The sequence below is a fragment of the Enterobacter sp. KBR-315C3_2022 genome (assembly GCF_041399425.1).
GTDB lineage: Bacteria > Pseudomonadota > Gammaproteobacteria > Enterobacterales > Enterobacteriaceae > Enterobacter.
Window position 1 is genome coordinate 339,465 of record NZ_JBGKEB010000001.1, and the last position, 57,358, is coordinate 396,822.

Annotated in this window: 51 protein-coding genes, 2 tRNA genes, 1 other RNA gene and 1 pseudogene (2 of these 55 only partly in view); 31 read left to right on the forward strand and 24 right to left on the reverse strand. The window is 56.7% G+C overall.

The window, feature by feature from the left end; translation table 11 throughout:
• The 6 genes in view from AB8804_RS01750 to AB8804_RS01775 are tightly spaced (at most 31 nt apart) and all read left to right on the forward strand, a layout consistent with a single transcriptional unit that may run on beyond the window.
• Positions 1-1,914, forward strand: partial view of an iron-containing redox enzyme family protein gene (locus tag AB8804_RS01750; protein WP_371182381.1) — the 3' portion only. 207 nt of this gene lie to the left of the window's left edge; only the last 1,914 of its 2,121 coding nucleotides appear in the window; its start codon lies off the left edge, out of view; it ends in the stop codon at positions 1,912-1,914.
• Positions 1,911-3,740, forward strand: a complete 1,830-nt coding sequence (locus tag AB8804_RS01755; RefSeq protein WP_371182383.1) for a carbamoyltransferase — start codon at positions 1,911-1,913, stop codon at positions 3,738-3,740. The genes AB8804_RS01750 and AB8804_RS01755 overlap by 4 nt, the downstream gene beginning before the upstream one ends.
• 18 nt (positions 3,741-3,758) lie before the next feature.
• Entirely contained in the window at positions 3,759-5,102 is a 1,344-nt protein-coding gene (locus AB8804_RS01760) for a hypothetical protein (RefSeq protein ID WP_371182385.1), read from the forward strand.
• A 3-nt stretch (positions 5,103-5,105) separates the two neighbouring features.
• Positions 5,106-6,404, forward strand: a complete 1,299-nt coding sequence (locus AB8804_RS01765) for an ATP-grasp domain-containing protein (RefSeq protein WP_371182388.1) — start codon at positions 5,106-5,108, stop codon at positions 6,402-6,404.
• Positions 6,326-7,645: a sulfotransferase gene (locus AB8804_RS01770; RefSeq protein ID WP_371182390.1), complete on the forward strand. Its 1,320-nt coding sequence runs from the start codon at positions 6,326-6,328 to the stop codon at positions 7,643-7,645. Before AB8804_RS01765 ends, AB8804_RS01770 begins: the two co-directional genes overlap by 79 nt.
• A 31-nt stretch (positions 7,646-7,676) precedes the next feature.
• Positions 7,677-8,909 carry a cystathionine gamma-synthase family protein gene (locus tag AB8804_RS01775; RefSeq protein ID WP_371182393.1) on the forward strand — a complete coding sequence of 411 codons (1,233 nt, stop codon included), beginning with the start codon at positions 7,677-7,679 and terminating at the stop codon, positions 8,907-8,909.
• Between the two features lie 45 nt (positions 8,910-8,954).
• On the opposite strand, the gene chaA is transcribed toward AB8804_RS01775, so the two are convergent.
• Positions 8,955-10,055: a sodium-potassium/proton antiporter ChaA gene (gene chaA, locus AB8804_RS01780; RefSeq protein WP_371182395.1), complete on the reverse strand. Its 1,101-nt coding sequence runs from the start codon at positions 10,053-10,055 to the stop codon at positions 8,955-8,957.
• A gap of 269 nt (positions 10,056-10,324) precedes the next feature.
• Here chaA and chaB point away from each other — a divergent pair, with 269 nt between their 5' ends.
• Positions 10,325-10,555 (forward strand): putative cation transport regulator ChaB, encoded by a 231-nt coding sequence (chaB, locus tag AB8804_RS01785; RefSeq protein WP_371182399.1) that lies wholly within the window; start codon positions 10,325-10,327, stop codon positions 10,553-10,555.
• 169 nt (positions 10,556-10,724) lie between these two features.
• Positions 10,725-11,423: a gamma-glutamylcyclotransferase gene (locus AB8804_RS01790; protein WP_371182401.1), complete on the forward strand. Its 699-nt coding sequence runs from the start codon at positions 10,725-10,727 to the stop codon at positions 11,421-11,423.
• Positions 11,424-11,502: 79 nt separating this feature from the next.
• Here AB8804_RS01790 and AB8804_RS01795 read toward each other — a convergent pair whose 3' ends face one another.
• Entirely contained in the window at positions 11,503-11,856 is a 354-nt protein-coding gene (locus AB8804_RS01795) for a DsrE/DsrF/TusD sulfur relay family protein (RefSeq protein ID WP_112011623.1), read from the reverse strand.
• A 208-nt stretch (positions 11,857-12,064) separates the two neighbouring features.
• On the opposite strand from AB8804_RS01795, the gene AB8804_RS01800 reads away from it, so the two are divergent.
• A complete protein-coding gene (locus tag AB8804_RS01800) occupies positions 12,065-13,471 on the forward strand; it encodes a YchO/YchP family invasin (protein WP_371182403.1) in 1,407 nt (468 codons plus the stop codon).
• A gap of 2 nt (positions 13,472-13,473) precedes the next feature.
• Here AB8804_RS01800 and narL read toward each other — a convergent pair whose 3' ends face one another.
• Positions 13,474-14,124, reverse strand: coding sequence for a two-component system response regulator NarL (gene narL, locus AB8804_RS01805; protein ID WP_003856701.1), 651 nt, complete (start codon positions 14,122-14,124; stop codon positions 13,474-13,476).
• Positions 14,117-15,913: a nitrate/nitrite two-component system sensor histidine kinase NarX gene (narX, locus tag AB8804_RS01810; RefSeq protein ID WP_371182409.1), complete on the reverse strand. Its 1,797-nt coding sequence runs from the start codon at positions 15,911-15,913 to the stop codon at positions 14,117-14,119. The genes narL and narX overlap by 8 nt, the downstream gene beginning before the upstream one ends.
• Before the next feature lie 309 nt (positions 15,914-16,222).
• Here narX and AB8804_RS01815 point away from each other — a divergent pair, with 309 nt between their 5' ends.
• From AB8804_RS01815 to narI, 5 genes are all read left to right on the forward strand, one after another.
• Entirely contained in the window at positions 16,223-17,620 is a 1,398-nt protein-coding gene (locus AB8804_RS01815; RefSeq protein ID WP_371182411.1) for a NarK family nitrate/nitrite MFS transporter, read from the forward strand.
• Positions 17,621-18,001: 381 nt separating this feature from the next.
• Complete coding sequence (locus AB8804_RS01820) at positions 18,002-21,745, forward strand: nitrate reductase subunit alpha (RefSeq protein ID WP_371182413.1); 3,744 nt, start codon at positions 18,002-18,004, stop codon at positions 21,743-21,745.
• Entirely contained in the window at positions 21,742-23,277 is a 1,536-nt protein-coding gene (gene narH / locus AB8804_RS01825) for a nitrate reductase subunit beta (protein WP_371182415.1), read from the forward strand. The genes AB8804_RS01820 and narH overlap by 4 nt, the downstream gene beginning before the upstream one ends.
• Positions 23,274-23,984 carry a nitrate reductase molybdenum cofactor assembly chaperone gene (gene narJ, locus AB8804_RS01830; RefSeq protein ID WP_371182417.1) on the forward strand — a complete coding sequence of 237 codons (711 nt, stop codon included), beginning with the start codon at positions 23,274-23,276 and terminating at the stop codon, positions 23,982-23,984. The genes narH and narJ overlap by 4 nt, the downstream gene beginning before the upstream one ends.
• The gene (gene narI / locus AB8804_RS01835) at positions 23,984-24,661 is read left to right on the forward strand and encodes a respiratory nitrate reductase subunit gamma (protein ID WP_371182419.1); all 678 of its coding nucleotides are present in this window, start codon (positions 23,984-23,986) and stop codon (positions 24,659-24,661) included. Before narJ ends, narI begins: the two co-directional genes overlap by 1 nt.
• Positions 24,662-24,806: 145 nt before the next feature.
• Here narI and AB8804_RS01840 read toward each other — a convergent pair.
• The 5 genes from AB8804_RS01840 to AB8804_RS01860 form a co-directional block, all read right to left on the reverse strand.
• Positions 24,807-24,937, reverse strand: a non-coding RNA gene (locus tag AB8804_RS01840) — RtT sRNA.
• A 45-nt stretch (positions 24,938-24,982) separates the two neighbouring features.
• Positions 24,983-25,067: transfer RNA gene (locus AB8804_RS01845), tRNA-Tyr, on the reverse strand.
• A 35-nt stretch (positions 25,068-25,102) separates the two neighbouring features.
• Positions 25,103-25,187: transfer RNA gene (locus AB8804_RS01850), tRNA-Tyr, on the reverse strand.
• A gap of 157 nt (positions 25,188-25,344) precedes the next feature.
• Positions 25,345-26,187 carry a formyltetrahydrofolate deformylase gene (gene purU, locus AB8804_RS01855; protein ID WP_371182421.1) on the reverse strand — a complete coding sequence of 281 codons (843 nt, stop codon included), beginning with the start codon at positions 26,185-26,187 and terminating at the stop codon, positions 25,345-25,347.
• Positions 26,188-26,235: 48 nt separating this feature from the next.
• Positions 26,236-26,694 (reverse strand): YchJ family protein, encoded by a 459-nt coding sequence (locus AB8804_RS01860; RefSeq protein WP_371182422.1) that lies wholly within the window; start codon positions 26,692-26,694, stop codon positions 26,236-26,238.
• Positions 26,695-26,808: 114 nt separating this feature from the next.
• Here AB8804_RS01860 and rssA point away from each other — a divergent pair, with 114 nt between their 5' ends.
• The 3 genes from rssA (at position 26,809) to galU (ending at position 29,911) form a co-directional block, all read left to right on the forward strand.
• On the forward strand, positions 26,809-27,711 hold the full coding sequence (rssA, locus tag AB8804_RS01865) for a patatin-like phospholipase RssA (protein WP_371182424.1): 903 nt from the start codon (positions 26,809-26,811) through the stop codon (positions 27,709-27,711).
• 90 nt (positions 27,712-27,801) lie between these two features.
• Positions 27,802-28,815 carry a two-component system response regulator RssB gene (rssB, locus tag AB8804_RS01870; RefSeq protein ID WP_371182426.1) on the forward strand — a complete coding sequence of 338 codons (1,014 nt, stop codon included), beginning with the start codon at positions 27,802-27,804 and terminating at the stop codon, positions 28,813-28,815.
• A 199-nt stretch (positions 28,816-29,014) separates the two neighbouring features.
• On the forward strand, positions 29,015-29,911 hold the full coding sequence (gene galU, locus AB8804_RS01875) for a UTP--glucose-1-phosphate uridylyltransferase GalU (protein WP_371182428.1): 897 nt from the start codon (positions 29,015-29,017) through the stop codon (positions 29,909-29,911).
• 210 nt (positions 29,912-30,121) lie between these two features.
• Here galU and hns read toward each other — a convergent pair whose 3' ends face one another.
• On the reverse strand, positions 30,122-30,535 hold the full coding sequence (hns, locus tag AB8804_RS01880) for a histone-like nucleoid-structuring protein H-NS (protein ID WP_112011642.1): 414 nt from the start codon (positions 30,533-30,535) through the stop codon (positions 30,122-30,124).
• Positions 30,536-31,081: 546 nt separating this feature from the next.
• Here hns and tdk point away from each other — a divergent pair.
• The gene (gene tdk, locus AB8804_RS01885; RefSeq protein ID WP_371182431.1) at positions 31,082-31,696 is read left to right on the forward strand and encodes a thymidine kinase; all 615 of its coding nucleotides are present in this window, start codon (positions 31,082-31,084) and stop codon (positions 31,694-31,696) included.
• A gap of 66 nt (positions 31,697-31,762) precedes the next feature.
• Here tdk and adhE read toward each other — a convergent pair whose 3' ends face one another.
• Positions 31,763-34,441, reverse strand: coding sequence for a bifunctional acetaldehyde-CoA/alcohol dehydrogenase (adhE, locus tag AB8804_RS01890; RefSeq protein WP_371182433.1), 2,679 nt, complete (start codon positions 34,439-34,441; stop codon positions 31,763-31,765).
• Positions 34,442-34,920: 479 nt separating this feature from the next.
• On the opposite strand from adhE, the gene AB8804_RS01895 reads away from it, so the two are divergent.
• The 7 genes from AB8804_RS01895 (at position 34,921) to AB8804_RS01925 (ending at position 42,801) form a co-directional block, all read left to right on the forward strand.
• Positions 34,921-35,568, forward strand: coding sequence for a YchE family NAAT transporter (locus AB8804_RS01895; RefSeq protein WP_371182436.1), 648 nt, complete (start codon positions 34,921-34,923; stop codon positions 35,566-35,568).
• 765 nt (positions 35,569-36,333) lie between these two features.
• Entirely contained in the window at positions 36,334-37,965 is a 1,632-nt protein-coding gene (oppA, locus tag AB8804_RS01900; RefSeq protein ID WP_371182439.1) for an oligopeptide ABC transporter substrate-binding protein OppA, read from the forward strand.
• A gap of 84 nt (positions 37,966-38,049) precedes the next feature.
• Complete coding sequence (gene oppB, locus AB8804_RS01905; RefSeq protein WP_112011648.1) at positions 38,050-38,970, forward strand: oligopeptide ABC transporter permease OppB; 921 nt, start codon at positions 38,050-38,052, stop codon at positions 38,968-38,970.
• A 12-nt stretch (positions 38,971-38,982) separates the two neighbouring features.
• Entirely contained in the window at positions 38,983-39,891 is a 909-nt protein-coding gene (gene oppC, locus AB8804_RS01910; RefSeq protein WP_112011649.1) for an oligopeptide ABC transporter permease OppC, read from the forward strand.
• Between the two features lie 11 nt (positions 39,892-39,902).
• Entirely contained in the window at positions 39,903-40,916 is a 1,014-nt protein-coding gene (locus AB8804_RS01915; RefSeq protein WP_371182443.1) for an ABC transporter ATP-binding protein, read from the forward strand.
• Complete coding sequence (gene oppF, locus AB8804_RS01920) at positions 40,913-41,917, forward strand: murein tripeptide/oligopeptide ABC transporter ATP-binding protein OppF (RefSeq protein WP_112011651.1); 1,005 nt, start codon at positions 40,913-40,915, stop codon at positions 41,915-41,917. Before AB8804_RS01915 ends, oppF begins: the two co-directional genes overlap by 4 nt.
• Before the next feature lie 14 nt (positions 41,918-41,931).
• Positions 41,932-42,801: an ion transporter gene (locus tag AB8804_RS01925; RefSeq protein ID WP_371182446.1), complete on the forward strand. Its 870-nt coding sequence runs from the start codon at positions 41,932-41,934 to the stop codon at positions 42,799-42,801.
• 31 nt (positions 42,802-42,832) lie between these two features.
• Here AB8804_RS01925 and AB8804_RS01930 read toward each other — a convergent pair whose 3' ends face one another.
• Entirely contained in the window at positions 42,833-43,162 is a 330-nt protein-coding gene (locus AB8804_RS01930) for an HI1450 family dsDNA-mimic protein (RefSeq protein ID WP_003856748.1), read from the reverse strand.
• A gap of 33 nt (positions 43,163-43,195) precedes the next feature.
• Positions 43,196-44,656 (reverse strand): cardiolipin synthase, encoded by a 1,461-nt coding sequence (gene cls, locus AB8804_RS01935; protein ID WP_371182450.1) that lies wholly within the window; start codon positions 44,654-44,656, stop codon positions 43,196-43,198.
• 143 nt (positions 44,657-44,799) lie between these two features.
• On the opposite strand from cls, the gene AB8804_RS01940 reads away from it, so the two are divergent.
• The 3 genes from AB8804_RS01940 to leuE all read left to right on the forward strand — a co-directional run bounded on the left by AB8804_RS01940 (position 44,800) and on the right by leuE (position 46,218).
• On the forward strand, positions 44,800-44,973 hold the full coding sequence (locus AB8804_RS01940) for a YciY family protein (protein WP_371182452.1): 174 nt from the start codon (positions 44,800-44,802) through the stop codon (positions 44,971-44,973).
• 134 nt (positions 44,974-45,107) lie between these two features.
• Positions 45,108-45,518 carry an Exc2 family lipoprotein gene (locus tag AB8804_RS01945; protein WP_371182454.1) on the forward strand — a complete coding sequence of 137 codons (411 nt, stop codon included), beginning with the start codon at positions 45,108-45,110 and terminating at the stop codon, positions 45,516-45,518.
• Positions 45,519-45,582: 64 nt separating this feature from the next.
• On the forward strand, positions 45,583-46,218 hold the full coding sequence (gene leuE, locus AB8804_RS01950; RefSeq protein ID WP_112011654.1) for a leucine efflux protein LeuE: 636 nt from the start codon (positions 45,583-45,585) through the stop codon (positions 46,216-46,218).
• A gap of 28 nt (positions 46,219-46,246) precedes the next feature.
• On the opposite strand, the gene AB8804_RS01955 is transcribed toward leuE, so the two are convergent.
• Positions 46,247-46,543, reverse strand: coding sequence for a YciI family protein (locus AB8804_RS01955; protein ID WP_371182456.1), 297 nt, complete (start codon positions 46,541-46,543; stop codon positions 46,247-46,249).
• A 222-nt stretch (positions 46,544-46,765) separates the two neighbouring features.
• Between AB8804_RS01955 and tonB the strand changes: the two genes are divergently transcribed.
• Complete coding sequence (gene tonB, locus AB8804_RS01960) at positions 46,766-47,488, forward strand: TonB system transport protein TonB (protein ID WP_371182458.1); 723 nt, start codon at positions 46,766-46,768, stop codon at positions 47,486-47,488.
• Positions 47,489-47,519: 31 nt separating this feature from the next.
• On the opposite strand, the gene yciA is transcribed toward tonB, so the two are convergent.
• The 4 genes and pseudogenes from yciA to AB8804_RS01980 form a co-directional block, all read right to left on the reverse strand.
• The gene (gene yciA, locus AB8804_RS01965; RefSeq protein ID WP_371182460.1) at positions 47,520-47,915 is read right to left on the reverse strand and encodes an acyl-CoA thioester hydrolase YciA; all 396 of its coding nucleotides are present in this window, start codon (positions 47,913-47,915) and stop codon (positions 47,520-47,522) included.
• A gap of 102 nt (positions 47,916-48,017) precedes the next feature.
• Positions 48,018-48,557 carry a septation protein A gene (locus AB8804_RS01970; protein ID WP_371182462.1) on the reverse strand — a complete coding sequence of 180 codons (540 nt, stop codon included), beginning with the start codon at positions 48,555-48,557 and terminating at the stop codon, positions 48,018-48,020.
• Positions 48,558-48,614: 57 nt separating this feature from the next.
• Complete coding sequence (locus AB8804_RS01975) at positions 48,615-49,358, reverse strand: YciC family protein (RefSeq protein WP_371182464.1); 744 nt, start codon at positions 49,356-49,358, stop codon at positions 48,615-48,617.
• A 28-nt stretch (positions 49,359-49,386) separates the two neighbouring features.
• A pseudogene (locus AB8804_RS01980) lies at positions 49,387-49,473 on the reverse strand (YkgJ family cysteine cluster protein); the annotation flags it as partial.
• Between the two features lie 240 nt (positions 49,474-49,713).
• Here AB8804_RS01980 and ompW point away from each other — a divergent pair.
• Both ompW and AB8804_RS01990 read left to right on the forward strand, forming a co-directional pair.
• Entirely contained in the window at positions 49,714-50,346 is a 633-nt protein-coding gene (ompW, locus tag AB8804_RS01985; RefSeq protein ID WP_371182466.1) for an outer membrane protein OmpW, read from the forward strand.
• 206 nt (positions 50,347-50,552) lie between these two features.
• Positions 50,553-51,515, forward strand: a complete 963-nt coding sequence (locus tag AB8804_RS01990; RefSeq protein ID WP_371182468.1) for a Kdo(2)-lipid IV(A) acyltransferase — start codon at positions 50,553-50,555, stop codon at positions 51,513-51,515.
• Positions 51,516-51,559: 44 nt separating this feature from the next.
• Here the strand turns inward: AB8804_RS01990 and yedF are convergent, their stop codons facing one another.
• The 6 genes from yedF to trpD all read right to left on the reverse strand — a co-directional run.
• Positions 51,560-51,793 carry a sulfurtransferase-like selenium metabolism protein YedF gene (gene yedF, locus AB8804_RS01995; protein ID WP_003856774.1) on the reverse strand — a complete coding sequence of 78 codons (234 nt, stop codon included), beginning with the start codon at positions 51,791-51,793 and terminating at the stop codon, positions 51,560-51,562.
• Entirely contained in the window at positions 51,790-53,001 is a 1,212-nt protein-coding gene (yedE, locus tag AB8804_RS02000) for a selenium metabolism membrane protein YedE/FdhT (RefSeq protein ID WP_371182476.1), read from the reverse strand. The genes yedF and yedE overlap by 4 nt, the downstream gene beginning before the upstream one ends.
• A gap of 178 nt (positions 53,002-53,179) precedes the next feature.
• Entirely contained in the window at positions 53,180-53,989 is an 810-nt protein-coding gene (gene trpA, locus AB8804_RS02005; RefSeq protein WP_371182478.1) for a tryptophan synthase subunit alpha, read from the reverse strand.
• Positions 53,989-55,182: a tryptophan synthase subunit beta gene (gene trpB / locus AB8804_RS02010; protein WP_371182480.1), complete on the reverse strand. Its 1,194-nt coding sequence runs from the start codon at positions 55,180-55,182 to the stop codon at positions 53,989-53,991. Before trpB ends, trpA begins: the two co-directional genes overlap by 1 nt.
• Before the next feature lie 10 nt (positions 55,183-55,192).
• The gene (gene trpCF / locus AB8804_RS02015; RefSeq protein WP_371182482.1) at positions 55,193-56,551 is read right to left on the reverse strand and encodes a bifunctional indole-3-glycerol-phosphate synthase TrpC/phosphoribosylanthranilate isomerase TrpF; all 1,359 of its coding nucleotides are present in this window, start codon (positions 56,549-56,551) and stop codon (positions 55,193-55,195) included.
• A 3-nt stretch (positions 56,552-56,554) separates the two neighbouring features.
• On the reverse strand, positions 56,555-57,358 hold the 3' portion of the coding sequence (gene trpD / locus AB8804_RS02020) for a bifunctional anthranilate synthase glutamate amidotransferase component TrpG/anthranilate phosphoribosyltransferase TrpD (protein WP_371182484.1). Its footprint extends 792 nt past the window's final position; 804 of the gene's 1,596 nt are visible here — the last part of the coding sequence; its start codon lies beyond the right edge, outside the window — the gene reads right to left on this strand; the stop codon is at positions 56,555-56,557.

The window sequence follows — 57,358 nt, forward strand, 5'->3', positions numbered from 1 at the left end:
ATTCTGCAACAAACGGCCCCTTTGGCTGCCTGTATGGGCGCCGCGCTTCACGGCATGAGCGCGCCGGGCGTTTTTGAGGACGCGGCGCATCTTCGCCTTTTGACATTGCTTGCTGATGACGTGGGCGTAGGTAATGCCGAAAACGCCCGGTTTGACCGGTTCTGCGCCCTGGCGCGCGTTCACGGCGCTTATGACGTTGCCACCGCCGGTCGGGAATTAAGCGATAACCGCGATATCCGCGATATTTGCTTTCGGTTTCCCGCCACGCTCTTCGCAATGAGCAGGCGCAGCGATGCCTTCGACTATGAGCTGATTGGCTTTGACTATGCCTGGCGAACCGCCGGTCTTCTGCCCGTCTGGCAGTCGCTCGACGCGGCCGATCCTGCGCTGGCGAGCCTCGACATGGGGCGAGGGCAGGGAGCCGCCTTCCCCTACGGGGAAAACCTTCGGCCGTACAGCGAGGCGCTGCTCGACAGCCTCGGCGCTCAGCCTGCGGCGCAGAAGCGGATCGCCTTTGGCATTGCGCTTTTCGAGGCGCTGCTGCAGGAGCTGGACGAGGCCGTGCTGATGATTGTGCGCTCGCTGTGCGATCCGCGCCTGGCGATGGCGATCCTCATACAGGAGCGCGCCCGCGAAGCTCAGGTTTATCATGAAGGGTTCAGCCTTGAGGGGCGACCGCTTTGCCGATGGTTTACCGAGGCCCGCGACAATCCGCTGCCACTGGTGGATGCGATTGGGCGTAGCCGCCTGGTTCGCCCCGGCGTGCCGGAGCGCAGCGCCCTGATCAACGGACTGGTGTCGGACAACGGGCCGATGTTCCGCATCTTCAGCAGGAAAGATATTTTGACGATCCGCCGCTGGATCCTCAGCCTGGCCGATGGTCCCGCCGCCGACGAGACGCCGCTACCGGCTGAAGTGCGCGTTGCGTCTGCCTATCGGGAGGTCCGGGCGGGCGACTGCTCGCTCGGCGTCCGGCCCGGCGACATCCGCAGCGCGTATTATCTGCTGCAGGGCAGAGCGCTCACCCCCGGCCTGCGCGAGTTCGCCAGGCGGTACTGCACCTTTTGGCTGGAAAAATCACAAGACTCCGTCGACAAAAGCGCCCGCGCTTTCCCGCAGGCGTGGTCTCCGGGCGTGCTTCGGGAATGGCTGCTGGCTTCGCACGACGCGCATGCCCAACGTTTTAACGCCTCGCAGGATGCCGAAATGCCCACCCGGGAGGCGGTGATTGCGCAGACGCTTCAGCTGGCGCCGCTCACCCTGATTGACGGCGCGTGGCTTCAGGGCTTTACCGATATCACACTTGCCTCCACCCGCACCGGAAGCCCGCTGTTTGAGACCTACTGGGACGAACTGGGGAACGGCCAGTGGCGGCTGAATCACCCGAAGATCTACCGTGATGTCCTGGCCGCGATGTCGATAACCCTGCCGGCAACCGGCTCGCTGGCGTTTGCCCAGGAACCGCGCTTCGACGACGCGGCGTTTCAGCTGCCAGTTTACTGGCTGTGCCTCGGTAAATTCCCGCTGACCTACCGCCCGGAAATTTTAGGCATGAATCTGGCGATGGAGCTGTCGGGCGTCGGCGGCACTTACCGAAATGCCCACCGTTTTCTCAAGCACCATGGCCTGCCGACCACCTTTGTCGATTTACACAACACGATCGATAACGTCTCGACCGGGCACGCCGCGTGGGCCGCAGAGGCCATCGATGCCTGGATGCAGCACACGCAGGATCTGCTGCCGGTAGCTGAATCCTGGGCGCGCATACGGCGAGGGTATGAATCCCTCGCGCCGGAAGTTGATGCCCCTGAGCGGCTGAATTTCTTCGCGTCCCGAGCGCAAGAGCCGGGCGCTGCGGGCAATCTTTCCCCCTTATTACATCGCCAGTTGCATTCTTTCGAGGTGGCAGAGTGAGACAGTACCATTTAGGCATTTCGGCCTACTATCATGACAGCGCGGCAGCCCTGATATCAGAAGGGAACATTATCGCCGCCGCGCAGCAGGAGAGATTCAGCAGGATACGGCACGACAGCGGGTTCCCTGCGGATGCCATCCGCTACTGTCTGGATGAGGCGGGCATCGCGCTCGATGACCTCGCGTCAGTCAGCTTTTACGATGCGCCCAACCTCAAGTTCAGGCGTTTGATCTCCTCCTTTGCCAGCGCGGGGCCGGGCGGTCTTGCCGTGTTTCAGCAGGTATTCCCGCAGTGGATCCGCTGGAAGGCCAGGCCAGAGAAGCGGCTCCTGTCTGCGCTGCGGGAAATCAACCGCGGGCAGCCAAAAGGGGGAATTATTTTCGGGACGCACCACCGCTCCCATGCGGCCTCCGCATTTTATCCCTCCCCCTATGACAGCGCTGCCGTTCTCTGCATTGACGGGGTGGGCGAGTGGCAAACCACCAGCATCTGGCATGGAAAGAACACCGACCTCACGTTGAAAAACGCCATTTCCTACCCGCATTCGCTCGGCCTGCTGTATTCCGCCTTTACCGACTTTTGCGGCTTCAAGGTGGATTCCGGCGAGTACAAGCTGATGGGGCTTGCGCCGTATGGTGAACCCCGCTACGCGCAAAAAATACTCGATGAGCTGATTACGCTGCGCGACGACGGCTCTTTCTCGCTCAATATGAAATATTTTGCCTTTTTGCAGGGGCGGAACATGGTGGGCGAAAAATTTGAGGCGCTGTTTGGGCGTCCGAAACGCCAGCCGGAGAGCGAGATTACTCAGGACGACTGCGATTTTGCCGCCTCCATTCAGAAGGTTGCCGAAGAGGTGGTTCTGGGGCTGGCGCGCGCCGCGAAGAAAATGACGGGGGAATCGCGGCTGTGCATCGCTGGCGGCGTCGCCCTGAACTGCGTGGCGAACGGCTGCCTCTCTCGGGCGGAGATCTTCGATGAGATTTGGATCCAGCCTGCGGCAGGAGACGCCGGATGCGCGTTGGGCGTTGCGCTTGAACAGGATGCGAAGCACCGGCAAAAACGGATGATCCCCGCGTCCGGGCATCGGGATGCGATGCAGGGGGCCTATCTTGGCCCGGCATTCAGTGACGACGAGGTGATGCGCTATCTGGACGAGCAGGGGGCTCCCTATCAGCGGCTAACCGAACAGCAGATGCTGAACACAACGGCCGACGCCCTGGCGTCCGGGAAGGTGGTCGGCTGGTTCCAGGGAAGAATGGAGTTCGGGCCAAGGGCGCTGGGGGCGCGCTCCATTTTGGGCGACCCTCGCAATGTCGAAATGCAAAAGACCATGAACCTGAAGATCAAGTTTCGCGAGTCCTTCCGGCCCTTCGCCCCCATGGTGCTGGCCGAGCGCGCGGCGGAGTTCTTCGATGTTCGCCAGGAAAGCCCCTATATGCTGGTGGTATCAGACGTGCGCGAAAGGTGGCTTAAGCCCGTTTCGAGCCGTCATCTGGGCTCGATCAATGACGTCCGCTCGACGATGCCTGCCATTACGCACGTCGATAACTCCGCGCGCGTGCAAACCGTACACCCGGAGATCAATCCGCTTCTGGCGCAGCTTTTACAGCGATTTGATGACATGACGGGATACCCCGTGCTGGTCAATACCTCTTTTAACGTCAGAGGGGAGCCGATTGTCTGCACGCCGGCCGAAGCCTACCTCTGCTTTATGCGGACAAATATCGACCTTCTGGTGTTGGGCAACTGTATCTTGCGTAAGGAAGAGCAGCCCGCCCTGGAGAATGACACCGACTGGCGTACCGAAATCGCGCTTGATTAAGTTAAGAGGCAAGCAACCATGCTGAAAGCACTCACTACCGCTCTTTATGTTCTTCTTTTCATCCCGATATGGGCATGGCGCAAGCTCCTGGGACACGGTCGGTTTGAACGCCGGTTCCATCTGCGCGTCAGCGCGTGGGATCGCCCGGTGGCGCACGCGGAAAAGGGGCTTGACCGTTCAACCCGGTCAATCTTCCTGAAAATCTGGGCGGCCATTTTCCTGGCCTCCCTGGCGACGTTTTTCCTGCTGATGGTGCTGGCCGCGCGCGTGTTTAACGATAGCGCCTCTCCGCTGGCGGCCAACATGATTGTGCTGACCCAGTGGCTGCCTGCCGTACTGGCTTTGCCGCTCATCCGCCGCGCGGGGGCCAGCTACTCGGCCCGTAACCTGCTGCTCACCTCCGAGTTCGTCAGCGCGATGATTGTTCCCGCCATTGCGTTCGTTTCCGGCTCGTATTACGCGATGATCGTTCTACTTCTTCTGAAGGGCGGGCTGGACTCTTTGTCCAAGATGTCGCGGGCCGTGGCGTTGAAGAGCTATTTTTCAGGCCAGGCGCTGAATCAGGCGGCGTCGTACTACAACACGGCGATGCTGGCCGGTGCCGGAGTGGGCGCGCTAATGGGGGCGCTGCTGCTGTCGGTGCTCCCGCTGGAGGCCATTCTGGGACTCTGTACGCTGTGTCATCTCGTGGCGGGCTATCTTTATACGCGCCTGCCGGCGACGGCCAGCATGGCAAAAGCGGTGCCTGCCGCCGGGGCATCGCAGAGCACAACCGTGCGCGACACCCGTCTGCGCATGTCGATTATCTACTACGTCTCGACCGTTGCGCTTTACCAGGGCTATCAGAACGTTGCGCGCTCGGTGTTCCCGACCGACCAGCTCGGCATGGACCCGTCCGGCATTGCGCTGATACAAACCATCGCCAGCTTTGCCTATATCGTGGGCGCGATTTTCGCCGCGCGGCTGGATCTCTCCGGCAATCGCTATGCCGTTGCCGCCCCGGTTTCCCACCTGTTTACCCTGCTGCTGATGCTGCCGCTTTCCTTTATTACCGCCGCACTCCCGGGCCTGGCGGTGTATGGCCTGTTTGCGCTGCTGTTTGAGGTCGCCTGGGCCGTTCACCAGCGCTACATGATTGTCGCTGCGCCTCCCGAGCAGCTGTCAAAAATAGTGGCAAATGCCAACGCGCTGGCGCTGGGCTTAATGATAGTGGTCGCGCTGCTGGGGAGCATCCTGGTTGAGCACCTTAATTTTGGTGCCGTTACGCTGAGCTTTATCGTGCTCGCGCTGATGGTGCCCGTTTTCATCAACGCGTTTCTGGGCAAGAAACGCGGATCCAGCGCCCTGAGTGAAGGAGAGTAAGTTATGCATGTCGTTATCGTTGATTCCAACCGTATCGGTCTGCGCGCGCTGCGCGCCGCTAAGCGGGCCGGGCACTACGTCACGTTTATCGGTTCACGGCGGTTAGAGGAGCTGGTGGTCAGCTTTGACCATCTTCGCGCCCCCGAGCTAACCGACCGGGTTATCACCATCGACACCGCGCAGGACGAGGCAACGCTGCTGGCGACGCTCAAATCGCTCGACGCCGAGCGGAAAATTGACGCGCTGTTTACCGTCATCGAAGTCAATGTGGCCTCGGTGGCCCGATGCGCGAAGGCGTTAGGGCTCCCGGGCACCGACCCGGAAGCCGTGCATCTTTCGCAGGATAAGGCGCTATGCCGCAGGCAAATTGCGGCCTGTGGCCTGACGTCGGTGGCATATGCGGTGGTGGATAGCCTTGACGCGGCCCGGGAGGCTGCGCTGCGCATAGGCTACCCGATGATTGCCAAACCGAAGGTCGGGGCGGCGAGCCTTCGCGCGCTGAAGGTTGAGAATGACGATGAGCTGGTAAGCTATTTTGCCAGCCTGAGCGGCGCGGTCGAAGGGCCGGAGGGCTACATTGACGCGATGTCCGCCGAGACGCTCCTGGAACACTACGTGGAGGGGCCGCTGTTCTCGGTCGAAATTGCGGTTGCCGGGGGGGAAATTCAGCCCATGGTGCTCTCGTGGCGCAAGCGCTGCACGGAAAATCCGGCCATCGAGCTGGGCACCGTTATCCCGGCCCCCGTATCAACGACGATCCGCGATGCCATGTTTGAGTACACGGCCAGCGTGGTGCGGGCCTGTAAGCTGAATCTGGGCGTTTTCCACATTGAACTGATTTATGGCCCAGAGGGCCCGGTGCTGGTGGAAATTAACCCGCGCATTATGGGGGGGAACATTCCGGCGGTATTTAACCTTGCCACGGATATCGACCCCTATGAGGTGCTGCTGGAAATTTTCCTGACGGGGCGCATGCCGGCGATCTGTCGGAATATCAACCCCGTACGCGCGGCGGCCACCCGCAGCCTGGGGCCAAAACATCCCGCGCGCTTAGCCGACGACTTCAGCGAAAAGGACTGGGACGCCGATTTTCGCCCGCTCCTGTCTCAGCTTTCCTATCAGTACGCGCCGGGCATGCACGTGCCCGACATGAACAGCACCTGGTACCCCTGGCATTTTCAGCTGGTCCGCCCGTCTGCCGTCGAGGCCAGCCTGCTGGCGGAATGGATCATCATGACCGCTGCCGAGAAAACGGAACTGGCGCTTCGTCGCTCCGGCGAAGACTACCTGTTACTCAAATAACGAGCCATTTTACGATCTACGTCTTAAAGGAGAGAGGAATGTTTCCCGCGCTTTCGATTGTTGGCGTCATTGCGCTGATCTATATCAGCAGTCCGTTTCCGCTTTGGCATTCGTACTTTATTGTTTTTTTCTCAAGCATTAAGAGCACTGAAATATCGTCAAAGGAAAAGAGAGCGCTGCTGGGGTATTTAATCAAAAGCTTCTTTTACCTGCCGCTTTCAGGCCTGCTGTATCGTCTGGACGATATCTTCGTTCGGGGATATCGCAAGCAGGAGGTCGCTGGCCCTTTATTTATTATCAGCCAGCCGCGCAGCGGCACCACGTTTTTGCTGCGCACGCTCGCAGAGGATGAAACGAATTTTTTCACCTTAAAGCACCTCGACTGGCGCGTGCCGAGCATCCTGGCGTGGCGCTTATTTGATTTTTTGGGCATCCGCGAGCGGCTGGAAAAAATTGATTACTGGCCCAATACGGAACAGGGCCGTCTGGCCTCAAAAATGCACGCGCACACGTTAGGATCGATTGAAGGGCACGGCGTATTTCTTGAAGAAAATATGTACCACCACTATTTCACCTGGCGTCGCTTTCCGTTTGCAAACGTGCTGCGCCGGATCGAGGCGGTGGACTCACTCTCTTCGTATGCCAAACGGAAAATGGTCCGGGGGCTGGCCGGCGTCGTGCGTCGGGGCGCATATCACCGGGGCAATGGCCGCATGTGGTTAACGAAGGAGAACGAGAACGCGGATTTCTATCGTGAGCTCTACGCTGCCTTTCCTCACGCCCGTTTCCTGTGCATTGGGCGTGAGCCCGGCGGCTTTGTGAACTCCTATATTTCGGCATCGGAAGCCTCGATTCGCGCAAAGCACGGCATCAACCCGCATTCGCTGACGGGCTATCACGACGATAACCTCAATTTCCGCATACGCCAGTGCCAGCAGCAGATGACGTTCTGCCAGGAGCTGGAAGCGAAAGGGGCAATTACCTATGTGGACTACGCGCAGCTGCTGGAAAATATCCCTGGCACCCTCGAGCGAGTTTACGCCGAATTAGGCATTCCGATGACCGACACATTCCGCCATCGGTTAAACGAGCTGCAGGAAATTCAGCGCAATCGCAAGCGCGGATATAACAACGTTAAAGAAACGGTAACGGGCTTTGAAAACTACAGCGCTTTTCTGGAGCGTTATCGGGTATTTCCCGCGCCGGATATGACGCCTTCTTTGACGTCAGTGGAAGAGTGATCCTCTAACGATTTTATAAACAGGATTTTGTATGTCTAAGCAATCATTAACCTCCCGTATCGTCCACGCTGACCGTCACTTTGGCGTCGAGCACGGGGCGATCCGCAAACCTATTCATACTGCCGTTCAATATGATTTCGAACGGATTGAGGATTTACTGGATGTCTTTCAGGGCAGGCTGAAAGGCGCATTTAACTATTCGCGCACCGGAACCCCGACGACCGCCGCCCTTGAGACCAAAATGACCATGCTGGAAGAGGGGATTGGGAGCGTCTGCTTCGCCACCGGCATGGGGGCCATTGCGGCGGTATTTCTGACGATGCTGCGCGCCGGTGACCACCTGGTGACGAGTCGCTATGTTTTTGCCGGCACCAACAGCCTGCTGGATACGCTGTCCGGGCTGGGCGTTGGCGTGAGCAAGGTCGATTCTACCCGTTTGCAGGAGGTGGCCGACGCCATCACGCCGCAGACCAAAATGGTCTTTCTTGAAACCATTGCGAACCCGGGCACGGAGGTTCCCGACCTGCAGGGGATCGGCGAGCTGTGCGCAAAATACGGGATCCTGTTTGTCATCGACAACACCATCACCTCTCCGGTGCTTTTTAGCCCTAAAAAGGTCGGCGCCGGGCTGGCCATCAACTCGCTCAGCAAAACGCTGGGTGGCCACGGTGCGGCGCTCGGGGGCGCCGTAACGGATACCGGGCTATTTGACTGGCGCAACTACGCCGCGATTTCAGAAAGCTACCGCAAAGGCGACAGCAAGCAGTGGGGGCTTAACCAGCTGCGCAAGAAAGCGCTTCGGGATATGGGGGCGTCGCTTTCGTCGGAACATGCGCATCAGATCGCCATTGGGATGGAAACGCTGGAGCTAAGGGTGGCCAGGAGCAGCGCCACCGCGCTCGCGCTGGCTCAGTTTCTGGAAACGCATCCGAAGGTGAAAAACGTGCTTTATCCGTTTTTACCCAGCCATCCTCAGCATGAGTATGCCCTGCGCCATTTTCGCGCTGGCTCCTGGCTGCTCTCGTTTGAGGTCGCGGATATCGAGGCGCTGCTGCCGATGATGAACCGGCTACGCATCGTATCTCGCGCCACGGGAATGGGGGATACGCGCACGCTCGCCATCCCCGTTGCGCCAACCGTGTTTTGGGAGTCCGGCGCAGAGATGCGCAAGCTAATGAATATCCCGGATGGCCTGGTGCGCGTCTCGGTAGGGCTGGAAGATGTCGAAGACCTGATCGCGGATTTTGATCAGGCGTTACGTTAGACGGGGTTAGCGGTGGGGAGGGAGCAATCCGCTCCCCACGGTGCGTTACGCAAAGATCGTCATCAGGTAGGCAATAAACAGCGCCATATGCGCCGCGCCGTTCAGCACGTTGGTGCGGCCCGTGGAGAATGAAATCTGGCACAGCAGCAGCGACGCCACCATTACAATCATCTCCGGCGCGCCCAGCGCAAACCGCAGCTCGTTGCCGGTCATAAACGCAATCAGCGTCACCACCGGAACGGTGAGTGAAATGGTCGCCAGCACGGAACCAAAGAACAGGTTCATCGCGCGCTGCACCTGGTTGTTCAGCACCGCCTTCAGCGCCCCCAGCCCTTCCGGGGAGAGGATCAGCAGCGCAACGAGGAAGCCGGTAAATGCCACGGGCGCGTTCAGCTCGGTCAGCAGCGTCTCCAGCGGATTGGCGTTCATCTTGGTCACGGCAATCACCGCAATAAGATGGACGATCAGCCAAACGGTGTGCCAGGCGCTGCTGTGGGCGGACGGTTTGCCGTGGTGCGGGTCGTCATCGTCGCCGTCGTCTTCATGCTCGTAAACAAACAGGCTCTGGTGCGTTTTGGTCTGAATCAGCAGGAACACGCCGTACATCGCGGCTGAAATCACCGCCACCAGCAGCGCCTGCCCGGTGGTGAAATTCGCGCCCGGCAGCGCCATCGGGAAGACCAGAACGATAATCGCCAGCGGGAAGAGGGCAATCAGATACTGTTTGATGCCAAACAGATTCATATATTGGGTGGCGAATTTGCGCCCGCCCAGCAGCAGTGAAAACCCGACCAGACCGCCCGTCACAATCATAATGATGGAATAGAGCGTGTCGCGCATCAGGGTTGGCGCAGCGTCGCCCGTGGCCATCAGCGCAGAAATCAGGCTGACTTCAAGGATAACAACGGAAAGGCTTAAAATTAAAGAACCGTACGGCTCGCCCAGGCGGTGGGCTAAGACGTCCGCATGGCGAACCACGCTGAAGGCGCTGGTGAGGATCCCCATCAGGGCAAGAATGTTAATCCCCACAACCACTGGCAGTGACTGGCTGCTTCCCCAGAAGAGCAGCACCGCCAGTGCCAGAACAGGGAAAATGAGAGATGTCTCCTTGTGGCGGGTCTTAACCGCCTCATGTGCTGCTGTCATGTGCTTCTCCATCAATGCAGGTGGTTGTAATTATAGATAGAATTTTGAGGTCAATAAACTAACAGATTTATGACGATTATCCTTGAAAGTTTACTTAATTTTACGGCTTTGCCAGTTATTCATTCGTGACGCGTATAATGACGCTGTTTGTCTAAATATCCATTGAATAACAGGCAATTAATTTCGCGTTAAATACATAATTATAATCTATGTGGCGCGACGGCGCGGGCTGGACCACACTTACTACTTTAGTAAAAGAGAGGTGAGAGATGCCCTATAAAACGAAACGCGATTTACCCGACAGCGTGCAGCACGTTCTCCCGGCGCACGCGCAGGATATCTATAAGGAAGCCTTCAACAGCGCCTGGGATCAGTATAAAGATAAAGACGACCGCCGGGACGACGCCAGCCGGGAAGAGACGGCGCATAAGGTCGCCTGGGCGGCGGTAAAAAATGACTACGAGAAAGGAGACGATGATAAATGGCATAAAAAGAAATAGCCGCGCCTTGCCTTCATTTTGACTTTTGAGGCGGTTGAACATCCGTTGTATTGCAACTGGCCTGCGATTTGCTTATCGTTAACCCACTGCTGGTAAAATGACCAGTAAACAATGCCGGGAAGGCGGATTAGAGCGGTCGCAGGGAAGCATGCAGTGGCGGAGGTATAAGGTGTTAACGCGTGATTTCTTAATGAAGGCGGATTGTAAGACGGCATTTGGTGCTATTGAGGAATCGCTTTTCTGGTCGGCTGAACAACGTGCGGCGTCGCTCGCTGCCACGCTTTCCTGCCGACCGGACGACGGCCCGGTCTGGATCTTTGGCTATGGTTCGCTGATGTGGAACCCGGCGCTCAATTTTGTCGAATCGGCAACCGGCACCCTGCCGGGATGGCATCGCGCCTTCTGCCTGCGGCTGACGGCCGGGCGCGGCAGCGCCTGCCAGCCGGGGCGAATGCTTGCACTGAAAGAGGGCGGGCGCACCACGGGCGTCGCGTACCAGCTCCCGTCCGAGACGCTTGAAGAAGAGCTCACCCTGCTGTGGAAGCGCGAAATGATCACCGGCTGCTATATGCCCTGCTGGTGCAGGCTCGACCTCGACGACGGCCGCACCGTGAATGCGCTGGTGTTTATCATGGACCCGCGCCATCCGCTGTATGAAGCCGACACCCGCACGCAGGTGATTGCTCCGCTCATCGCCGCCGCCAGCGGCCCGCTCGGCACCAACGCCCAGTATCTCTTCTCGCTGGATCAGGAACTCACGCGCCTCGGCATGAAGGACGACTGCCTGAACGAGCTGGTGAAGGAGGTAAAAGCGCTGGTGGAGGGGAACGTGCTGAACACGCCGCTGCGGCGGGCTCACGGCCTGTAAGCGCCGCAAAATCAGCGCAGGGGGCGGTCTCCGCTGGAGCAGGGGGACCGCGTCAATCAGAATTCATTGCGCTCGCTGATTAAAACGTTAACACCTTATCGGCGGCCAGCGTCCACTCCGCCAGCTCGACGAGCGTCCCGATTTCCACGCCGTCAATCAGCGGCAGCCCGCTAATCCCGCGCCCGTCGGTGCAGGTTTTGCACAGCTTAACCGGCACATTCTGCGCGGTGAGGATCTCCAGCATCTGCTGGATGTTGTAGCCCTCCGCGGGCTTTTGCCCCTTCAGGCCCGCCGTCACCGCGTCCGACATCAGAAACAGGCGCAGGTCGAGATCGCTCTCCTTCTCGCGCAGCGCAATGGCGAGGCGCAGGCTGTTAAAAAGGGATTCGCTGCCGTAGGCCGCCCCGTTGGCGACGATGGTAATCTTTTGCATAGTGACTCCTGTTCTTATCAAGCATGGACGTGGATTAGCACACGCGAGAGCCTATGCTACAGAGCAAACGGCGCGCGTCAAAGCTCTGGCGTAGTTTACGTGCGTTTCAGGTTATTCCTGAAAATGCCATTAGGGCTGTCATTCATGCCTGCAGGCGTTAACATAGTAAGACTATGCTTAAACACACAGGCTACTGTTTACGACGTTGATGGCCGTATCGTCCCGCATTCGTTTTTTGATATTACTCCCCCTTCTTGCGGCCGGAGCCGTTCACGGTGCGCCGCATTCCTTTATCCAGCAGGCGCAAAACCCGTTTGATAACGACGGCGACAGCCTGCCGGATCTCGGCCTTGCTGCGCCTACGGGGGAAGGGGAGAAGCACCTCGCGGAGATGGCGAAAGCGTTTGGTGAAGCCAGCATGACCGACAACGGCCTCACCACCGGCGAGCAGGCGCGCCAGTTTGCGTTTGGCCAGGTGCGCGACGCCGTGAGCGGTGAAGTCAATCAGCACATCGAGTCGTGGCTCTCGCCGTGGGGAAATGCCAGCGTCAACGTGCTGGTGGACAACGACGGCAAATTCAACGGCAGCAGCGGAAGCTGGTTTGTGCCCTGGAACGACACTAACCGCTACTTAACCTGGAGCCAGTTTGGCCTGACGCAGCAGACCGACGGCCTGGTGAGCAATGCCGGGGTCGGGCAGCGCTGGGTGGCCGGCTCCTGGCTGCTGGGCTACAACACGTTTTACGATAATCTGCTCGAAGAAAACCTTCAGCGCACCGGGCTGGGCGCGGAGGCGTGGGGCGAGAACCTGCGCCTTTCCGCGAACTACTATCAGCCGCTCGCCGGATGGCGCGAAAGCGCCGAGACCAAAGAGCAGCGCATGGCGCGCGGCTACGACGTGACGGCGAAGGCGTGGCTGCCGTGGTTCCACCATCTCAATACCAGCGTCAGCTTTGAGCAGTATTTTGGCGATAACGTCGACCTGTTCAACAGCGGCACCGGCTACCATAACCCTGTTGCCGTTAACCTCGGGCTGAACTACACGCCCGTTCCGCTGATGACCTTAACCGCCGCGCACAAGCAGGGGGAAAGCGGGGTCAGCCAGAACAACCTCGGCCTGAAGCTAAACTATCGCTTCGGCGTGCCGCTGGCAAAACAGCTCTCCGCCGGTGAGGTCGCCGCGACCCGCTCGCTGCGCGGCAGCCGCTACGACGCTCCGGAGCGGGACAGCCTGCCGGTGATGGAGTTCCGCCAGCGCAAAACGCTCTCGGTCTATCTGGCGACGCCGCCGTGGGATCTGAAGCCTGGGGAGACGGTGATGCTGAAGCTGCAGATCCGCAGCGCCCACGGCATTCGCCAGCTTCACTGGCAGGGCGATACGCAGGCGCTGAGCCTGACGTCGCCGGCTAACGGGCGCAGCAGCGATGGCTGGAGCGTGATTATGCCCGCCTGGGACGATAGCGAAGGGGCGAAAAACAGCTGGCGGCTGTCGGTGGTGGTGGAAGATGAACAGGGGCAGCGCGTCTCTTCCAATGAGATCGCGCTTACCGTGGTACAACCGCTCGTCGCATTACCGAAAGACGATCCACGGTGGAAGTTGCTGCCGGACGAGTAGCCTTAGAAAATACGCTCCTGATGGACCCACACCGCCGCTTCGACGCGGGACTTGAGCTTCATCTTCTTCAGCATGTGCTTAACGTGAACCTTCACCGTGCTTTCGGTGATGTCCAGGCGGCGGGCGATCATCTTGTTTGGCAGGCCCTGGGCAATCAGCTTCAGGATGTCGCGCTCGCGCGGGGTCAGCTGGCTGACGTCGCGGTCAGAGGTGGCGCGGTTGGCGCGCAGGCTGGCGGCCAGCACCGGCGTTAACGCTTCGCTCAAGACCATCTCTCCGGCGGCGGCCTGCTGCAGCGCCTTGAGCAGATCTTCTGGCTCCATATCCTTCAGCAGATAGCCGTCGGCCCCGCGCTTGAGCGCCGTGACCACGTCTTCCTCATGGTTCGAGACGCTAAAGACCACCACGCGGCCAGACAGCGATTTTTCACGCAGCTTGTCCAGCGTTTCCAGGCCGTTCATCCCCGGCATGTTGAGATCGAGCAGGATCAAATCAGGATCGAGCGACTCGGCAAGTTCAATTCCCTGTTCCCCGTTGCTGGCCTCGCCGACGACGGTGATATCGGGCGCCATGCTGACAAGCTGTTTAACGCCAGTGCGCAGCATCGGATGGTCATCAATCAGCAGGATAGATGCCGGTTCCTGATTAGTCATGGTTTTCTCCTTGAGCAGTTATGAGCGGTTTTTCGGGAATAAAGGTGACGATCACTTCGGTGCCACCCGCGTCTGCCCGGCGAACCTGGCAATCACCGCGCAGGCTTTGCGCGCGGTCTCGCATGATAATGAGGCCGTAGTGGTTACTTCTCTCGGCATTTTCCGGCACGCCGCGGCCGTTGTCGCGAACGATAAGCTTCACCTGATTATTCTGATGGCTCACGGTCACGGTTACCGCCGTCGCGCCGGAATGCTTGAGCACGTTGCTCATCGCTTCGCGGGCAATCTGCAGCAGATGTATCGCCTGGTGAGAGGGGACAAACCGCGGCGGCAGCTGATAGTCCAGCTTCACCGGGAAGCCCAGGCGGGCGCTAAACTCGCTGCAGCTGGCCTCAAGCGCCGGGCGTAAACCCGGCTCGGTCAGCTGGAGGCGGAAGGTGGTCAGCAGCTCGCGAAGCTGTATCCATGAGGTATTCAGCTCGTTGCGCACCTGGCCGAGCAGTTGCTTGCTGCTCTCCGGCATGCCTTCGCCCTGCATCTGCAGGCAGCTTATCTGCATCTTCATGCAGGAGAGCGACTGGGCGATGGAGTCATGAAGCTCGCGGGCAATGGTCGCGCGCTCCTCCATAACGATAAGCTGCTGCTGCTTTTCCTGATGACGATCGAGCGCCAGCGTGGCGGTCAGCTGTTCGACCAGCGTGTCCACGAGCTGCTGCTGATCGTGGCTGAGGTGACGCCCGGCAGGCAGCGTGGCCAGCAGGATGCCGTACTGGCTGTGGCTGTCCGTCAGCCGCCATTTCAGGGTGGTTCCGCCGGTATTTTGCGTCGGAAGATTGCGCGGGCAGAGGTGGCAGCCTTTTTCATCGCAGGACATGTCCGACTGGCAGGTGAACTCCTGATGGTTCTCTTCGTCTTCGATATCGTAAACGCGCAGCTCAAGGTCGCGCAGCAGGGTGAGGTTTTGCAGGCCGTTAAGGACCGGCGAGAGGCGCTCGCACAGCGGCACCTGCATGTGCAGGCGGCGGTTGGCCTGCCACAGGAAGGAGAGGATCTCGTTTTTCTGCTCCAGCCCGGCGGTTTTCTCCTGAACCCGCTTCTCCAGCACCGCATAGCTTTCGGAAAGCTCTTCCGACATGGTGTTCAGCGCCTGGCCGAGCATTGCCATCTCATTGCGCCCGTGAATGTGCGTGCGCTGGCTGAAATCGCGGTCGGCAACGGCGCGCGCCATCACCAGCAGCGCCCGCCACGGCTTAAGCAGCCGCGCGCGCAGCCAGACGATGGTGAATATCAGCAGCATGCCCATCAGTATCGCCATCGCGGCGTGGGCCCTGACCACGCTGTCGATGCGCATTTCGGTGGTGTGGTCGAAGGAGTAGACGAGGGCGTCAATGCGCGATACAAAGCTGGCGACGTCCCGCGAGACCGTATCCGGATTGTTTGCCTGCTGGAGCCCCGGCTTGAGCTGTGAATGCCAGTAACCCTGCAGCGCTTTCAGCTGCGCCTCCTGCCCATCGCGCTTCGCGGCTTTTTCCAGCTCGGGGCTAAAGGCGGTGCGCTCCATGTCGGCGATCAGCGGCAGGTCGTCCTGAGTGAGCGGCACCGCGGCGAGCAGACGGTAACTCTGCATGCGTAGTGAACCTGCCTCGTTAATGGCATGCGCATTACCCTGTACGCCCTGTACCAGCCAGCCAGAGATCGCCATGCCGGTCACACCGATCGCGGTGGACAGCAAAACGATAAGCGCCAGTTGGTTAACCAGCGTGAGTGGAGATAAACATCTTTTTAACATAGAGTTGCCGGGCTCCTGACGTGACCTGACTGCAGGAATGGCGATATTCTGGTGCATACCCTGGAGTATACCCATACCAATAAAGGATTACCTCTAAATTGCCGGTGGGGTTAGGTTTAGACGAGGGGGAGTATCCCGGCGCCTCAGCGCGGTGAAAAACCACGTCTTTTTAAGCGTAAATCTCTACTCACTAAGGGTAATGACTTTTTTTTCGCCGCAAAACCACTGACTTTTCCTTTGATTTATATCAACTTACCGCCCGCCTAAACCCCTAATGTTTGCAGCATCATTCGAGAATCAGAGGTGTCTATGAGTCACTCATCCGCTCCCGAAAGGGAAAATGGTGCCGTTATTACTGACTGGCGTCCGGAAGATCCGGCGTTCTGGCAGCAGCGGGGCCACAAGGTTGCAAGCCGTAACCTGTGGATTTCAGTTCCATGTTTGCTGCTCGCGTTTTGCGTATGGATGTTGTTCAGTGCCGTGGCGGTTAACCTGCCGAAAGTGGGTTTTTCCTTTACTACCGATCAGCTGTTTATGCTGACCGCGCTGCCGTCGCTGTCCGGCGCGCTGCTGCGCGTGCCTTATGCGTTTATGGTACCGGTGTTCGGTGGCCGCCGCTGGACGGCGTTCAGTACCGGCATCATGATCGTTCCGTGCGTATGGCTGGGCTTTGCGGTGCAGGATACCTCCACGCCGTTTAGCGTGTTCGTGATCATCTCCCTGCTGTGCGGCTTCGCCGGTGCAAACTTTGCGTCCAGCATGGCGAACATCAGCTTCTTCTTCCCGAAAGCGAAGCAGGGCGGCGCGCTGGGCATTAACGGCGGCCTGGGCAACATGGGCGTGAGCGTGATGCAGCTGATCGCGCCGCTGGCCATCTCGGTCTCCATTTTTGCCGCCTTCGGTGGCGGTGGCGTTGAACAGGCGGATGGGTCTTCCCTTTATCTGCAAAACGCATCCTGGATTTGGGTGCCGTTCCTGGTGGTCTTCACCCTCGCTGCATGGTTCTTTATGAACGATCTCTCTGCGTCGAAGGCGTCGCTGAGCGAACAGCTGCCGGTGCTGAAGCGTGGACACCTGTGGGTAATGGCGCTGCTGTATCTGGCAACCTTCGGTTCGTTTATCGGTTTCTCTGCGGGCTTCGCCATGCTGTCGAAAACCCAGTTCCCGGACGTGCAGATCCTGCAGTTCGCCTTCTTCGGTCCCTTTATTGGCGCGCTGGCGCGTTCGCTGGGCGGCATGATTTCTGACCGTCTTGGCGGTACCCGCGTTACGCTGGTGAACTTCGTCGTGATGGCCATCTTCTGCGCGCTGCTGTTCCTGACGCTGCCGGTTAACGGCCAGGGCGGTAACTTCAATGCCTTCTTCGGCGTGTTCATGGTGCTGTTCCTGACGGCCGGGCTGGGCAGTGCGTCCACCTTCCAGATGATCTCCGTGATCTTCCGCAAGCTGACGATGGACCGCGTGAAGGCGCAGGGCGGCTCTGAGGAGCAGGCGATGCGCGAAGCGGCAACGGATACGGCGGCGGCGCTGGGCTTTATCTCTGCGATTGGCGCCATCGGCGGCTTCTTTATTCCAAAAGCGTTCGGTATTTCGCTGGATCTTACCGGTTCGCCGGCGGGCGCAATGAAAGTCTTCCTGATCTTCTATATCGCCTGCGTTGCCATAACGTGGCTGGTATACGGACGTAATACTAAGAAAAACAAGTAAGTTTGATTATCCGTTCGCGCGGCCTCGGTGCCGCGCTTTTTTTTACTCCTTCGTTAGTTACAACATACTGAGCGGTTTTAGCGTCAACGCAGGGAGTAACACTGTGATCGCCATCGCCTTGCAGAGGGGTCTACCCCTTAATACCTAAGATGTTAAAAAATGCCGTGCGGTTTGTACGATAAATATAATTTTACTAAATATATCAACAAGATAAAAAATCAAAAAATATACCGCTTTGGTGGTAGTGGGTGTAATACCCCGTTACAGAGAGCCCCCCTGCCTTGATCGTTATCAATTCTCTACATGTTTCAGAGCGTTACCTTCGCTGCAAATCAGCAATGTCGATTTAGAGAGCCACAGGCTCCACACAGGAGATACCCGATGAGCAAATTTTTGGACCGGTTTCGCTACTTCAAGCAGAAGGGCGAAACCTTTGCCGATGGGCACGGCCAGGTTCTGGAGACCAACCGGGACTGGGAGGACGGTTACCGTCAGCGCTGGCAGCATGATAAAGTTGTCCGTTCTACCCACGGCGTAAACTGCACGGGCTCGTGCAGCTGGAAGATTTTCGTTAAGAACGGCCTGGTGACCTGGGAAGTCCAGCAAACCGACTATCCGCGCACGCGCCCGGATATGCCAAACCACGAGCCGCGCGGCTGTCCTCGCGGCGCGAGCTACTCCTGGTATCTGTACAGCGCCAACCGTCTTAAATACCCGCTGATGCGCAAGCGCCTGATGAAGATGTGGCGCGAGGCGAAAGTGCAGCACAGCGATCCGGTTGACGCATGGGCCTCCATCATTGAAGACGCCGACAAAGCGAAAAGCTTCAAGCAGGCTCGCGGCCGCGGCGGCTTCGTGCGCTCCTCGTGGAAAGAAGTTAACGAGCTGATTGCCGCTTCTAACGTCTATACCGTCAAAACCTACGGCCCGGACCGCGTGGCAGGCTTCTCGCCGATCCCGGCGATGTCGATGGTCTCCTACGCGTCCGGCGCGCGCTATCTCTCCCTGATTGGCGGCACCTGCCTGAGCTTCTACGACTGGTACTGCGACCTGCCGCCTGCGTCTCCACAGACCTGGGGCGAGCAGACCGACGTGCCGGAATCCGCGGATTGGTATAACTCCAGCTACATCATTGCCTGGGGATCTAACGTCCCGCAGACCCGTACCCCGGACGCCCACTTCTTTACCGAAGTGCGTTACAAAGGCACCAAAACCGTGGCGGTCACCCCTGACTACGCGGAAATCGCCAAGCTCTGCGACCTGTGGCTTGCGCCGAAGCAGGGCACCGATGCGGCGATGGCGCTGGCGATGGGCCACGTCATGCTGCGTGAGTTCCACCTCGATAAGCCAAGCCAGTACTTCACCGACTACGTGCGCCGCTATACCGACATGCCGATGCTGGTGATGCTGGAAGAGCGCGACGGTTACTATGCCGCGGGCCGCATGCTGCGCGCCGCCGACCTGGTGGATTCACTTGGCCAGGAAAACAACCCGGAATGGAAAACCGTTGCCTACAACAGCGACGGCGAAATGGTGGCGCCTAACGGCTCTATCGGCTTCCGCTGGGGCGAGAAGGGCAAATGGAACCTCGAGCAGCGCGACGGCACAAGCGGCGCGGAAACCGAGCTGCGCCTCAGCATGCTGGGCAGCCAGGACGACATCGCGGAAGTCGGCTTCCCGTACTTCGGCGGCGACGGCACCGAGCACTTCAACAAGGTTGAGCTGCAAAACGTGCTGATGCACAAGCTGCCGGTGAAGCGCCTGCAGCTGGCGGACGGTTCTACCGCGCTGGTGACCACCGTTTACGACCTGACCATGGCGAACTACGGCCTGGAGCGCGGCCTGAACGATGAAAACTGCGCAACCGGCTATGACGATATTAAAGCGTACACCCCCGCGTGGGCCGAGAAGATCACCGGCGTGCCGAGCGCACAGATCGTCCGCATCGCGCGCGAGTTCGCGGAAAACGCCGACAAGACCCACGGTCGCTCAATGATCATCGTCGGGGCCGGTCTGAACCACTGGTATCACCTCGATATGAACTACCGCGGCCTGATCAACATGCTGGTCTTCTGCGGCTGTGTAGGCCAGAGCGGCGGCGGCTGGGCGCACTACGTGGGCCAGGAGAAGCTGCGTCCGCAGACCGGCTGGCAGCCTCTGGCGTTTGGCCTTGACTGGCAGCGTCCGGCGCGCCACATGAACAGCACCTCCTACTTCTACAACCACTCCAGCCAGTGGCGCTACGAAACCGTGACCGCGCAGGAACTGCTGTCGCCAATGGCGGATAAATCCCGCTACAGCGGCCACCTGATCGACTTCAACGTGCGCGCCGAGCGCATGGGCTGGCTGCCGTCCGCGCCGCAGCTGGGCACCAACCCGCTTCGCATTGCCGAAGCGGCGAAGAAAGCGGGCATGACGCCGGTGGATTACACCGTTAAGTCCCTCAAGGACGGCTCCATTCGCTTCGCGGCGGAGCAGCCTGAAAACGGTAAAAACCATCCGCGCAACCTGTTTATCTGGCGTTCAAACCTGCTGGGCTCGTCCGGTAAAGGCCACGAGTACATGCTGAAGTATCTGCTGGGCACCGAGCACGGTATCCAGGGGAAAGATCTCGGCAAGCAGGGCGGCGTGAAGCCGGAAGAAGTGGAATGGCAGGACAACGGCCTGGACGGCAAGCTGGATCTGGTGGTGACGCTGGACTTCCGCCTGTCGAGCACCTGCCTGTACTCCGACATCGTGCTGCCAACCGCGACCTGGTATGAAAAAGACGACATGAATACCTCGGATATGCATCCGTTTATTCATCCGCTGTCTGCCGCCGTTGACCCGGCGTGGGAATCCAAAAGCGACTGGGAAATCTACAAGGGCATCGCGAAGAAATTCTCTGAAGTCTGCGTAGGCCACCTCGGCAAAGAGACCGACGTGGTGACGCTGCCCATCCAGCACGACTCCGCCGCCGAGCTGGCGCAGCCGCTGGACGTGAAGGACTGGAAAAATGGCGAATGCGACCTGATCCCGGGCGTGACCGCGCCGCACATCATTCCGGTTGAGCGTGACTATCCGGCGACCTACGAGCGCTTTACCTCTATCGGCCCGCTGATGGAGAAAATCGGCAACGGCGGTAAAGGCATCGCGTGGAATACCCAGAGCGAAATGGATCTGCTGCGCAAGCTCAATTACACCAAGGCGGAAGGCCCGGCCAAAGGCCAGCCGATGCTGAACACGGCAATTGACGCGGCGGAAATGATCCTGACCCTGGCCCCGGAAACCAACGGCCACGTGGCGGTGAAGGCGTGGGCGGCCCTGAGCGAATTTACCGGTCGCGACCACACGCATCTGGCGAAGAATAAAGAGGAAGAGAAAATTCGCTTCCGCGATATTCAGGCCCAGCCGCGCAAAATTATCTCCAGCCCGACCTGGTCCGGCCTTGAGGACGAGCACGTCTCTTACAACGCCGGTTACACCAACGTTCACGAGCTGATCCCGTGGCGCACCCTGTCAGGTCGTCAGTCCCTGTATCAGGATCACCAGTGGATGCGCGACTTCGGCGAGAGCCTGCTGGTCTATCGTCCGCCGATCGACACGCGTTCGGTGAAAGAGGTGATGGGCGATAAATCCAACGGCAATCCGGAGAAAGCGCTGAACTTCCTGACGCCGCACCAGAAGTGGGGCATTCACTCTACCTACAGCGACAACCTGCTGATGCTGACCCTGGGTCGCGGCGGTCCGATTGTGTGGATGAGCGAAGCGGACGCGAAGGAGCTGGGCATTGTCGATAACGACTGGATCGAAGTGTTTAACAGCAACGGCGCGCTGACCGCGCGTGCGGTAGTAAGCCAGCGCGTGCCGGCCGGGATGACCATGATGTACCACGCTCAGGAACGTATCGTGAACCTGCCGGGTTCAGAGATAACGGAACAGCGCGGCGGTATTCATAACTCCGTGACCCGCATTACGCCAAAGCCAACCCACATGATCGGCGGCTATGCGCAGCTGGCCTACGGCTTTAACTACTACGGTACGGTAGGGTCTAACCGCGATGAGTTCGTGGTGGTTCGTAAGATGAAGAATATCAACTGGTTAGACGGCGAAGGTAATGACCAGGTACAGGAGAGCGTAAAATGAAAATTCGTTCACAAGTCGGCATGGTGCTGAATCTGGATAAATGCATCGGCTGTCATACCTGCTCGGTCACCTGTAAAAACGTCTGGACCAGCCGCGAAGGCACCGAGTACGCCTGGTTCAACAACGTGGAAACCAAGCCGGGCACCGGCTTCCCGACCGACTGGGAAAACCAGGAGAAGTGGAAGGGCGGCTGGATCCGCAAGATCAACGGCAAAATTCAGCCGCGCATGGGCAACCGCGCGATGCTGCTGGGTAAAATCTTCGCCAACCCGCACCTGCCGGGCATCGACGACTATTACGAGCCGTTTGACTTCGACTATCAAAACCTGGCCAACGCGCCGGAAGGCAAGCATCAGCCGATTGCGCGTCCGCGCTCGCTGATCACCGGCCAGCGTATGGGCAAAATCGAGAAAGGGCCAAACTGGGAAGACGACCTGGGCGGCGAGTTCGAGAAGCTGTCGAAAGACCAGAACTTCGAGAACATGCAGAAGGCGATGTACGGCCAGTTCGAAAACACCTTCATGATGTACCTGCCGCGCCTGTGCGAACACTGCCTGAACCCGGCGTGCGTCGCGACCTGCCCGAGCGGTGCGATCTACAAGCGTGAAGAAGACGGCATCGTGCTGATCGACCAGGACAAGTGCCGCGGCTGGCGCATGTGCATCACCGGCTGCCCGTACAAGAAAATCTACTTCAACTGGAAGAGCGGCAAGTCCGAGAAGTGCATCTTCTGCTATCCGCGTATCGAAGCGGGTATGCCGACCGTCTGCTCCGAAAGCTGCGTCGGCCGCATCCGCTACCTTGGCGTGCTGCTGTACGACGCGGACGCCATTGAAACGGCAGCCAGCACCGAGAACGAGAAAGATCTGTACCAGCGCCAGCTGGACGTATTCCTCGATCCGAACGATCCGAAAGTGATTGAGCAGGCGCTGAAGGACGGCGTGCCGCAGAGCGTGATCGACGCGGCGCAGCAGTCTCCGGTGTACAAAATGGCGATGGACTGGAAGCTGGCCCTGCCGCTGCATCCGGAATACCGCACGCTGCCGATGGTGTGGTACGTGCCGCCGCTGTCTCCGATTCAGTCTGCCGCCGACGCGGGCGAGCTGGGCAGCAACGGCATTCTGCCGGACGTGGAAAGCCTGCGCATTCCGGTTCAGTACCTGGCGAACCTGCTGACCGCAGGCGATACCCAGCCGGTTCTGCTGGCGCTGAAGCGCATGCTGGCGATGCGCCACTTTAAGCGTGCGGAAACCGTTGACGGCGTAACGGATACCCGCGCGCTGGAAGAGGTGGGGCTCACCGAAGCGCAGGCCCAGGAGATGTATCGCTACCTGGCGATTGCGAACTACGAAGATCGCTTCGTGGTGCCGAGCAGCCACCGCGAGCAGGCTCGCGATGCCTTCCCGGAGAAAAGCGGGTGTGGTTTCAGCTTTGGCGACGGTTGCCACGGGTCTGACACCAAATTCAACCTGTTCAACAGCCGCCGCATCGATGCAATGGATGTGACCAGCAAAACGGAGCCGCACCAATGATTGAACTCGTCATTGTTTCGCGTCTGCTCGAGTATCCGGATGCTGCCCTTGCGCAGCATCAGCAGGAACTCTTTGATGCACTCGCGTCATCTGAAAACCTGGATAAAGAGGATGCCCAGACGCTGGGCGTTTTCCTGCGCGATCTGCTCGCGCGCGATCTTCTCGACGCGCAGGCCGACTACAGCCAGCTGTTCGACCGCGGCCGCGCAACCTCGCTGCTGCTGTTTGAACACGTTCACGGCGAATCCCGCGACCGCGGGCAGGCGATGGTGGATTTGATGGCCCAGTACGAGCAGCACGGCCTGCAGCTCGACAGCCGCGAACTGCCGGACCACCTGCCGCTGTATCTGGAATATCTGGCACAGCTGCCGAAAGAAGAGGCGCTCGGCGGTTTGCAGGACATCGCGCCGATTCTGGCCCTGCTGAGCGCGCGCCTCACGCAGCGTGAAAGCCGCTATGCGGTGCTGTTCGATCTGCTCGTCAAGCTGGCCAACGCCGCCGTCGACGGTGAGAAGGTCGCGGAGAAAATCGCGGACGAAGCCCGTGACGACACGCCGGAAGCGCTGGACGCCGTCTGGGAAGAGGAGCAGGTGAAATTCTTTGCTGACCAGAACTGCGGCGAGTCTGAAATCTCGGCTCACCAGCGTCGTTTTGCCGGTGCTGTTGCCCCGCAATATTTGAATATCTCTAACGGAGGACGGCAATAATGCACTTCCTGAATATGTTCTTCTTTGACATTTACCCGTACATTGCGGGCACCGTGTTCCTGGTGGGAAGCTGGCTGCGCTATGACTACGGCCAGTACACCTGGCGCGTGGCCTCCAGCCAGATGCTGGACCGTAAGGGGATGAATCTCGCGTCTAACCTGTTCCACATCGGGATCCTCGGCGTGATTGCCGGTCACGCCTTCGGGATGCTGACGCCGCACTGGATGTATGAAGCGTGGCTGCCGCTGGACGTGAAGCAGAAGATGGCGATGTTCGGCGGCGGTGCTGCCGGCCTGATGTGCCTGGTGGGCGGCCTGCTGCTGCTCAAGCGCCGCCTCTTTAGCCCTCGCATTCGCGCTACGACCACCGCGGCGGATATTCTGGTGCTGTCGGTGCTGGTGATCCAGTGCGCGCTGGGCCTGATGACCATTCCGTTCTCTGCGCAGCATATGGACGGCAGCGAGATGATGAAGCTGGTGGGCTGGGCGCAGGCCGTGGTGACCTTCCACGGCGGCGCGTCTGAGCACCTGGACGGCGTGGCGTTTATCTTCCGTATGCACCTGGTGCTGGGGATGACCCTGTTCGTGCTGTTCCCGTTCTCGCGCCTGGTGCACATCTGGAGCGTGCCGGTGGAGTACCTGACGCGCAAATATCAGGTGGTTCGCGCCCGCCGCTAGTTCTGCGTTTTGCTCAAAACCCCGCGCTTGCGGGGTTTTTTTTGCCCCATGGCTGGTGCTTACCTGCAGCTTATGACGCCGTCTGTTGCCGGGTGGCGGCTGCGCCTTACCCGGCCTACATATATTGCATGTTTAGATGTTCGGATAATCCTGGGGGAAGGATTACTCGGCGCGATGCGCCTCGCCCTTCGGGTCGTTGCCTGTGGCAACGCTTTCTCGCTGCGCTCGAATCGAACCTTGGTCGAAGCTTCTCATCCTTCCCCGTTACGGAGATGCATGATGCCTGGTGCGAACAGAAGGTTTGGAATTATTCGAAAGTGATGGTGGTGGGGGAAGGATTCGAACCTTCGAAGTCGATGACGGCAGATTTACAGTCTGCTCCCTTTGGCCGCTCGGGAACCCCACCAGGGGTAATTCATATTTTGAGATGAAGCTGAGAGATGGTGGTGGGGGAAGGATTCGAACCTTCGAAGTCGATGACGGCAGATTTACAGTCTGCTCCCTTTGGCCGCTCGGGAACCCCACCACGGGGTAATGCTTTTTTACTGGCCTGCTTCGGTGAGAAGCGGGGCGCATCATATCAAATGAGACGCCCCTGTAAAGCATTCCTTTACGTAACAGCGGTCGTTTGCCTGCTTTTTATCCGTAAAGGCGCAAAGCTAATCAATTCATTTTACGAAGGATTAAAGAATAATCGTTCTGTTGCCGTACACGAAGACGCGCTGCGCCAACACCTGGTACAGCGCGCGGCTTAACACGTTTTTCTCAACGTCGCGGCCAGCGCGCATCATGTCTTCCGCCGTGTAGGTGTGATCCACGTGAATGACGTCCTGCATGATGATAGGGCCTTCGTCCAGGTTGTCATTCACGTAGTGCGCGGTTGCGCCGATGATCTTCACGCCGCGCTCGTAGGCCTGGTGGTATGGACGCGCGCCGATAAAGGCCGGCAGGAACGAATGGTGAATATTGATGATTTTGTTCGGGAAGCGCGCCACAAATGACGGGGTCAGCACGCGCATGTATTTCGCCAGCACGACGTAGTCCGGGTTATGCGCCTCGATGGCGTCCGCCATCAGCTTGTCATGCTCTTCGCGCGCGTGGCCCTCATGGCTCACCAGCTCGAACGGAATATCGAAACGCTCAACCAGCGACCGCAGCGTCTCGTGGTTACCGATGACGGCGGCAATGTCCACGTCCAGCCCGCCGTAGTTAGCCTTCATCAGCAGGTCGCCCAGGCAGTGCGCCTCTTTGGTGACCAGAATGACGATGCGACGGCGTCCGGCTGGCGTCAGCTCACGGACGGACCCCTCCGGCAGGGCGCTGTCCAGATCGGCAAGCAGGGTGGTGTCGTTGAAAATGCCTTCGAGCTCGGTGCGCATGAAAAAGCGCCCGGTACGGTGGTCAACGAATTCGTTGTTCTGCACGATGTTCAGCTCATGCTTGTAACAGATGTTGGTAATTCGTGCGATCAGCCCTTTTTGATCGGGACAGATGGTGCGCAGAACTTTACGTTGTAGTGATTGCATCGCCGGGAAATCCTGTTTATGTATTTGCGAAGTCTGGGCTGTCGGACGTTACTGCCCGCAGCACTTTTTAAATTTTTTACCTGAACCGCAGGGGCAGGGATCGTTACGACCAAACTGTGGACGCGTTCCGTCAATATAATACCATTGCCCGCTTTCCTTTAAGAACCGGGAACGTTCGATGATGGCGCCGGGAGTGTTATTCTCGCTAAACCGGGCGACGAAGCTGACGTAGCCTTCGCTGTCATCGACGCCGGTTGCCGTCTCAAACACGGTTAACCCAAGCCAGACGGTGTTGGCAAATCCGGCGACAACATCCTGTCTAAATTCGGCCGCCCGGCAGGATGGGTGCCAGGTTTTAATCAGGTAGTCTGCGTCTTTGATCACAAAAGCAGCATACCGCGAGCGCATAAGGTGTGACGGGTCTGGTGCAACCTGCGTGCCGGAAAGATATCGATGGCAACATAGGCTATACTCCAGAGCGCTACCACAGGGGCAGAGTTGAGACACAATTCTCTTCCTGGAACAAAAAATAAGAGCGTTAAACGCTCAGGGTGGCACCATGTTAACTGAGCATGTGCGTTGATGCTATGTCGGGAATCCAGGGGAAGTAAAACGGGTCTGATGAGAAAGGTAAAAATTGGTCTGGCGCTGGGCTCAGGAGCAGCCCGGGGTTGGTCACACATTGGCGTGATTAACGCCCTCAACAAGATGGGCGTTGACGTCGATATCGTCGCAGGATGTTCGATAGGTTCGCTGGTGGGGTCGGCCTATGCCTGCGGTAAACTTCCGGAGCTTGAAGCGTGGGTGCGCTCGTTTAGCTACTGGGATGTGCTGCGCCTGATGGACCTCTCCTGGCAGCGCGGTGGTTTGCTGCGCGGCGAGCGCGTGTTTAATCAATTCCGTCAGGTCATGCCCCTCGATGATTTCAGCCATTGCCAAATGCCTTTCGGTGCCGTGGCGACGAACCTCAGCACCGGCAGAGAGCTGTGGCTCACCGAAGGGGATATCCATTTGGCCGTGCGCGCCTCATGCAGTATTCCCGGCCTGATGGCACCCGTGCCTCACAACGGCTACTGGCTCGTTGATGGCGGCGTGGTGAATCCCGTTCCTATCTCGTTGACCCGCGCCATGGGCGCGGATATCGTCATTGCCGTCGACCTTCAGCACGATGCTCACCTGATGCAGCAGGATCTTTTGCCGGTCAATTTGCACAGCGATAGCGCCGAGACGGAGAAACTTGCCTGGCATGAACGTCTGAAGGGGCGCATCGGCCGCTTTACCGCCCGTCGCGCCGTCGCGGCACCGACGGCAATGGAGATCATGACGACCTCAATTCAGGTTCTTGAGAATCGCCTGAAGCGAAACCGCATGGCAGGTGATCCTCCGGATATTTTAATCCAGCCTTATTGCCCACAAATTTCAACGCTTGATTTTCACCGTGCCGAGGCCGCCATCGCAGCGGGCTCGTTAGCCGTAGAAAAGAAAATGGATGAGTTGCTGCCGTTTATCCGGTCAACTCACTAAGCACTTTTTTAATTTTTTTCAGCAAAATCGGACAGGCGATAGTACCGATAGCATGCCACTATTTACTAACTGTCAGCCTGGGGAGGAATCATGACGCAGCCATTGGCCGGAAAACACATTTTAATAGTTGAAGACGAGCCCGTTTTCCGATCGCTGCTGGATTCGTGGTTAACCTCATTGGGAGCAGACACATCGCTGGCGACAGACGGTATTGAGGCGCTGGAGAAAATGACCGGCATGACGCCCGATCTGCTGATTTGCGATCTCGCCATGCCGCGCATGAACGGCCTGATGCTGGTTGAGCGCCTTCGCGCTGACGGCGATCAGACGCCGATTCTGGTCATTTCCGCAACGGAGGAAATGGCTGATATTGCTAAAGCGCTGCGCCTCGGCGTGCAGGATATTCTGCTCAAGCCCGTCAAGGATTTAAACCGGCTGCGTGAAACGGTGCTGGCCTGTTTGTATCCCAATATGTTTAATTCGCGCGTCGAAGAGGAGGAGCGGTTATTTCAGGACTGGGACGCTCTGGTCAGCAATCCTCATGCCGCCGCGAAATTATTGCAGGAGCTGCAGCCGCCGGTACAACAATCGATATCGCATTGCCGGGTAAATTATCGTCAGCTGGTTGCGGCAGATCAGCCGGGTCTGGTGCTCGATATTGCCGCTTTATCCGATACCGACCTGGCTTTTTATTGTCTGGACGTGACGCGAGCGGGGGATAATGGTGTTTTAGCTGCGTTATTACTTCGCGCGCTTTTTAACGGATTGCTGCAGGAACAGTTATCTCATCAGGGGCAGCGTCTGCCCGAGTTGGGCAGTTTACTTAAACAGGTCAATCAGCTTTTCCGTCAGGCCAATTTACCCGGCCAGTTTCCCCTTCTGGTGGGCTATTATCACAGCGAATTAAATAATCTCATCCTGGTTTCTGCGGGTTTAAATGCCACCCTGAATACGGGAGAGCACCATATTCAGGTAAGCAGCGGCGTGCCGCTGGGAACGTTAGGAACGGCCTATCTTAATCAAATTAGCCACCGTTGCTCATCCTGGCAGTGTCAGGTGTGGGGAGCAGGAGGGCGGTTACGCTTAATGTTGTCCACGGAATAAGCAGTTGGATTTTATTCACCAGAATGCTTTTCCCGTGTATTGATGGCAGTGCTACTATCACTGCCAGAATCATACGTATTAATCCTAATTGATCGGCAACGCGTTCTTTTCAGACCCTGACTAGCGGGTGTGGCTGATATACTCAACGCGTTATTAAATGCATAAAAGTTCAAAACTTGAACAGTTCAGGAGAATTTCAATGGCTGCCCTAAATTCGAAAGTCAGAAAGGCCGTTATCCCGGTAGCGGGATTGGGGACCAGGATGTTGCCCGCGACGAAGGCAATCCCTAAAGAGATGCTGCCTTTGGTTGATAAGCCATTAATCCAGTATGTCGTCAATGAATGTATCGCGGCGGGCATCACTGAAATTGTGCTGGTCACGCATTCATCTAAAAACTCGATCGAAAACCATTTTGATACCAGTTTTGAACTCGAAGCGATGCTGGAAAAGCGCGTTAAGCGCCAGCTGTTAGCCGAAGTCCAGTCTATTTGCCCTCCGCACGTCACTATTATGCAGGTGCGTCAGGGCCTGGCTAAAGGCCTGGGACACGCTGTACTTTGCGCTCACCCTGTTGTTGGTGATGAGCCGGTCGCGGTTATCCTTCCTGACGTTATTCTTGATGAATACGAATCCGATCTTTCCCAGGACAACCTGGCAGAGATGATCGCGCGCTTTGATGAGACCGGAAACAGCCAAATCATGGTTGAACCCGTTGAAGACGTCACGGCGTACGGTGTGGTTGACTGCAAAGGTGCCGATCTTGCACCGGGCGAAAGCGTACCTATGGTCGGTGTCGTTGAGAAACCAAAAGCCGACGTGGCGCCATCTAACCTTGCCGTTGTGGGTCGCTATGTCCTGAGCGCCGAAATCTGGGCGCTGCTGGCGAAAACGCCTCCAGGCGCGGGTGACGAGATTCAGCTGACCGATGCAATCGACATGCTGATCGAGAAAGAGACCGTTGAAGCCTATCATATGAAAGGCAAGAGCCACGACTGTGGTAATAAGCTGGGTTATATGCAGGCATTTGTTGAATACGGTATTCGCCATAATAGCCTGGGTGAAGAATTTAAGGCCTGGCTTAAAGAAAACGTGTGATGGCTAAGTAATATCCTTATACGCGTAAATGAGACCGGTGTGGCATTGCTCACCGGTCTTTTTTTATCCCTGTAACCGTTTGACTTTGTCGCCAGAAGGGATGTAGCCAGGGGCTGAAATGCCAATATAACACCCTTTATGGTGAGCAATGGCAAATTATGGATACAAAAAATCCCGCCGTAAGCGGGATTTTGAAAAGCGTTATTAGGATTAATCCTTGATCAGGAAATCATCCAGCTGTTTACCTTGCTCATCCATGGCTTTCTTGATAACAGCAGGAGTGCGGCCCTGGCCAGTCCAGGTTTTAGTTTCGCCATTCTCGTCAACGTAGCTATATTTAGCCGGACGAGCAGCGCGTTTTGCTTTGGTACCGGTTTTTGCAGCAGCCATGCTGTTCAGCAATTCGTTTGGATCAATACCATCAGCAATCAGCATTTCGCGATATTGCTGTAATTTACGAGTGCGCTCTTCAACTTCAGCAGCAGCGGCGCTTTCTTCTTCGCGACGCTCATTAACGACGACTTCTAATTTTTCCAGCATTTCTTCAAGCGTTTCAAGGGTGCATTCTCTTGCCTGCGCACGAAGAGTACGGATGTTGTTCAGAATTTTAAGTGCTTCGCTCATTGTAGTAATCTCAAACTTATAATGGGGGTGGTTTGTTGTCCTAATAATAGAGCGATAAATTGAGTTGTGCAATAGGTGGGAATGTAAGGATTTCAAAAAATACTGAATAAATTTCCCTATTATTAATTACGCTAACTTAAATTTTGGTGTTTATCGGGACCCTGGGATATCCAGCAAACGGCTAAGACAAGGGGCTACATGTTTGTTTTGTGACGTTTCACGCAGGAATTATAGTTACAGCGGACAAATATCAGCCTTTTGTATTACTCCGGTAAAGCGTAGTGATGTCTTGACGGGTTAATAAATAGTGAATTTTAATGAACATTGATTCCAGTATAAAAAGAAGTGTTATCCCGGATTTAGCGCTTTGCTTATTGGCTCTCGTTATTACGTTAATGCCTGTTTTAACGCATTATTTTCAACAGTTTGTGATGGTGGTTCGCGCTTCGCAATGTGCTCGTACGCGCGCCGCGTCGCTTAAAAACGAGCAAAACATGGTACAATGACTCATCGGGATTATTACACTTTGATTAGGGTTTTATGCCAATGGCACAACTTTATTTCTACTATTCAGCAATGAATGCAGGGAAATCCACGGCGTTACTGCAGTCTTCCTACAATTATCAGGAAAGAGGCATGCGCACCGTTGTTTACACCGCTGAGATTGACGACCGCTATGGTGCAGGCAAGGTAAGTTCGAGAATCGGCCTCTCGTCTCCTGCAAGACTGTTTAATCCCACAACCGACCTTCTGCAGGATATTCGTGCTGAACACGCCTCTAAGGCCATTAACTGCGTTCTGGTTGATGAAAGCCAGTTCCTGACGCGTGAGCAGGTCCACGCGCTTTCCGAGGTGGTTGATGAGCTGGATATTCCCGTTCTTTGCTATGGTTTACGCACGGATTTTAGAGGGGAGTTATTTGCCGGAAGCCAATATCTCCTGGCATGGTCAGATAAGCTGGTCGAACTTAAAACAATATGTTTTTGCGGTCGCAAGGCGAGCATGGTGCTTCGTCTGGATCAGTCAGGCAAACCCTACGCTGATGGCGAGCAGGTGGTGATAGGAGGCAATGATCGCTACGTCTCGGTCTGTCGTAAACATTATAAGGAAGCGCTGGTTGTAGGCTCGCTGGCGGCGCTACAGAACGAGAACCAGAAATAATTCCACTCAGTGATTTTCAGGTAATAAAAAACCCGCCATTGGCGGGTTTTATTATTTGGCCATCAATTAAGCGTTTTTCTTCGCTTTCTTGTCAGCTTTAACAACGGGAACGTCTACTTTCGCTGCGACAGCATCGCTTTCTGTGAACTCACGTCCGTAGTAGGTATCCAGCAGAATCTGTTTCAGCTCGGCGATCAGCGGGTAGCGCGGGTTCGCACCGGTACACTGGTCATCGAATGCATCTTCAGACAGTTTATCTACGTGAGCGAGGAAGTCGGCTTCCTGAACGCCCGCTTCACGGATAGATTTAGGAATACCCAGTTCCGCTTTCAGGCTTTCCAGCCAGGCCAGCAGTTTCTCAATCTTCGCAGCAGTACGGTCGCCCGGAGCGCTCAGACCCAGATGATCTGCGATTTCAGCGTAGCGACGACGCGCCTGAGGGCGGTCATACTGGCTGAAAGCAGTCTGCTTGGTTGGGTTGTCGTTAGCGTTATAACGGATAACGTTGCTGATCAGCAGGGCGTTCGCCAGACCGTGAGGGATGTGGAACTGAGAACCCAGCTTGTGCGCCATTGAGTGGCAAACACCCAGGAAGGCGTTCGCAAACGCGATACCGGCGATGGTTGCTGCACTGTGTACACGCTCACGCGCTACAGGGTTTTTAGCCCCTTCGTTATAGGACGCTGGCAGGTTTTCTTTCAGCAGTTTCAACGCCTGCAGAGCCTGACCGTCGGAGAACTCAGATGCCAGTACTGAAACGTAAGCTTCCAGCGCGTGGGTCACGGCATCCAGACCACCAAAGGCACACAGTGACTTAGGCATTTCCATAACCAGGTTGGCATCAACGATAGCCATGTCTGGGGTTAACGCGTAGTCAGCCAGCGGGTATTTCTGACCTGTTGCATCGTCAGTCACAACCGCAAACGGCGTCACTTCTGAACCGGTACCGGAAGTGGTGGTAACGGCGATCATTTTCGCTTTTACGCCCATTTTCGGGAACTTGTAGATACGTTTACGGATGTCCATAAAGCGCAGCGCCAGCTCTTCGAAGTGAGTTTCTGGATGCTCGTACATAACCCACATGATTTTCGCGGCGTCCATTGGGGAACCACCGCCCAGTGCGATAATCACATCTGGTTTGAAGGAGTTTGCCAGCTCGGCACCTTTGCGAACGACGCTCAGGGTTGGGTCAGCTTCAACTTCGAAGAACACTTCTGTTTCAACGCCAGACGCTTTCAGCACAGAGGTGATCTGGTCTGCATAGCCGTTGTTAAACAGGAAACGGTCAGTCACGATGAGCGCACGTTTGTGGCCATCAGTAATCACTTCATCCAGCGCGATTGGCAGGGAGCCGCGGCGGAAGTAGATAGATTTCGGAAGTTTGTGCCACAACATGTTTTCAGCTCGCTTAGCAACGGTTTTCTTGTTGATCAGGTGTTTTGGACCAACGTTTTCAGAGATGGAGTTACCACCCCAGGAACCACAACCCAGAGTCAGGGAAGGTGCGAGTTTGAAGTTATACAGGTCGCCGATACCACCCTGAGACGCTGGGGTGTTAATCAGAATACGTGCCGTTTTCATCATCTGACCGAAGTGAGCCACGCGTTCTGGCTGGTTGTCCTGGTCAGTGTAGAGGCAAGAGGTGTGGCCGATACCGCCCATCGCCACCAGTTTCTCTGCTTTTTCTACCGCATCTTCGAAATCTTTCGCACGGTACATAGCCAGAGTAGGGGACAGTTTTTCGTGAGCGAACGGCTCGCTTTCGTCAACAACCTTCACTTCACCAATCAGAATCTTGGTGGTAGCAGGTACGGTGAAGCCCGCGAGTTCAGCGATTTTGTACGCTGGCTGGCCTACGATAGCCGCGTTCAGCGCGCCATTTTTCAGGATAATGTCCTGAACGGCCTTCAGCTCTTTGCCCTGCAGCAGGTAGCCGCCGTGGCTGGCGAAACGTTCGCGAACGGCGTCGTATACGGAGTCAACAACCACAACAGACTGCTCAGACGCACAGATAACGCCGTTGTCGAAGGTTTTGGACATCAGAACAGACGCAACAGCGCGTTTAATGTCAGCGGTTTCATCGATAACAACAGGGGTGTTACCTGCGCCTACGCCGATGGCTGGCTTACCGGAGCTGTATGCAGCTTTTACCATGCCTGGACCACCGGTCGCGAGGATCAGGTTAATGTCTGGGTGATGCATCAACGCATTGGACAGCTCAACGGAAGGCTGGTCGATCCAGCCAATCAGATCTTTCGGCGCACCGGCGGCAATAGCTGCCTGCAGAACAATGTCAGCGGCTTTGTTGGTCGCGTCTTTTGCACGTGGATGCGGGGAGAAGATGATTGCGTTGCGGGTCTTCAGGCTAATAAGGGATTTGAAGATAGCGGTAGACGTTGGGTTGGTGGTTGGTACGATACCGCAAATGATGCCGATCGGTTCTGCGATGGTGATAGTGCCGAAGGTATCATCTTCAGACAGTACGCCGCAGGTTTTCTCATCTTTATAAGCGTTGTAGATATACTCTGAAGCAAAGTGGTTTTTGATCACTTTATCTTCAACGATACCCATGCCAGATTCGGCAACGGCCATTTTAGCGAGAGGGATTCGAGCATCTGCAGCAGCCAGAGCGGCCGCGCGGAAGATTTTATCAACCTGTTCTTGGGTGAAGTTGGCATATTCACGCTGGGCTTTTTTCACGCGCTCTACGAGTGCGTTCAGTTCAGCGATATTGGTAACAGCCATAATGCTCTCCTGATAATGTTTAAACTCTTTTAGTAAACCAGCGTTCAACACGAAGACAGTATAGTCAGCGCGCTTGCTACTTGCGTAACCCACAGTAAAACAAAGGGTTACTTACTGCTCCTAAGCACTAATTTACTAAAAGAGCCTTACCCTAGCATCATACCTTATTGATAGGTGATCTCCCTGGCGGCGTAACCAAGATTACTCACTTCTGAGTACCGAAATCGTGATCTACGTCAATTTATAACCAAGCTGATACCTTTCAGCAAGGTTATTTCTTTGAGATTTATCCAGTGTTAAATAATTACGAAACTATTGGAAGTGTCGCTATCATTGATTCTACATATGTTTAACATGATGAATTGACACCGTTTTGGTGCAGATATCAGATGAAGTGTACGGATAAAAAGCGTATCTTCAGCACGGTTTTATCATGATACCTTTCTTGACCCTGGCCATGCTCATTAGCGGAGCTACATGTGATCCAAACGCTCTTTGATTTTCCTACATATTTTAAGTTTTTTATCGGTTTGTTTGCGTTGGTAAACCCGGTGGGGATTATCCCTGTCTTCATTAGTATGACCAGCTATCAGACCGCCGCCGCAAGAAACAAAACCAACCTGACGGCAAACCTGTCGGTGGCAATCATCCTGCTGACGTCACTTTATCTGGGAGACGCGATCCTTCAGGTGTTCGGCATCTCGATTGATTCGTTCCGCATCGCGGGCGGGATTCTGGTCGTCACCATCGCGATGTCGATGATCAGCGGCAAGCTGGGGGAGGATAAGCAGAACAAACAGGAAAAATCAGAAACGGCGATCCGCGAAAGCATCGGTGTTGTGCCGCTGGCTCTGCCGCTGATGGCAGGTCCCGGGGCAATCAGTTCCACCATCGTATGGGGCACGCGTTATCACAACTGGGCGCACCTGATTGGCTTCTCCGTGGCGATCGCGCTTTTTGCGCTCTGCTGCTGGGGGGTGTTCCGCATGGCACCCTGGCTCGTTCGTCTACTGGGACAAACGGGCATTAACGTCATAACCCGCATCATGGGGTTATTACTGATGGCGCTGGGTATCGAATTTATTGTGACCGGGATCAAAAGTATTTTCCCCGGTCTTCTGCATTAACGATTTCATATGAAAGAGCGGAGCCCCTGGCTCCGTTTTTTTTACGTCATTATCAGCAAATCATATAAATAAAGTTGAATAGCGCACCCGGTATAATAAATTCTGCTAATAATGAATTTCCATTAAATTTCATCCGCTTATTTGACTGACTCTCTTCGCCCTGCGCATAAACCATTCAATCACACTGTTATTTTACTCACACCATACTCTGGGGCTTGCTGCGCGATAACCGAAATGTTATTAGTAAATTCAAGATTCCCCCAGAGGAATGTGCTAAATAATAATCAATTGTTAAACTTTTGTACAAAACTGGTTGGTGATAGCGCAGCGACGCGCGCGTAGAGCATTTTCTCTCTATCTCATTGAATATCATACTTTTCAAAGGATATTCAATGCCCGGCAAGGCTGCCCTCAAGAAGAATCTCTCGTTGTAAAAGAGAATTGCTTAACAAATTTGCAAAATGTATTGGCGGGAGCCAGCGCCATTTGGTACTTTCCGGCCTTATATTTTGCGGCATTAAACAAGTAGATGAGAATAATTATCATAGGAATATTTCTCATCTCTCAACATCGCGCTTCGACAGGGGGCGCGGAACGAATCGACGCAAGGCCCCGTACGAGCGGTCAGTAATAAAAAAGTCGGTGATAGCAGGCAGTAAAAAGAACCTGGCGGCAGCAAAAAAATCTCCTGCGCTGCACAGGCCCCGACAGGGGAATACACAGCTGGCGAAGGCCGGTAATTATAATGAGTGGAGTATCAACACAATGACCATCATCACAAAAAAAAGCCTGGTAGCGGCGGGTATTTTAAGTGCGCTAATCGCGGGCAACGTTGCAATGGCTGCAGACGTCCCGGCAGGGGTTCAGCTGGCAGAGAAGCAAACGCTGGTGCGTAATAACGGGGCAGAAGTGCAGTCTCTTGACCCGCACAAGATTGAAGGCGTGCCGGAATCTAACGTGAACCGCGATCTGTTTGAAGGTCTGCTGGTAACTGACGTAGACGGCCACCCGGCGCCAGGCGTGGCGGAAAAGTGGGAAAATAAAGATTTTAAAGTGTGGACTTTCCATCTGCGCAAAGATGCGAAATGGTCCGACGGAACGCCTGTTACCGCAGAAGATTTTGTCTATAGCTGGCAGCGTCTGGCGAACCCAAATACCGCCTCTCCGTATGCGAGCTATCTCCAGTATGGCCACATCGCCAACATCGACGACATCATCACCGGTAAAAAACCGGTTACCGATCTGGGCGTTAAAGCGATTGATGCGAATACCTTTGAAGTCACGTTGAGCGAGCCCGTTCCGTACTTCTATAAGCTGCTGGTACACCCATCCGTTTCTCCGGTTCCAAAATCTGTCATCGAAAAATTCGGCGAGAAGTGGACCCAGCCGGCCAATATCGTTACCAACGGCGCGTACAAGCTGAAGGACTGGGTCGTCAACGAGCGCATGGTGCTGGAGCGCAACCCGCAGTACTGGGATAACGCGAAAACCGTCATCAACCAGGTGACCTATCTGCCAATCTCTTCCGAAGTTACGGACGTTAACCGCTACCGCAGCGGCGAAATCGACATGACCTATAACAATATGCCGATTGAACTGTTCCAGAAGCTCAAAAAAGAGATCCCGAAAGAAGTGCACGTAGACCCATACCTCTGCACCTACTACTACGAAATCAACAACCAGAAGGCACCGTTCACCGACGTGCGCGTGCGTACCGCGCTGAAGCTGGCTCTGGACCGCGATATCATCGTTAATAAGGTGAAAAACCAGGGCGATCTGCCGGCATACAGCTACACCCCACCTTATACCGACGGCATGAAGCTGGATAAACCGGAGTGGTTCGGCTGGACGCAGGAAAAACGCAACGAAGAGGCGAAAAAGCTGCTGGCCGAAGCCGGGTATACCGCGGACAAACCGCTGACGTTTAGCCTGCTGTATAACACCTCCGATCTGCATAAAAAGCTGGCGATTGCCGTGGCGTCAATCTGGAAGAAAAACCTGGGCGTCAACGTTAAGCTGGAGAACCAGGAGTGGAAAACCTTCCTCGACACGCGCCATCAGGGCACCTTCGACGTTGCGCGTGCGGGCTGGTGTGCGGACTATAACGAACCGACTTCCTTCCTGAACACCATGCTGAGCGACAGCTCTAACAACACGGCGCACTATAAGAGCCCGGCGTTTGACAAGCTGATCGCCGATACGCTGAAAACCACGGACGACGCGCAGCGCGCCGATCTGTATGCGAAGTCAGAAGTACAGCTTGATAAAGATTCGGCTATCGTTCCGGTTTACTACTACGTCAACGCCCGTCTGGTGAAGCCGTGGGTAGGGGGATATACCGGTAAAGACCCGATGGATAATATTTCTGTTAAAAACTTATATATTATCAAGCATTAATGGCAATGAGTGGGGCGGGTGATCTCGCCCCACGGTGTCTAACCATCGTCACATCATATAGGCACACGCCAGAAGGTACGGGCAATGTTAAAATTTATCTTTCGTCGCTGTCTTGAAGCGATTCCAACACTCTTTATTCTCATCACGATTTCCTTCTTTATGATGCGCCTTGCGCCGGGAAGCCCCTTCACCGGTGAGCGCACGCTGCCGCCTGAAGTGATGGCCAACATCGAAGCGAAATACCATTTAAACGATCCGATCACCACCCAGTACTTCAACTATCTGAAGCAGCTGGCGCACGGCGACTTTGGTCCATCGTTTAAGTACAAAGATTATTCCGTGAACGATCTGGTGGCGTCGAGCTTCCCGGTATCGGCCAAATTAGGCGCGGCAGCATTTATTCTCGCTGTGGTTCTCGGGGTCACTGCGGGGGTAATCGCTGCGCTAAATCAAAATACCAAATGGGATTACGCGGTGATGGGGGTGGCAATGACCGGGGTCGTCATACCCAGCTTTGTTGTCGCGCCGCTGCTGGTCATGATATTCGCTATCACGCTAAAGTGGCTGCCCGGCGGCGGCTGGAACGGCGGGGCGCTGAAATTTATGATCCTGCCGATGGTGGCCCTGTCGCTGGCATATATTGCGAGCATTGCGCGAATTACCCGCGGCTCGATGATTGAGGTTTTACACTCAAACTTTATCCGCACCGCGCGTGCGAAAGGCCTGCCGATGCGCAGGATTATTTTCCGCCACGCCCTGAAGCCCGCGCTGCTGCCGGTCTTGTCCTATATGGGGCCTGCCTTCGTCGGCATCATCACCGGCTCAATGGTGATCGAAACCATTTACGGTCTGCCGGGCATTGGGCAGCTGTTTGTGAACGGGGCGCTGAACCGCGACTATTCGCTGGTGCTGAGCCTGACGATCCTCGTGGGCGCGCTGACCATTCTCTTTAACGCCGTTGTCGATGTGCTGTACGCCGTGATCGACCCGAAAATCCGTTACTAACTGGAGCACGCCATGATGTTGAGTAAGAAAAACAGCGAGGCGCTGGAAAACTTCAGTGAAAAACTGGAAGTGGAAGGGCGTAGCCTCTGGCAGGACGCCCGCCGTCGCTTCATGCATAACCGCGCGGCCGTCGCCAGCCTGATCGTGCTGGTCATTATCGCGCTGTTCGTGACGCTGGCACCCATGCTGTCGCAGTTCAGCTATTTCGATACCGACTGGGGCATGATGTCGAGCGCCCCGGATATGGAATCCGGACACTACTTCGGTACCGACTCATCCGGCCGCGACCTGTTGGTCCGCGTGGCGATTGGTGGTCGCATTTCGCTGATGGTCGGTATTGCCGCGGCGCTGGTGGCGGTGGTGCTGGGCACGCTCTACGGATCGCTTTCGGGCTATCTGGGCGGCAAGGTGGATTCCGTGATGATGCGCATACTGGAGATCTTAAACTCCTTCCCGTTCATGTTCTTCGTCATCCTGCTTGTGACCTTCTTCGGGCAAAACATTTTGCTGATTTTCGTCGCTATCGGGATGGTGTCGTGGCTTGATATGGCGCGTATCGTGCGCGGCCAGACGCTGAGCCTTAAGCGCAAGGAGTTTATCGAAGCCGCGCAGGTTGGCGGTGTCTCCACGGGCAATATCGTGGTGCGCCACATTGTGCCGAACGTGCTCGGCGTGGTGGTGGTGTATGCCTCGCTGCTGGTGCCAAGCATGATCCTGTTTGAATCCTTCCTGAGCTTCCTCGGGCTGGGCACCCAGGAGCCGCTAAGCAGCTGGGGCGCATTGCTGAGCGACGGCGCAAACTCGATGGAGGTCTCGCCGTGGCTGCTGCTCTATCCGGCGGGCTTCCTGGTCGTGACCCTGTTTTGTTTCAACTTTATCGGCGATGGCCTGCGTGATGCCCTCGACCCGAAAGACCGCTAAGGAGCGCCGTCATGACGATTATTGAAACGGCACCTGCGCCCGTGGCGCAGCAGCAGAACAACGTTTTGCTGGATGTTAAAGACCTCCGCGTCACCTTCAACACGCCCGACGGCGACGTGACGGCGGTTAACGATCTCAACTTCAACCTGCGCGCCGGTGAAACGCTGGGGATCGTAGGGGAATCTGGCTCCGGCAAATCGCAAACCGCGTTTGCGCTCATGGGGCTGCTGGCGCAAAACGGGCGCATCGGCGGTTCGGCCACCTTTAACGGCAGAGAGATCCTCAACCTGCCGGAGCATGAGCTGAACAAGCTTCGCGCCGAGCAGATCTCGATGATTTTCCAGGATCCGATGACCTCCCTGAACCCGTACATGCGCGTCGGCGAACAGCTGATGGAAGTGCTGATGCTGCATAAAGGGATGGGCAAAGCCGAGGCTTTCGAAGAGTCAGTCAGAATGCTGGATGCGGTGAAAATGCCTGAAGCGCGCAAGCGCATGCGCATGTATCCGCACGAGTTTTCCGGCGGCATGCGCCAGCGCGTGATGATTGCGATGGCGCTTCTGTGTCGGCCAAAGCTGCTGATTGCGGATGAACCCACTACCGCGCTGGACGTGACCGTTCAGGCGCAGATCATGACCCTGCTGAACGAGCTTAAGCGCGAGTTCAACACCGCCATTATCATGATCACCCACGACCTGGGCGTTGTCGCCGGGATTTGTGACAAGGTGCTGGTGATGTACGCCGGGCGCACCATGGAGTACGGCAACGCGCGCGATGTGTTCTACCAGCCTGCGCACCCGTATTCGATTGGTCTGCTGAATGCCGTGCCGCGCCTTGATGCGGAAGGGGATTCGCTGCTGACCATTCCGGGCAACCCGCCAAACCTGCTGCGTCTGCCGAAAGGCTGTCCGTTCCAGCCGCGCTGCCCGCACGCGATGGAAATTTGCAACAGCGCACCGCCGCTGGAGCCATTTGCACCAGGCCGTCTGCGCGCCTGCTTTAAGCCGCAGGAGGAGCTGGTATGAACGCGGTTGATGAAAAAAGAAACGTACTGCTCGAAATTGCCGATCTCAAAGTGCATTTCGATATTAAAGACGGCAAGCAGTGGTTCTGGCAGCCATCAAAAACCCTGAAGGCGGTCGATGGCGTGACGCTGCGTCTGTACGAAGGGGAAACGCTGGGCGTGGTGGGCGAATCAGGCTGCGGTAAATCAACGTTTGCGCGTGCGATTATCGGCCTGGTGAAAGCCACCGACGGCCGCGTGGCGTGGCTGGGTAAAGATCTGCTGGGCATGAAGCCGGACGAGTGGCGCGCCGTGCGCAGCGACATCCAGATGATTTTCCAGGACCCGCTGGCGTCGCTTAACCCGCGCATGACCATCGGCGAGATCATCGCCGAGCCGCTGCGGACCTACCATCCGAAGATGTCCCGCCAGGAGGTGCGCGACCGCGTGAAGGCGATGATGATGAAGGTCGGGCTGCTGCCTAACCTGATCAACCGCTATCCGCACGAGTTCTCCGGCGGCCAGTGCCAGCGTATCGGCATTGCCCGCGCGCTGATCCTGGAGCCTAAGCTGATTATCTGCGACGAGCCGGTTTCCGCGCTTGACGTGTCGATTCAGGCGCAGGTGGTCAACCTGCTGCAGAAACTCCAGCGTGAAATGGGGCTGTCGTTAATTTTTATTGCCCACGATCTGGCGGTGGTTAAGCATATTTCGGACCGCGTTCTGGTGATGTATCTGGGCCATGCGGTGGAGCTGGGCACCTACGACGAGGTGTACCACAACCCGCTGCACCCGTATACGAAAGCGCTGATGTCGGCAGTGCCGATTCCGGACCCGGATCTGGAGAAGAACAAAACGATCCAGCTGCTGGAAGGGGAGCTGCCGTCCCCCATCAACCCGCCGTCGGGATGCGTGTTCCGCACGCGCTGCCCGATGGCCGGGCCGGAATGCGCGCAAACGCGACCGGTGCTTGAGGGCAGTTTCCGACATGCGGTTTCCTGCCTTAAAGTAGACCCGTTATAATCGCAAGGGCTGACATGACGTCAGCCCTTATTATTTGCGAGGTCAATGTGTCGCGATTATTCACGTCGGTTCGCCGACGGCTATATCACTTATTATTTGATCCTGAAACCGTCTCGGGCCGCCGCTTCGAGGGGCTATGCGGGCTATTTGCGCTGCTGAGCGTCGCGATCATTTTTGTGGAGTCCGGTGCCGGGACGCAATATCACCTGACCTTTGACGAATGGCACATATTTGTCTGGCTGGAGCTGATCGTCACCCTGGTATTTACGGCGGAATACGTTCTGCGGGTGATTTGCTGGCCCGATCCAAAAAAGTATGTGTTTAGCTTTTGGGGATTTATCGATCTCACCACTATTCTGCCGCTGTACGTCATGTGGCTGTGGCCTGAAATCAGCCTGAGCTATGTTTTTGCCTGGCGGGCGATGCGCGTTATTCGCGTATTACGCATCCTGAAGCTGCTGCGCTTTATGCCATCGCTGCGGGTATTCTGGGTGGCGATAAAGAGCGCGCGTCACCAGCTGATTCTCTTTTATGCTTTCATCGCCATCGTGATGATTGTATTCGGCTCGCTGATGTATTTGATTGAGGGGCCCAAATACGGTTTCACCACCCTAAACGCGTCCGTTTACTGGGCGATCGTCACCGTCACAACGGTGGGCTATGGCGATATTACGCCGCACACGCCGCTTGGGCGAATAGTGGCATCGGTGCTTATACTGATCGGCTATTCGGTAATTGCCATCCCGACCGGACTGATTACCACGCACATGAGCAGCGCGTTTCAGAGCCGCAGGCAGCAGCGGAAATGCCCTAAGTGCGATCAGGGCAATCACGAGCACGACGCGCGGTTCTGCAACCGCTGCGGAAATGAACTTCCTGAATAAATAAAAAAGGCTGCGTCAGCAGCCTTTTTTATTATTCGCGCCAGAGAATATGGCACAGCTTGTGGTCTTTCTCGCGGCACAGCAGCACGCGGGCGAAGATGTCGTTAATTTCGCCGCCGTCCTCGTCGGCCAGGCCGATAACCACTTCCGCGAAGAAGTCCGGGTTGAGGTCGAAGTCGACGTGCTCGGCCCAGTCTTCCGCCGGATCGAACAGCTCGGCGCCGCCGCGTTCTTCAAACTGCAGGTTAAAGAGAATCACGTCCGCGGGATCGAGGTTATCTACCGCCAGTTCGAGAAAAATGTCGTAAGCCTGCTCGAGCGTTTCGTCCTCGGTCAGGCGATTGTTCAGATCCATTTCCATGATGACACCCTGTTTAACATCGTTGGGCACGTTTTACAGCAACGGACTAAAGAAGTAAAACAGTCGTTCGGCAATTCGCTGCCACAGCGGACGTTTCACCCACAGGCGGGCATCAAGCAGGCGAGAGCGGGAGATATAGTCGTCCTGGACGGCGGCTAAATCACCGCCAAACCCGGCGTCGTCGATCACCAGCGTAATCTCAAAATTGAGCCACAGGCTGCGCATATCCAGGTTGACCGTCCCCACCAGGCTCAGCTCTCCGTCCACCAGCACGCTCTTGGTGTGCAGCAGCCCGCCTTCAAACTGGTAAATCTTCACGCCCGCGGCCAGCAGCTCGCTGAAGAAGGCCCGGCTTGCCCAGCCCACAAGCAGCGAGTCGTTTTTACGCGGCATGATGATGCTCACGTCTACGCCGCGCTGCGCGGCGGTGCAAATGGCATGCAGCAGGTCGTCGCTCGGCACAAAGTAGGGGGTGGTCATGATAAGGTATTCACGCGCCGCATAGGTTGCGGTCAGCAGCGCCTGGTGAATCAGGTCCTCCGGGAAGCCGGGACCGGAGGCGATGGTGTGGATAGTGTGTCCGCTGGCTTCTTCAAACGGCATGATATTCCCGTCCGGCGGCGGAGGCAGAATACGCTTGCCGGTTTCAATCTCCCAGTCGCAGGAATACACCACGCCCATTGAAGTCGCAACCGGGCCCTCCATGCGGGCCATCAGGTCGATCCACTGCCCAACGCCGGAGTCCTGCTTAAAGAAGCGCGGATCGACCATGTTCATGCTGCCCGTGTAGGCAATGTAGTTATCGATCAGGACCATCTTGCGGTGCTGGCGAAGATCCATGCGGCGCAGGAACACGCGGAACAGGTTAACCTTAAGCGCTTCAACCACCTCAATGCCCGCATTGCGCATCATCCCCGCCCAGGGGCTGCGGAAAAACGCGACGCTTCCGGCGGAGTCCAGCATCAGGCGGCAGTGGATGCCGCGGCGCGCGGCGGCCATCAGCGATTCGGCCACCTGGTCGGCCATGCCGCCCGGCTGCCAGATATAGAAGACCATCTCAATGTTATGCCGCGCCAGCTGGATATCGCGGATCAGCGCCTGCATCACGTCGTCGGAGGTGGTCATCAACTGCAGCTGGTTGCCCTTCACGCCGGCAATGCCCTGGCGGCGCTCGCAGAGCTGGAACAGCGAGGACGCCACGCTGCTATTCTCTTCCGCGAAGATGTGTTTGCAGGCCTTCAGATCGTTAAGCCACTTTGCCGTCGAGGGCCACATAGCGCGCGCCCGCTCGGCGCGGCGCTTGCCGAGGTGGAGTTCACCGAATGAGAGGTAGGCGATGATGCCGACCAGCGGCAGAATATAGATGATCAACAGCCAGGCCATGGCGGAAGGGACGGCTCGGCGCTTCATCAGGATGCGCAGCGTCACCCCCGCGATTAATAGCCAGTATCCCAGAATGACCAGCCAACTCACCACGGTGTAGAAGGTTGTCATAGGTAAAAAATCCTTTTGAAAGCGTATTGTTATGAGTGTACGCATAAGGATTCATCTGGCAAATAAAAACGGCAGATAAAAGCGCTGGTTTGCCGCAGGGTTGGGTTTATAATGGCGTTTCCGTTAGAGGATGAGTTGTAAACATGAAGCGCAGTAGAACAGAAGTAGGGCGCTGGCGCATGTTGCGACAGGTCAGTCGTCGCAAGGCCCGCTGGCTGGAAGCACAATCCCGCCGCAATATGCGTATTCACGCCATCAGAAAATGTGGACTGAACCGACACCGCAACGCGTTGCTGTTCATCTCCCAGGAAATCTGAGCACCATGAGGGCACCGTTAAGGTGCCCATCGTTTTTCAGGACTATCAAATTTCGCAGTCTCTCCCTTTTTATCCCCGCGATATACTGTCGCTTCCTGTCTGGAAAAGAATGACTCACGTTCGAGGGAATGGCAATGAAGGGAAAATGGAGGGTCGTCCTGCTAGGGATCGCCTTATTAAACGGATGTGCTAACAGCAAAACGTCACCGGAAAGACACGCATATTATTTTGTATCGCATAAATCCAGCTTCGTTGGCGGGAATTATGCGTCAAGCGTGGCGCAGAATTATCGACTGAATGTTCCGCAGTTCCGTGAGCTTTACGACCATGGGAAAGCGGACCGCGCGGCCGGGCGGACGGCGGCAGAAGCCAATGAATATGCGCAAAGCATACGCGATCAGCTGAAAACCGAGGCGAGTACCGACCACGCCTTTACGGGCAATGCGAACGATAAATGGTCGACGAGTATGGAGCCAAAAGACGCCATTTTATTTGGCAACGCGCTGGCGGCGACTTATCTTGACGGCTATAACGGCGTACAATAGCCGCACAGTCTGGGAATATTGCCGCTAACGTGATATTCCCTTTGTATTTTAAAAGGAGAGAGCGGTGTTTGCGGAGTTTGGCGTATTGAATTTCTGGACGTATGTTGTCGGCGCATTTTTTATCGTGCTGGTTCCAGGACCAAACACCTTGTTTGTACTGAAAACAGGGATTGGCCACGGCGTCAAAAAAGGGTATCTCGCTGCAACGGGCGTTTTTATTGGCGACGCGGTGCTGATGTTTCTGGCGTGGGCCGGCGTGGCGGCGCTGATTCAGACGACGCCGGTGTTGTTTAACATCGTTCGCTATCTCGGCGCGTTTTATCTGCTGTGGCTGGGCGGGAAAATGCTCTGGTCGGTGGTGACCCGTCAGAATGCGGCGCATGAAAGCGGCGCAGAACCGGCAAGCATGATCATGAAACGCTCGCTGGTGCTCAGCCTGACCAACCCGAAAGCGATCCTGTTTTACGTCTCGTTCTTCGTACAGTTCATCGACGTGAACGCAGCAAATACGGGAACCTCGTTCCTGATCCTCGCCACCACGCTTGAGCTGATCAGCTTTATGTATATGAGCTTCCTGATCTTCTCCGGCGCATTCGTGACCCGCTACCTCAAAACCAAAAAGAAACTGGCTAAGCTGGGTAACGGACTGATAGGACTGCTGTTTGTAGGATTCGCGGCGCGCCTTGCGTCGCTGCACTGAGAAAAGGCTCCGGAGGGAGCCTTTTTCATCAAAACACTTTCTTGTACGGCCTTACCGTCACCTTCTCGTAAACGCCTGCCGCCACGTACGGATCGGCTTCTGCCCAGGCGTTTGCCGCTTCCAGTGATTCAAACTCCGCAATCACCGTTGAACCGGAGAATCCCGCCGCGCCGGGGTCGTTGCTGTCGACCGCTGGCATTGGACCTGCGGTAAGCAATCTGCCCTCATCCTGCAGCAGCTGCAGGCGCGCCAGGTGGGCCGGACGGACGGAGAGACGTTTTTCCAGGGAATCTGCTGTATCCTCAGCGTAAATGACATAAAGCACGGAGAAACTCCTTAACCAGTAAAAGTGGCAATTACGTTATGTGAAAGCACTCTGGTCTGCAATGTAAAGATAAAATCAATGTTAAAACACCGATCTGAGTGCGACTTTTTTGCCCGCTTACGCGCTTAAATTGCGCCAGAACAAAGTGTCTTATTGAATATGATTGCTATTTGCATTTAAAATCACAGTTCGGTTTTTTTAACGTTGATGATGATGACTTCGATGACCCTTGATTTACCTCGCCGCTTTCCCTGGCCGACGCTGCTTTCCGTCGTTATTCACGGTGCCGTGGTGGCGGGTCTGCTCTATACCTCGGTTCATCAGGTTATTGAAATGCCAGCGCCCTCGCAGCCGATTTCGGTGACCATGGTTTCACCGGCGGATCTTGAGCCGCCGCAGGTTGCACCGCCGCCGCCTCAGCCCGTTGCTGAGCCGGAGCCAGAACCCGAGCCGATCCCCGAGCCTCCGAAGGAAGCACCTGTGGTGATCCACAAGCCGGAACCCAAGCCTAAACCGAAGCCGACGCCAAAACCGGTGAAAAAGGTGGAGGAGCGTCCGAAACGCGAAGAGCGCCCGGTTGAGCCTCGCGCCACGCAGACGACCGAAAGCACCGCGCCGTCTCGTCCGGTAATGAACAGTACGCCTGCCACGTCGAAGCCCGTCGTCTCCGCACCGGCTGGCCCGCGCGCGCTGAGCCGTAACCAGCCGCAGTATCCCGCGCGTGCCCAAGCGCTTCGCATTGAAGGGCGCGTTCGCGTGAAGTTTGACGTCACGCCGGACGGGCGGGTGGATAACGTTGAGATTGTCTCCGCGCAGCCGTCGAACATGTTCGAACGCGACGTGAAAGCGGCGATGCGCAAGTGGCGATATGAGCCAGGCAAGCCGGGAAGAGGGCTGGTGGTGAATATCGTGTTCCGCATGAACGGCGGGGCACAGATGGAATAAACAAAAAGCCTCCGTAACGGAGGCTTTTTTTTCAGGCCTGAGGCAGCGCGCGGGGCTTGCCTTCGCCGTCTACCGCAACGTAGATAAACAGCGCCTCGGTGGCCTTGTAGCGTTGACCAATCGGCTCAGAAGAGACCTTTTTCACCCACACTTCGATATTGATGGAAATCGACGTATTGCCGCGCTTCACGCAGCGCGCGTAGCAGCAAACGACATCCCCAACGGCTACGGGGCGCAGGAACGTCATGCCGTCCACTCTCACGGTTACAACGCGCCCATGAGCAATCTCTTTTGCCAGAATCGCACCGCCCATATCCATCTGCGACATCAGCCAGCCGCCAAAAATATCGCCGTTGGCATTGGTGTCGGCGGGCATTGCCAGCGTGCGTAAAACCAGTTCGCCCTGAGGGGCGTTATTTGTTGTCATTGATTTAACTCGTAAAGAAAGACTTCAGGCGGGATGCTACTATGATTTTCGACCGGAGAGAATAGACCGCAGCGCACCGGGAGCACGCTGCGGTGAATATTATCAGTGCTTGTCGTCCTGCGGCATGTGTCGGTAAATATAGACACCGCTCAGGAGCGTAAAGATCAGCGTCAGGGCCGTTAGGCCAAAGACCTTGAAGTTAACCCAGATATTTTGCGGCAGCCAAAACGCAATGTAGATATTGGCGAGGCCGCAGAGAATGAAAAACACCGCCCAGGCGACGTTCAGACGGGACCATACGACCTGCGGCAGGGTCAGCTCTTTGCCCAGCATGCGCTGGATCAGCGGCTTTTTCATCACCCACTGGCTAATCAGCAACGCACCGGCAAACAGGCCGTAAATCACGGTCACTTTCCATTTGATAAATTCATCGTTGTGGAAAAAGAGCGTCAGCCCGCCAAAGACGGCAACGAGGACAAAGGTAATCAGCGCCATCTTTTCGACTTTACGGTAGCGCACCCAGCTGTAAATCAACACGATCGCCGTGGCGACGATCAGCGCCGTTGTCGCGGCATAAATGTCGTACAGCTTGTAAAAAGCAAAGAAGACAACGAGGGGCAAAAAATCAAGAAACTGCTTCATTCTACGATTCCATCTTCTGAGTGGGGCCGGGTGCAGCAGCGCATCCGGCCATCAGGATTACTGACGAAGTAACATATACAGGCGGAACAAGTAGACCAGCAGTACAGCTGAAATCAGGTTGCTCAGCGTATTTGCGACCACAGCTCCAACGTTTGGCGTCAGCACGGCAAAGTTCGGGGCAAACAGCAGCAAAAGGGTTTTAGCCAGCAGCCAGCCGATCACGGCGGGCGCTACCAGACGCATATTAGACCACGCCAGCCTCATGCTGCTACGCATCGCGGTAAAAATGCCCATTTTCTCCTGCACAACCATCACCGGCGCGAAGGAGAGGACGATGGCAAGCAGCACGCCCGGAACAACGACCAGCATGATCCCCATCTGCACCATCAGGGTGGTTAAGAAAATGAGGATAAACAGCTTAGGCAGCACGGGGGCACTCGCACCGATTGCCCGCAGGGCGCTCACGCGGTGCCCGGCGGAGACGAGCTGGATCATCAGCAGCACGCCTCCGGCCAGAATGGCGTTACCAATCAGGCCTGAGAAGGTCGATGCGGCAGAGGCCCGCAGCAGGATCTGCTGCTGTTCCGGCGTCATATTCTGCACCAGCTCGAACAGCCCCGCGCTTCCTGCCAGATGATCGCCCTGGCTCAGGCTGGCGATCTGTTCATCGCTCGGCGAGAAGGCATGACCCAGCACCACCGTGATAAAGGCGCATAGCAATGCGATCAGTAAAAACGTAACGAACTGATTGCGGAAAAAGTTTCCCGTGTCACGGTAGACAGACTGCGCCGTGATAGACATGCACTCTCCTTGAGTATTGCAGGTGTAAATTAGCCGGCAATTGTACACCGGATATCGCGCCGGTGGCAGCATCAAGGCTTGTATGGAAAAGCATATCTTTGTAAAGCGCCGGTAATGGGCTGCTCGAAAAACAATCGCCACCCCGTTTTCGTCATCTCGCTATGCCCATTTTGATGATGATTGGGTGCAAAAATTGATATAGAGACAACTTTTGCGCTTCGAATGAGTCACCAAAAATTAACTCAGATCAATGAATGTTAAGTTACTGGTTTTAATGTGATCTGTGTAGGATCACTTATTACTTAATTGTGAGTATATTCACCCCGCGAATAAAACCACAACGATGGAGCGGGATATGAAAAAATTAGCGGTGGCAGCCCTTGTTCTTAGCAGTCTCTCTGGCGGCGCGTACGCGCATGAAGCGGGTGAATTTTTCATCCGTGCGGGTTCGGCAACGGTGCGTCCAACGGAAGGGTCCGATAACGTGCTGGGGCTAGGGGGCTTTAACGTCAGCAACAATACCCAGCTGGGATTAACCTTCACCTATATGGCAACGGACAACATCGGCGTCGAGCTTCTGGCCGCAACGCCGTTCCGCCACCGTGTGGGCACCGGTCCAACCGGCGATATCGCCACGGTTCACCAGCTGCCGCCTACGCTGATGGCGCAGTGGTACTTTGGCGACGCCAACAGCAAAGCACGCCCTTACGTGGGCGCAGGGGTGAATTACACCACCTTCTTTGACGAAAAATTCAACGACACGGGCAAAGCGGCAGGTCTCTCAGATTTAAGCCTGAAAGATTCCTGGGGCGTGGCGGGACAGGTTGGTCTGGATTATCTGATTAACCGCGACTGGCTGCTGAATATGTCCGTCTGGTATATGGATATTGACACCGACGTGCGCTTTAAGGCGGGCGGCGAACAGCAAAGCATCAGCACGCGTCTGGACCCATGGGTATTTATGTTCTCCGCGGGCTACCGTTTCTGACAGGTTAAACGACGCATCAATATAAAGCTGGTTACCAGGTAACCGGCTTTTTTTTGCAGTAAACTCCCTCCGCCAATTCGGCAAAAAAAGACAAACCCAATACGGAAGTTTCTTATAAAGTTATTACTATATTGATCGTTGTCTTCGCGATAACCCTTTTTCAGCGAGCGTGTCATCAACCCACAATACCGGAGGGAATTAACTCAATGACGAGGCTGCCAACGTTCTCACTCTCATTTTTGCATCCGCGCTACTGGCCGCTGTGGCTGGGCATATTTCTGCTGCGTTGCGTGGTCTTGCTTCCTTATCCGGTATTACTGTGGCTCGGATCATCGCTCGGGAAATTAGCCATGAGGCTATTACCGCGCCGCGTTGCCATTGCCCAGAGAAATATAGAACTTTGCTTCCGCGAGCTTTCTGCAGAACAGCGCGAGGTGCTGCTTAAGAAAAATTTTGAGTCCGTGGGCATGGGCGTTATTGAAACGGGCATTGCCTGGTTCTGGCCGGACCGACGGGTCAGAAAGTGGTTCACGGTGACGGGCTACGACCACATGGAGAAGGCGCGAGCCGCGCAAAACGGCGTTCTGCTGATCGGCATGCATTTTCTTACTCTGGAGCTCGGGGCGCGTATTTTCGGCATGCTCAATCCGGGCGTCGGGGTTTATCGTCCGAATAACAACGCGCTTTTCGACTGGCTGCAAACCCGCGGACGCCTGCGCTCCAATAAAACGATGCTCGACCGTTACGACCTGAAGGGCATGATCCGCGCCCTCAAGCAGGATGAAATTGTCTGGTACGCGCCCGATCACGATTACGGCCCAAAAAATAGCGTCTTCGTTCCCTTCTTTAATATGCCTGAAACGGCGACAACCGCAGGCAGCTATATGCTGGTGAGAAGCGCGCGCCCGGCGGTAATACCGTTTGTTCCGCGCCGTCGCGCGGACGGAAAGGGCTATGAGCTGATTATTATGGAGGATATCGGTCCACGGCTGTATGACGAAAATAAAGAGACGGTGGCGCATCGTATGAATCAGGCCATTGAAGCGGCGATCCGTCTCGCGCCGGAGCAATATATGTGGCTGCACCGTCGATTTAAAACGCGTCCGGACGGTAAACCTTCAGTTTATGATAAGCGGAGCGTTAGCCATTCGACCGAAGAGGTGTATTAAGCGCGCCAGCGGAAAGAAAAAACGGGTCATTGCGACCCGTTTTTTTATTTCTGAATAAGATAGCGAATGGTTGGCCCATCCTGCTGAATATCCAGCACCGTATAGCCGTGGTTTTTAGCGTCCAGAGGAATGTTATTGATGGACTGCGGGCAGTCGCTCACCACCTCCAGTATTTCGCCTTTCTTCAGCTGCGGCAGCGCTTCGAGCGTCGCCACGGCCGGATACGGACAAGGTTCGCCGACCATGTCGAGCCGATAGTCCGGTACGATCTCTTTCATACAATAGTCTCCTGCGTTTCCGCGCGAGGGGTTGAGCGGCGGAAGAAGCGTTTTTCCTGTGCGACAACCAGTAAAAATGCCGCCAGCAGCAGGGCGTAGGTCACAATCAGGCCGCCGAGCGGGCCAAAGGTGCTCAGCAGGTTAACCTTATCCCAGCTCGTCGCCAGCGCGGGGGATACGTCATCCCAGTAGTAGGCCAGCAGCGTTGAGCCGATCACGTTGCCAAGGCCCACCCACCAGTAATGCACCTGGCCCTCTACGGCGCGGTACATCCAGCCCGTTTCGCAGCCCCCGGCCAGCACGATGCCAAAGCCAAACAGCAGGCCGCCGATAACCGCATTGGGGCCCGCCCACATGATTTTAGGCTCAACCCCAAGCTGCACGTAGCTGAATATGCCGATGGCGCTCACCGCCATCCCGGCAATAATCGCTTTCGCCATCATCGTGCGCCCGGTGATCCACATATCGCGAAACGCGGAGGTAAAGCAGATTTGCGCCCGCTCAATCAGCAGGCCAAAGCCCACGCCGAAGAGCATCGCCAGGCCGAGCTTCGGCTGGTTCAGCGCGGTGCACAGCGCCCAGGCCACCATGGCGAAAAAGACCAGCATGCCGAGGCGAAAGCGACGGCGCGCCTGATTGGGTTTCTGCGTGAGCGGAGAGGCGGCGCTCACTTTGGTCATTTTTACCGGAATGCGGAACAGCGGCAGAAGCGTAAACTTCGCGCCAAAGTATGAGCCAATGGCCGTCGCCACGGCAAAGAACCAGGCGTGCAGGGAAAACTGCGGGATCCCGGTAAAGAACGCCGCCAGGTTACAGCCCATCGCCAGACGCGCGCCAAAGCCCGCGATGATGCCGCCGACAACGGCCTGCATAATGCGGATCCGGCTTTTCGGCATGCGGATTTTGACATTATTCGCCCACAGCGCGGCGGCAAAACAGCCGCCGAACATGCCGATAATCATCATCCCGTCGATGCGGGTTAGCGGCGTGCCGTCAAGATGAATGAGCTTGTAGTATCCCCACTCTTCGGCATGAACGCCGGCAAGCTGCAGCAGCTGTCCGCCCCAGCGGGTAAATTCGCCGGTAACGGCCCAGAAGGTGCCGGTGATGCCGAAATAATAGGTGGAGAGAATACCGGCGGCGATAACGGCCGGAACGGGGGACCAGAACTTAACGAGGTAAGCCTGTTTAAAGTGGTGCCATGACATGTGTAAGCCTCTGAACTCAGAAGGGGTTACCGAAAGGAAACCGGATCATACCCTTACAGAAAGGTTTGAAAAGTCATTCACACCGAAAATATCGACGGGATCAATTTTGCACTAACCCTTTAGGGCAGGCGAAAGAAGAAGGGGAACCGTCTGGCAGCGGCGCCAGACGGTAATCAGATTACGCCTTACGCGTTGCGGCCTTCATGGCGCTGACGAACGCTTTTAGTTCAGTCAGCATCTGCTCCGGCCTGTCGACGTTTTTCTCGATGATTTTCACAATCGCGGAGCCGGAAATGGCCCCGGCCGCGTTTGCTTCAATCGCCGCGGTGACCTGCTCAGGAGAAGAGATGCCGAAGCCCTGCAGCGGCGGGGCCGCATGATATTCAGCCAGCTTTTCAACCAGGTGATGCAGCGGCAGCGCGGCCTTGTTCTCTGCCCCGGTGACCCCGGCGCGCGAAAGCAGGTAGGTATACCCGCGGCCGTGCGAGGCGATCTGGCGCAGCAGCTCGTCGTCGGCGTTAGGCGGGCAGATAAAAATAGGCGCAACGCCGTGGCGCATGGCCGCCTGGCGGAACGGGGCAGACTCTTCAACCGGCACGTCGGCCACCAGCACGGAGTCAACGCCCACGCGCGCGCACTCGGCGTAAAATTCATCAATGCCGCGGTTGAACACCAGGTTGGCGTACATCAGCAGGCCGATAGGGATCGTCGGGTGCTTCTGGCGGATCGCCGCCAGCATTTCAAAACACTGGGTCGGCGTCACGCCCGCGGCAAACGCGCGCAGGGTGGCATTCTGAATGGTCGGGCCGTCCGCCAGCGGATCGGAGAACGGAATGCCCAGCTCCAGCGCGTCGGCTCCGGCTTCAATCAGGGCGTCGATAATTTTCAGCGACTGCTCCGGGCCCGGATCGCCCAGCGTAACGAAGGGGACGAACGCGCCTTCCCGGCGGGCCTTCAGCTCTGCAAATGCGTTATCGTAGCGTTCCATCAGATTTCCCCTCGTGCTTTCAAAATATCGTGAACGGTGAAGATATCTTTGTCACCGCGACCGGAAAGGTTAACCACCAGCAGCTGCTCTTTTTCCGGGTTTTCTTTCATCATCTTCAGGGCGTGCGCCAGCGCGTGCGAGGACTCCAGCGCCGGGATGATCCCTTCATGGCGTGACAGCGTTTTAAAGGCTTCCAGCGCCTCGTCATCGGTAATCGAGACATACTCGGCGCGCCCAATGCTGTTCAGGTGCGCGTGCTGCGGCCCCACGGACGGGAAGTCCAGCCCGGCGGAAATGGAGTAGGATTCCTCGATTTGGCCTTCGTCGGTCTGCATCATCGGCGACTTCATGCCGAAGTAAATCCCAACGCGACCGTGCTTCAGCGGCGCGCCGTGCTCGCCGGATTCAATGCCGTGTCCGGCAGGCTCAACGCCGATCAGCCCCACGCGGGCGTCGTCGATGAAGTCAGCGAACATGCCGATGGCGTTAGAACCGCCGCCGACGCAGGCGATGACCGCGTCCGGAAGACGCCCCTCTTTTTCGAGAATTTGCGCCTTCGTCTCTTCGCCAATCATGCGCTGGAACTCGCGCACGATGGTCGGGAACGGATGTGGCCCCGCTGCGGTACCGAGCATATAGTGCGCGGTGTCGTAGCTGCCGGACCAGTCGCGGAGCGCCTCGTTGCAGGCATCCTTCAGCGTGGCCGAACCGCTGTGTACCGGGATCACTTCCGCACCCATCAGGCGCATGCGGAAGACGTTCGGAGACTGGCGCTCAACGTCCTTCGCGCCCATGTATATGCGGCACTTCAGGCCGAGCAGGGCGCTCGCCAGCGCCGAGGCCACGCCGTGCTGGCCCGCGCCGGTTTCGGCGATGATTTCGGTTTTGCCCATGCGTTTTGCGAGCAGCGCCTGGCCCAGCACCTGGTTCGTTTTGTGCGCGCCGCCGTGCAGCAGGTCTTCACGCTTGAGGTACAGCGTGGTGTTGGTGCCTTCGGTCAGGTTGCGGCATTTGGTCAGCGCCGTCGGGCGGCCCGCGTAGTTTTTCAGCAGGTCGGTAAATTCAGCCTGGAACGCCGGATCTTTCTGCGCGCTCACAAACGCTTCTTCCAGCTGGCGCAGCGCGGGCATCAGTATTTGCGGAACGTACATCCCGCCGAACTCGCCAAAATACGGGTTTAGTAATGTCGTCATCTTCTCTTCCTTAATATGCACGCAGAGTTTTAAAGACCGAGGCCAGCTTGCTGGCATCTTTAATGCCCGGCTGGGACTCTACGCCTGAATTGAAATCGAGGCCCGCGCAGCCGGCTTTTGCCGCTTCTACGCAGTTGTCCGGGCTCAGGCCGCCCGCAAGTAAAACGTTGTCGAGCGCTTCGCCGCTCAGCAGCGACCAGTCAAACCGCTGTCCGGTGCCGCCCTGGCCGTTATCGAGCACGTATTTATCGACGTGGTTCAGGTTGCGCGGCGGCAGGGAGCCGCTTACGCTCTGCGCCTTCCAGATCTGCACCTGAGGCGCCAGTACGGCGCGCAGGGCGTCGATGTAGGCCTGATCCTCGCTGCCGTGAAGCTGCACCGCGCTCAGGGTTAGCGCCTCGGCTTTCGCGGCCACGTCAGCAACATCCGCATTGCGGAAAACGCCAACGTAGCGAAGCGGTGCCCCCGCGATGACCTGACGCGCCTGTTCTGGCGTCACGAAGCGCGGCGAGCTTTCAACAAAAATCAGCCCGCCATAAATCGCGCCCGCTTCATACGCGGCCAGCGCATCCTGCTCGCGGGTTAAGCCGCACACTTTGTTTTCACCCAACAGCACGCGGCGCACCGCGGCGTTGAGATCGTCATGCTCCATCATCGCGGAGCCGATCAGGAAGCCGTTCGCAAAGTGGCTCAGCTCGCGGACCTGGGCGTAGCTGTTAATCCCCGACTCGCTGATCACCGTGACGCCCGGCCCCAGGCGCGGCGCCAGCTGGCGGGTGCGGTTGAGGTCAATGGACAGATCGCGCAGGTCGCGGTTGTTGATGCCGACCACTTTAGCCTCCAGCGCAATCGCGCGCTCAAGCTCTTCGTCGTTGCTTACCTCGGTCAGCACGCCCATGTTCAGGCTGTGCGCGACCGCAGCAAGCTGGCGATACTGTTCGTCGTCGAGCACCGACAGCATCAGCAGGCAGGCGTCGGCCTGGTAAAAGCGCGCCAGCCAAATCTGATACGGGTCGATAATAAAGTCTTTACACAGGATCGGCTGCGGCGCGATGCCGCTGACGATCGGCAGAAAGTCGAAGCTGCCCTGGAAGTATTTCTCATCCGTCAGCACGGAAATGGCCGATGCATGATGCTTATAAATACCGGCAATACGCGCCGGGTCGAAATCGTCGCGGATGACGCCTTTAGACGGAGAGGCTTTTTTGCACTCCAGAATAAACGCGGTGCGCGCGCCCTGCAGGGCATCATAGAAGCGACGGCTGCTCGGCACGACGTCGTTCTGAAAGCCAGCCAGCGGCTGCTGCGCCTTGCGGGCTTCCACCCAGATGGCCTTATCGGCAACGATTTTCGCTAAAACGGTCTGCATGTTTTACCCTCTTGCCGCAAGCGCGGTAACGCGGTCGTAAGCTGCACCGGAGCGCAGCACGTCCAGAACTTTTTGAGCGTTGATCTTCAGATCTTCCTCACCGTGTAAACGCATCAGCATGGCAACGTTGGCCGCCACGGCGGCCTCGTGGGCGGCCTCTCCTTTACCTTGTAATAAGCGCGTCAGAATGTCACGGTTTTCTTCCGGCGTGCCGCCCGCCAGCGCTTCCTGACGATACGGCGTCAGGCCGAAGTCGGCTGCCTCAAGCTGATAGTTAAAAATTTCACCGTCGCGCAGTTCCGCCACCACGGTAGGCGCGTGCAGGGATACTTCGTCCATGCCGCCGCTGTGGACCACCGCGGCGCGCTGGTAGCCCAGCACGCGCAGGGTTTCGGCAATCGGCAGCACCAGCTCCGGGCTGTAAACGCCGATCAGCGCCAGCGGCGGATGCGCCGGGTTAATCAGCGGGCCGAGCACGTTAAACAGCGTGCGGGTTTTAAGCTGCTGGCGAACCGGCATCGCGTGGCGGAAACCGGTGTGGTATTTCGGCGCAAACAGGAAGCACACGCCCAGGTCGTCCAGCGCTTCGCGCGAGCGTTCGGCCTGCATGTCCAGGTTGATGCCAAACGCGGCCAGCAGATCCGATGAGCCCGAACGGCTGGAGACGCTGCGGTTGCCGTGCTTCGCCACCTTCAGGCCGCACGCCGCCGCGACGAACGCGCTGGCGGTAGAGATATTGATGCTGTTGCTGCCGTCGCCGCCGGTGCCGACGATGTCGGCAAACTGATAGTCCGGGCGCGGGAACGG

Excerpts from the sequence above, each read along its gene's own strand:
- AB8804_RS01760 (WP_371182385.1), top strand. The coding sequence starts at position 3,759 with ATGCTGAAAGCACTCACTACCGCTCTTTATGTTCTTCTTTTCATCCCG.
- AB8804_RS01765 (WP_371182388.1), top strand. The coding sequence starts at position 5,106 with ATGCATGTCGTTATCGTTGATTCCAACCGTATCGGTCTGCGCGCGCTG.
- AB8804_RS01770 (WP_371182390.1), top strand. The coding sequence starts at position 6,326 with ATGGATCATCATGACCGCTGCCGAGAAAACGGAACTGGCGCTTCGTCG.
- AB8804_RS01775 (WP_371182393.1), top strand. The coding sequence starts at position 7,677 with ATGTCTAAGCAATCATTAACCTCCCGTATCGTCCACGCTGACCGTCAC.
- chaA (WP_371182395.1), bottom strand. The coding sequence starts at position 10,055 with ATGACAGCAGCACATGAGGCGGTTAAGACCCGCCACAAGGAGACATCT.
- chaB (WP_371182399.1), top strand. The coding sequence starts at position 10,325 with ATGCCCTATAAAACGAAACGCGATTTACCCGACAGCGTGCAGCACGTT.
- AB8804_RS01795 (WP_112011623.1), bottom strand. The coding sequence starts at position 11,856 with ATGCAAAAGATTACCATCGTCGCCAACGGGGCGGCCTACGGCAGCGAA.
- AB8804_RS01800 (WP_371182403.1), top strand. The coding sequence starts at position 12,065 with ATGGCCGTATCGTCCCGCATTCGTTTTTTGATATTACTCCCCCTTCTT.
- narL (WP_003856701.1), bottom strand. The coding sequence starts at position 14,124 with ATGACTAATCAGGAACCGGCATCTATCCTGCTGATTGATGACCATCCG.
- narX (WP_371182409.1), bottom strand. The coding sequence starts at position 15,913 with ATGTTAAAAAGATGTTTATCTCCACTCACGCTGGTTAACCAACTGGCG.
- AB8804_RS01815 (WP_371182411.1), top strand. The coding sequence starts at position 16,223 with ATGAGTCACTCATCCGCTCCCGAAAGGGAAAATGGTGCCGTTATTACT.
- AB8804_RS01820 (WP_371182413.1), top strand. The coding sequence starts at position 18,002 with ATGAGCAAATTTTTGGACCGGTTTCGCTACTTCAAGCAGAAGGGCGAA.
- narH (WP_371182415.1), top strand. The coding sequence starts at position 21,742 with ATGAAAATTCGTTCACAAGTCGGCATGGTGCTGAATCTGGATAAATGC.
- narJ (WP_371182417.1), top strand. The coding sequence starts at position 23,274 with ATGATTGAACTCGTCATTGTTTCGCGTCTGCTCGAGTATCCGGATGCT.
- narI (WP_371182419.1), top strand. The coding sequence starts at position 23,984 with ATGCACTTCCTGAATATGTTCTTCTTTGACATTTACCCGTACATTGCG.
- purU (WP_371182421.1), bottom strand. The coding sequence starts at position 26,187 with ATGCAATCACTACAACGTAAAGTTCTGCGCACCATCTGTCCCGATCAA.
- rssA (WP_371182424.1), top strand. The coding sequence starts at position 26,809 with ATGAGAAAGGTAAAAATTGGTCTGGCGCTGGGCTCAGGAGCAGCCCGG.
- rssB (WP_371182426.1), top strand. The coding sequence starts at position 27,802 with ATGACGCAGCCATTGGCCGGAAAACACATTTTAATAGTTGAAGACGAG.
- galU (WP_371182428.1), top strand. The coding sequence starts at position 29,015 with ATGGCTGCCCTAAATTCGAAAGTCAGAAAGGCCGTTATCCCGGTAGCG.
- hns (WP_112011642.1), bottom strand. The coding sequence starts at position 30,535 with ATGAGCGAAGCACTTAAAATTCTGAACAACATCCGTACTCTTCGTGCG.
- tdk (WP_371182431.1), top strand. The coding sequence starts at position 31,082 with ATGGCACAACTTTATTTCTACTATTCAGCAATGAATGCAGGGAAATCC.
- adhE (WP_371182433.1), bottom strand. The coding sequence starts at position 34,441 with ATGGCTGTTACCAATATCGCTGAACTGAACGCACTCGTAGAGCGCGTG.
- oppA (WP_371182439.1), top strand. The coding sequence starts at position 36,334 with ATGACCATCATCACAAAAAAAAGCCTGGTAGCGGCGGGTATTTTAAGT.
- oppB (WP_112011648.1), top strand. The coding sequence starts at position 38,050 with ATGTTAAAATTTATCTTTCGTCGCTGTCTTGAAGCGATTCCAACACTC.
- oppC (WP_112011649.1), top strand. The coding sequence starts at position 38,983 with ATGATGTTGAGTAAGAAAAACAGCGAGGCGCTGGAAAACTTCAGTGAA.
- AB8804_RS01915 (WP_371182443.1), top strand. The coding sequence starts at position 39,903 with ATGACGATTATTGAAACGGCACCTGCGCCCGTGGCGCAGCAGCAGAAC.
- oppF (WP_112011651.1), top strand. The coding sequence starts at position 40,913 with ATGAACGCGGTTGATGAAAAAAGAAACGTACTGCTCGAAATTGCCGAT.
- AB8804_RS01925 (WP_371182446.1), top strand. The coding sequence starts at position 41,932 with ATGACGTCAGCCCTTATTATTTGCGAGGTCAATGTGTCGCGATTATTC.
- AB8804_RS01930 (WP_003856748.1), bottom strand. The coding sequence starts at position 43,162 with ATGGAAATGGATCTGAACAATCGCCTGACCGAGGACGAAACGCTCGAG.
- cls (WP_371182450.1), bottom strand. The coding sequence starts at position 44,656 with ATGACAACCTTCTACACCGTGGTGAGTTGGCTGGTCATTCTGGGATAC.
- AB8804_RS01940 (WP_371182452.1), top strand. The coding sequence starts at position 44,800 with ATGAAGCGCAGTAGAACAGAAGTAGGGCGCTGGCGCATGTTGCGACAG.
- AB8804_RS01945 (WP_371182454.1), top strand. The coding sequence starts at position 45,108 with ATGAAGGGAAAATGGAGGGTCGTCCTGCTAGGGATCGCCTTATTAAAC.
- tonB (WP_371182458.1), top strand. The coding sequence starts at position 46,766 with ATGACCCTTGATTTACCTCGCCGCTTTCCCTGGCCGACGCTGCTTTCC.
- yciA (WP_371182460.1), bottom strand. The coding sequence starts at position 47,915 with ATGACAACAAATAACGCCCCTCAGGGCGAACTGGTTTTACGCACGCTG.
- AB8804_RS01970 (WP_371182462.1), bottom strand. The coding sequence starts at position 48,557 with ATGAAGCAGTTTCTTGATTTTTTGCCCCTCGTTGTCTTCTTTGCTTTT.
- AB8804_RS01975 (WP_371182464.1), bottom strand. The coding sequence starts at position 49,358 with ATGTCTATCACGGCGCAGTCTGTCTACCGTGACACGGGAAACTTTTTC.
- ompW (WP_371182466.1), top strand. The coding sequence starts at position 49,714 with ATGAAAAAATTAGCGGTGGCAGCCCTTGTTCTTAGCAGTCTCTCTGGC.
- AB8804_RS01990 (WP_371182468.1), top strand. The coding sequence starts at position 50,553 with ATGACGAGGCTGCCAACGTTCTCACTCTCATTTTTGCATCCGCGCTAC.
- yedF (WP_003856774.1), bottom strand. The coding sequence starts at position 51,793 with ATGAAAGAGATCGTACCGGACTATCGGCTCGACATGGTCGGCGAACCT.
- yedE (WP_371182476.1), bottom strand. The coding sequence starts at position 53,001 with ATGTCATGGCACCACTTTAAACAGGCTTACCTCGTTAAGTTCTGGTCC.
- trpA (WP_371182478.1), bottom strand. The coding sequence starts at position 53,989 with ATGGAACGCTACGATAACGCATTTGCAGAGCTGAAGGCCCGCCGGGAA.
- trpB (WP_371182480.1), bottom strand. The coding sequence starts at position 55,182 with ATGACGACATTACTAAACCCGTATTTTGGCGAGTTCGGCGGGATGTAC.
- trpCF (WP_371182482.1), bottom strand. The coding sequence starts at position 56,551 with ATGCAGACCGTTTTAGCGAAAATCGTTGCCGATAAGGCCATCTGGGTG.